A 56,460-nucleotide genomic window follows, 5' to 3' on the forward strand; every position below is an offset into this window, starting at 1 on the left:
GCGTTGACTTTTGGCACGCTGTTGAGTTCTCAAGGAACGGTCGCTTCCTTTGTACTCACCCTCTCGGGCTTTCCTCCGGGCTTCCCTTCGGTGTTTCCAACCTTACCAGATCCGTTTCCCGTTCCGTTTCCGGTCGGAATTCATTTCCAGTGGCCGTTGGAGGGCCTTTGCCTTTCGGCTTTTCCGACTTTATCAGAAGTTCCTGACCGGTCTGACCGGCCACTCATTTCTGAGTACATCGGGGGTGGCTTCTCTGTTCGGAGAGACTCTCCGTTGTGAAGCAGATCGATTCTAACGATCGGCCCTGAACTTGTCCAGTTCTAGGCAACTGTTTGAATCTACCTCCCCACCCAACCCGTGTCAACAGGTTTTCCGGGGCGAGGAGGACACTAGCAGCTCACAGGAGCTCTCCGCACATCAGGCGGCCGTGGGCAGGGACGCGCTGCGCTCGGTCTCCCCGAGGTCCCCCGTCTCGCCCGCCCGGGCGGCGCGCCCACCGAGGACGAAGACGTAGGCCAGGAACGCCAGCTCAGCCACGATTCCGATGCCTATGCGAGCCCACGTCGGCAGGCCGGAGGGGGTGACGAACCCTTCGATGGCGCCGGAGACGAACAGGACCAGTGCCAGGCCGATCGCCATGCCCACGGCCGCACGGCCCTCCTCCGCCAGAGCCGTACGGCGGCTGCGCGGGCCCGGGTCTATGAGGGTCCAGCCGAGACGCAGTCCGGTACCCGCGGCGACGAAGACCGCGGTGAGTTCGAGCAGCCCGTGCGGGAGGACCAGGCCCAGGAAGGTGTCGAGGCGGCCGACGGAGGACATCAGGCCGAACCCGACGGCCAGGTTGAGCATGTTCTCCAGCAGGATCCAGAGGACCGGCAGGCCGAGGAAGACGCCGAGGACCAGGCACATCGCGGCGGCCTGCGCGTTGTTCGTCCACACCTGGGCCGCGAAGGAGGCCGCGGGATGGCTGGAGTAGTAGGTCTCGTACTCGCCGCCGGGGCGGGTCAGCTCGCGGAGCTGACCGGGAGCGGCGATGGTCGACTGCACGTCCGGGTGGGTGCCGATCCACCAGCCCAGCAGGATCGCGACGGCCGTGGATATGAGCGCGGTGGGCACCCACCAGCGGCGGGAGCGGTAGACGGCCGCCGGGAAGCCCCGTCCCAGGAAGCGGGTGACGTCGCGCCAGGAGGCTCGGCGGGTTCCCGCGACGGCGCTGCGCGCACGCGCCACGAGTTGGCTGAGCCGTCCGGTGAGCTGGGGATCGGGCGCGCTGGACTGGATGAGGGACAGGTGCGTGGCGGTGCGCTGGTAGAGGGAGACGAGTTCGTCGGCCTCCGCGCCGTCGAGACGCCGCTGACGGCGCAGGAGGGCGTCCAGGCGGTCCCATTCGGCTCGGTGTGCGGAGACGAAGACATCGAGGTCCATCGGGTCTGCCTGCTCCTCGGCTGGTCGTCGACTGCCTGGCGTAGCTGTCGGCTTGTCGTACTGCGGCGCGATGAGGGCTCAGCTTGGCAGACTTGCGCTGTACAGGGCAGACCAGGGGAAGGCGGCGGGCGTGAGTGAGCTGGTGACGGGCGAGGCGGTGGCGCTCGAACTGCGTCCCGCGAGGCTGCCCAGCAGGGCGCTGGCGGTGCTGCTCGACCTGGTCGTGGTCATGGCGGTGTACATCGGGGCGATGACGGGACTGGTCGCGGCCACGGCCTCGCTGGACGAGGCCGCGACGACCGCGCTGTCGATCGCGGCCTTCCTGTTGCTGCTGGTGGGGGCGCCGATCGCGGTGGAGACGCTGAGTCACGGGCGTTCGCTCGGGAAGCTGGCGTGCGGGCTGCGGGTCGTACGCGATGACGGCGGGCCGATCCGGTTCCGGCACGCGCTGGTGCGTGGCGCTCTCGGTGTGGTGGAGATCCTGATGACGTTCGGGGTCGTCGCCTGTATCGCCTCGCTGGTGTCGGCGCGCGGTCGGCGGCTCGGGGACGTCTTCGCCGGGACCCTGGTCGTACGGGAGCGGGTGCCCGTCGGGCAGACCCGCTTCGTTCCGCCGCCTCCGCCCTGGCTGGCGGGACGTTTCGCCGAGCTGGACCTGTCGGCCGTACCGGACGGGCTGTGGCTCGCCGTCCGGCAGTACCTGACGCGGATGCAGCAGCTGGATCCGCAGGTCTCCTGGGCGATGGCCGGGCAGCTCGCGGCCGATCTGGCGAACCGGACGGGTACTCCGGCGCCGCAGGACGTGCCGCCGGCCGCCTTTCTCGCGGCGGTGGTGCAGGAACGCCAAGCCCGCGAGGCCCGGCGGGCCTTCGCCGGCCAAGGCGCCACGATGCCCGGCGCGCCCGTCGGATACGGCGCGCCCGTCGGATACGGCCCCGCACAGCCCGGTGCCGGTGCCGGTTACGTCCCTCCGGCGCCTTGGGTCCCCGCGCCCCCCGCGCCGTATCAGGCCGGGCAGGCCGGGTCGGCGGCTCCGGCTCCGGCTCCTGCCCAGCCGGGAGACCAGGCCCGGGCCTCCGCGGCCTCTGCGTCCGTGGCCCCTCCCGCCCCGGCGGCCGAGCGGCCGTCCACCGGCTTCGTGCCGCCGGCCTAGACACAGCCGGGCCGCTCGCTCGCTCCCGCTCAGTCGGCGAAGGCGGACGGGGGTGACTGCAGGTCCTCCAGTTCGATGCCGGGGGCGGCCAGGACCACGTCGCCGGCGAGGTGCACGGCGTGCCGCTCGCCGGTGTCCAGGGCTGTGACCTGGTATTCGTCCACGGTCAGCGGGCCGTTGTCAGTGGCGTGTGCTTCTCTTCTCACCAAGACCCAGGACTGGTCCACGGTGCGTGGGGCGAGCACCGGGTCCGTGAAGGCCACGAGGCGTACGCGGGTCGCGGCGGCGGAGGGGGTGAGGCGCAGCAGGCGGGCGGTGGCGACCAGGAACGCGGGGGACGTGCCGGTGAAGGCGTGGGCGCGCACATTGCCTTCGGTGGCATGAGTGCCGGTGGGGTCCGTGCGGACCCAGGTGACGCCGTCGAGGGCGGCGCCGCGCACCTGCCAGCTCCCGGCGTGGAGTTCGAGGCGGATGGGACGGCCGAGGTCGTCGAGGGCGAGATCGACCGAACCGCTGTGGTCGCCGGAGGGGGTGGTCACCTGGGAGACGTAACGCCAGCCGGAGGGGCCGGGGGCGCACTGGAAGTGTTCTTCGCCGAGGGGGGTGTGATCGTGCGGATCGTGGAGCGAATAGCGGCCGCGGGGCATGGGGGTCCTGGGTCTTGACGGGCTGAGGCCCGGCTGAGGCTGCGGTGGTTCGCCAAAGGGGCAGGCCCCCGGCACGGGGGTGCGGGGGCCTGCCTCGGTGAGCTTCAGCGGTGGTGTCTCAGTAGCGGTAGTGGTCCGACTTGTACGGACCCTCGACCTTCACACCGATGTACGCGGCCTGCTCGGGGCGCAGCGTCGTGAGCTTCACGCCGAGCGCGTCGAGGTGCAGGCGGGCGACCTTCTCGTCGAGGTGCTTGGGCAGCGTGTAGACGCCCACCGGGTACTCGTCGGGCTTGGTGAACAGCTCGATCTGGGCCAGCGTCTGGTCCGCGAAGGAGTTGGACATCACGAACGAGGGGTGACCGGTGGCGTTGCCCAGGTTCAGCAGACGGCCCTCGGAGAGAACGATGATCACCTTGCCGTCGGGGAAGGTCCAGGTGTGGACCTGCGGCTTGACCTCGTCCTTGACGATGCCGGGGATCTTGGCGAGGCCGGCCATGTCGATCTCGTTGTCGAAGTGACCGATGTTGCCGACGATGGCCTGGTGCTTCATCTTGGCCATGTCCGAGGCCATGATGATGTCCTTGTTGCCGGTCGTGGTGATGAAGATGTCGGCCTTGTCGATGACCTCGTCGAGGGTCGTGACCTGGTAGCCGTCCATCGCGGCCTGGAGGGCGCAGATCGGGTCGATCTCGGTGATGATCACGCGGGCGCCCTGGCCGCGCAGGGACTCCGCGCAGCCCTTGCCCACGTCGCCGTAACCGCAGACGACCGCGGTCTTGCCGCCGATCAGGACGTCGGTGGCGCGGTTGATGCCGTCGATCAGGGAGTGGCGGCAGCCGTACTTGTTGTCGAACTTCGACTTGGTGACGGCGTCGTTGACGTTGATCGCCGGGAACAGGAGCTGGCCGTCGCGCTGCATCTCGTACAGGCGGTGGACGCCGGTGGTGGTCTCCTCGGTCACGCCGCGGATCTCGGAGGCCAGCTGGGTCCACTTCTGCGAGCCGTCCGTGATGGTGCGGTGCAGGAGTTCCAGGATGACGCGGTGCTCGTCGGACTCGGCGGTGTCGACGGACGGGACCTTGCCGTCCTTCTCGTACTCGACGCCCTTGTGGACGAGGAGGGTGGCGTCACCGCCGTCGTCGAGGATCATGTTGGGGCCGCCGGTGGGGCTGTCCGGCCAGGTCAGCGCCTGCTCGGTGCACCACCAGTACTCCTCCAGGGTCTCGCCCTTCCAGGCGAAGACGGGGACGCCCTGCGGGTTGTCGGGCGTGCCGTTCGGACCGACGGCGATGGCGGCGGCCGCGTGGTCCTGGGTGGAGAAGATGTTGCAGGACGCCCAGCGGACCTGCGCGCCCAGGGCGACGAGGGTCTCGATGAGGACGGCGGTCTGCACGGTCATGTGCAGGGAGCCGGTGACGCGGGCGCCGGCCAGCGGCTGGGCGTCGGCGTACTCCTTGCGGATCGACATCAGGCCGGGCATCTCGTGCTCGGCGAGGGTGATCTCCTTGCGGCCGAAGTCGGCCAGGGAGAGGTCGGCGACCTTGAAGTCCTGTCGGTTGTCGACAGTCGTCATGCGAGCTGCTCCTCGGGGTTGGGACGAGGGTGGATACGGCTGGTCTGCGCGGCGGCGGACACAGGGGTGCCCGAAGGAGGACACAGGCATGCCCGCGTACGCGCAGCGCAGTCCGTCGGAGGCCCTCTCTCCCTCGGCCGGCCCGCGTGCGGACCGCCCGACCGCCATCAGCAGCGACGTCTGGCTCCGTCCCAAGCTACACCGGTGCGGCGGGCCGCCCCCAGTCCAGCCCGAACAGTTCACGCCGTTCCGGGGGCGGGAGCGGGGCCGGGGTGGGGGACGAGGGCGGGGGAGAAAGGCCGGGGACGGGGCGGCTCAGTGCCCGGCCGGGTGGGGGTTGGGGCCGCCGGGGGTGGCTTCCGGGTCGGGTCCCTTGGCGGCTTCGGCCTCGCTGTAGATGTCGGGTTCCAGGTAGATCACGCGGGCGATGGGCACCGCCGCGCGGATGCGGGACTCGGCGGCGTCGATGGCGGTCGCGACCTCGGTGGCCGTGTCGTCGTGCTGAACGGCGATCTTGGCGGCGACGAGGAGTTCCTCGGGGCCGAGGTGGAGCGTGCGCATGTGGATGATGCCGGTGACGGTGTCGCCGTCGACGATCGCGGCCTCGATCTTCTTGACCTCGTCGATGCCGGCGGCCTCGCCGAGCAGGAGGGACTTGGTCTCGGCGGCCAGGACGAGGGCGATCATGACGAGCAGGACACCGATGCAGACGGTGCCGACGCCGTCCCAGACGCCGTCGCCGGTGAGCAGGGCGAGGCCGACGCCGCCGAGGGCGAGGACCAGGCCGATGAGGGCACCGAAGTCCTCCAGGAGGACGACGGGCAGCTCGGGGGCCTTGGCACGGCGGATGAACTGCGACCAGGACAGCTTGCCGCGCAGTTCGTTGGACTCCTTGATGGCCGTCTTGAAGGAGAAGCCCTCGGCGATTATCGCGAAGACGAGGACGCCGACCGGCCAGTACCAGTGCTCCACCTGGTGCGGGTGGCTGATCTTCTCGTAGCCCTCGTAGATGGCGAACATGCCGCCGACGGAGAAGAGGACGATCGAGACCAGGAAGGCGTAGATGTAGCGCTCGCGGCCGTAGCCGAAGGGGTGTTGCGGGGTCGCCTCGCGCTGGGCCCTCTTGCCGCCGATGAGCAGCAGGAACTGGTTGCCGGAGTCGGCGAGCGAGTGGACGCCCTCGGCGAGCATCGACGAGGAGCCGCTGAAGGCGAACGCCACGAACTTCGATGCCGCGATCGCGAGGTTGGCGCCGAGTGCCGCCACGATCGCCTTGCTGCCGCCTGACGCGCTCATGTGTCCGCGTGGTCCCTTCGGTGCTCGTCTTTGCCCGTGCTTTGCCGGTGGGTCATTCTTGCAGCCCTGCCCGGAGGTGACTCGTCAGGTGTCCACACCCCCGGTAGGACAGTCCGACCGGCCGTGCGGGGCGGCTCAGACGATCACCGTGGCGCGGAACACCGTGCCCGGGCCGGACACTTCGGCCTTCTCGGCCGCCGGCACGAACACCGACTGCCCCGGAGCGAGGTCGTACTCACCCGCGCGGACCGTACCGGCCGTGCAGAGCAGGATCTGCGGGGTCGGCAGGGTCAGGTCGTGGGCGGCGGCGCCCTCAGGCAGGACGTAGCGGGAGAGCCGGAACTCGTCGATCGGGGTCTCGTAGACCTCCTCGCCGTCCGGGGCGGCCTCGGGGCGCAGCACGCCCGGGTCGCTCGCCTCGAAGCGGACGACGCGCAGCAGTTCGGGGACGTCGACGTGCTTGGGGGTCAGGCCGCAGCGCAGGACGTTGTCCGAGTTGGCCATGATCTCGACGCCGAGGCCGTCGAGGTAGGCGTGCGGGATGCCGGCGCCGAGGAAGAGCGCCTCGCCGGGCTGGAGGCGGACGTGGTTGAGGAGCATCGCGGCGATCACACCGGGGTCGCCCGGGTAGTGGTGGGCGATGGCCGCGTAGGGGGCGTGGTCGCCGCCGAGGCGGGTGCAGGCGGCGGTGGCCTCGGCGACCGTGTGGGCCATCTCCTCGGGGTCCGCGGTGAGGATCGCGGTGAGGACCTCGCGCAGCGCCCCCTCCTCGGGGTGGGCGCGCAGCGCGTCGGCGTACGGCTTGAGGGAGTCGACGCCGAGGGCTTCGAGGAGCCCCGCGGCCTGCTCCGGGGCGCGGAAGCCGCACAGGCCGTCGAACTCGGTGAGCGCGCAGATCAGTTCGGGCTTGTGGTTGGCGTCCTTGTAGTTGCGGTGCGGGGCGTCGACGGGGATGCCGCGCCGCTCCTCGTCCTCGTAGCCCTCCCTGGCCTGTTCCAGGTCGGGGTGCACCTGGAGGGAGAGCGGGGCGCCGGCGGCGAGGATCTTGAGCAGGAAGGGCAGTCGCGGGCCGAACTTCGCCACGGCCGCCTCGCCCAGTTCGGCCTTGGGGTCCGCGTCGATGACCTCGACGAGGGTGCCGCGCGCGGTGCGCGAGGGCGCGCCGGGGTGTGCGCCCATCCACATCTCCGCCTGCGGCTCGCCGCTCGGCTCGACCCCGAGCAGCTTCGGGATGGCGGTCGGGGAGCCCCACGCGTAGGGGCGGACGGTGTTGTCGAGGCGGTCCATGGCTTCTCTCTGCCGGTTCTCTGTGCGTACTGCGGTGAGCGCGGGCAACGGCGTGGCGGGACTTACGTGTTCACCGTGCGTTCCGCCACCCGTCCGCCTCCGGTACGACGTTCACGTCGCCCTTCCCGCGGCGGGCCCGGTGCCGGTGTCCACCTCAGGCCCCCGAAGCGAGCGCGAGGTAAACGGCGGCGAAATCCGTGACGGCGATCAGTTCCGCCAGGGTCTCCAGCTCCTCACCCGCCTCGGGTTCCAGTTCGCTGATCGGGGTGTCGTGGCTCAGCGCGAGGTCGCGGGCGGCGGGAGCGGCGGTGAGGCCGCCGAGGGGGCGGTCCCGGAGCAGCACCACGCGCGCGTGCAGCGCGGGCGGCTCGTCCACGCGGTCGCGGAAGAAGTCGTCGGGGTCGGCGCTGGCGGCGAGCGGTCCGGCGAGCAGGGCGTGGTGCGCGGCCAGGGCCTCGGGGAGTTCGGCGACCAGGGCGGGACGGCCGGCCAGTTCGGCGAGGGCGGCGACGAAGCGGCGGCCCGCGGGGCCGGCCGAGTCGCCCTCGGTCCAGATCACCGGGAGCGCGTCGGCGAGTTCCGCGGCGAGGGTCTTGGCGGGGTTGCTGTAGGTCACGATGGCCGGTCCGCAGCGTTCGGCGACGTGGTCGAGGCGGTCGGCGACCTTGTCCAGGGCTTCCGGCGGTGCGTTGACCAGGCCGATGCGGTCGAGGAGCGCGAGCAGCGGGGTGAGCAGCGCCCACAGGACGCCCGGGGAGGAGCCGGCCAGCGGCTCACCGTGGTCGTAGGGGGCGGTCGCCATCGGCAGGAACATGCCGTGGGCGCCGGCCACGGCCTCCGCGAGGGGGGTGCCGGCGGGGGCCACGGCGGCTACCGAGCAGCCACGGCGGTAGGCCTGGTCGGCGAGGAGGGAGAGGCTGGGTTCGGCGCCGTCCGGGGTGGCGATCAGCAGCAGGTCGACGGAGCCGGCCCAGCCGGGGAGTTCCCAGCGCAGGGCGCCCGCCGCCGGGGCGACACCGGTGGCGGCGAGGCGGATGACGGGGCTGCCGGGTCCGGCCAGGCTGCCGAGGAGGTCGGCGGCGTGGGTGGCGGCGACGCCGGGGCCCGCGATCAGGACGGCACGGGGACGGCCGTCCGGCTTGAGCCCCTGGACGCCGGCCTCGGTGGCGTGCCGGGCCGCGGTACGGACGCGGGCGCCCGCCTCGGCCGCGCCGCGCAGCAGACCTCGGCGGTCGGCCTCGGCGAGGCCCTCCGGGGTGTCGAGCAGCGATTCGTCGAGCATGGGAGCGGCCTCCGGTCCCGGGGTCCTGGTCCTTGGTCCTGTGTGGTTGTGGGGTGCTTGCCTACGCCGGGCGGCGGGCCTCGTCGACGAGGAGGACGGGGATCCCGTCGCGGACCGGGTACGCCAGGCCGCAGTCCTGGCCGGTGCAGATCAGCTCGGCGTCCTGCTCCTTGAGGGGGGCGTGGCAGGCCGGGCAGGCGAGGATCTCCAGGAGGCCGGCTTCGAGCGGCATGGGGTTTCCCTTCGGGGGCGTTTCTGACGGGGCTGGACGTCAGCGGATGTGCCTGGTCAGCGTACCGCCGGTGACAGTGCGGTGTCGGAGTTGGCGGGGAGCCGCCGGCGGCGTCTCCGGCATGGGGCCTTTGCCCGGCCGTCCTGATCGCTGAGGCAGCGCGCCGCTTTCCGGCTCCGGTGCCCACGGGGCGCGAGCGGTGACCAACCACGCCGGACGGGAGGGGAATTACCCGGACGTCAGTTGTCCGGCGAACGCAGTACCCGCAGATGGCCGCGTCGTGCGACCTCCCGGGGGTCCGCGCCGCGGCCGCCGCCCGCCTCCGCCGCCCGCTCCTGGGGGCGGGCCGCCTCGCGCACCGCGTTGGCGAGCGCTTCCAGGTCGTCACCGCTCGGCCGGGCGGGGGCGGAGCCGTCGAGGAGCCGGACGACCTCCCAGCCGCGCGGGGCGGTGAGGCGCTCGGAGTGCTCGGCGCACAGGTCGTAGCAGTGGGGTTCGGCGTAGGTGGCGAGCGGGCCGAGGACCGCGGTCGAGTCGGCGTAGACGTACGTCAGCGTCGCGACGGCGGGTCGGCCGCAGGCGGTTCGCGAACAGCGACGTACAGGGCTCACGACGTTGGACGGTACCGCACTCTTGAGCGGGCCGCGACGACTCTCCCCCAGGTCACTCCCCCGTGTCGTAGTGTGAAACGCCCCACACGCCCCTTCTGGCATACCTTGCTGACCTGCGTGGACGGGGCCGTCCGACATACCGGACAGCACCGCACTCGGTCATGATCCGGTACAAACACCGTCAATTGCCTTGAGCTCGCCGGACTTGTAGAGATACGGAAACGAGCCCGACCTTGGCCGGATCGGTCACCCTGTGAGATGCCGCCGGGCGGCGCCGGAGTGCTGTCGGTGCGGGGAACGGCGCGGGCGGCGCCCGCGAGGACTACGCTTCTGCAGTGATGGACAACCGTGTACCGCCCCGTGCCGCCGGCCCCGGGCCTCGTCGACGCGATCGCCACGGTCGGGGGATGCGCGGGCCGATCGCCCCGCCTCAGGTGCCGCTGGCCGCGAGCCGCGCCGACGCGTTCGCGGATCTGGTGCAGGACTCCGTGGAGCGCCTGGAGCGGCGCTGGCCGCAACTGGCCGAGATCGACTTCCTGGTGCTGGAGGTGCCCCGGCTCCAGGACCGGCACGGTGACACCTGGAGCGACGAGGCGGTGCCGCTGGGTGGTGTCATACCCGCGCGTGAGGGACGCCGGGCGCGCGTGGTGATCTACCGGAGGCCGGTCGAGATCCGCACCAAGGGGCGTGACGAGCGGGCCGCGCTGGTGCACGAGGTCGTCGTCGAGCAGGTCGCCGAGCTGCTCGGGCTCACCCCGGAGACGGTGGATCCCCGGTACGGCGAGGACTGAGCATTCCGACTCCACGCTGTCCGTCGACATCGCCGACGCGGGTCACAGCAGACCGAGCGCGTCCAGGCCCAGGTACGCCAGGTCGACGTCGGTGACGTCGCCGGCCCGCAGCAGCTCACGCAGCTGCTGCGGGCGGACACTCAGCACCTCGATGAACTCCGTGCCCTCCGGGTCCGGACGACTCCGCGGGGCGCAGGCCCGGCCGATCGCACAGAACTTCATGGCCGAACTGTACGAGTCGGCGAAACAGTGCCCCACCACCTCAAGGTCGCCGCCGTACCCGGTCTCCTCCAGCAGTTCGCGCTCCGCGGCGTCCAGTGGTGTCTCACCCGCGTCCACATAGCCGCCGGGCAATTCGAACAGGAATCGCCCGGGGCCGGGCCGGAACTGCCTGGTGACGAGGACCTCGTCCGTCGTGGTGAGGGCGAGAACCGCGACGCTCGGCCGGTCCTCACGAAGACTGAACGTGGCCTGCTCACCGGACGGCAGGCGATACCTCGCTTCCACCACGGATCGGCCGTGCGCCTCGTACACCGTGGTCCGGGAGAGCTGTTCCCAGCCCTCCGGCTCACCGGACGGGCGCCGGACCGGCCAGGGTTCGGTCACCTCAGGTCCAGCGGCGCCAGGAGCGGGAGGACAGGGCGGTCGACGTCCGCCGCGAGGAGCGTGTCGATGTAGTCGGCCGTCTGCTCCCAGCCGGTGACGGCGACACACGGCACGCCCATCTCCCTGACGGGGTAGTCGTTCCCGCCCTCGTCGAGCCGGTCCCCGATGAAGAGGACCTCTTCCACCCGCAGGTCCAGGTGCTCCAGGAGCCGCTGCATGCCGTAGGCCTTGTCGATGCCCTTCTTGGTCACGTCGATGGAGGTGGAGCCACCGCTACGGACCTCCAGGTCGGGCAGGCGCTTGGCGGCGTACTCCCGCAGCGCCCTGCGCCGCGACCCGTCGGGGTCCCAGGCGGCCTTCGCCTGGTGGGGGGCCTGCTGCCCCAGCGCCGAGAAGGTGACCTGGCTGCCCCGGTCCTCGATCACCTCGCCCCAGGTGTCCTCCGCCCAGAGCCCGAGTGCCTTCGCCCCTTCGGTGAGCACGCCGACGATGAGGGACTTCTCCTCCTCGGTGAGGTTCTCGCAGTAGATGTCCTGCCAGCCGTCCGACTCCCATCGGAGGTAGCGCGTACCGCACGTCGGCATCAGGTGGAGTCGCTTCGCGAGGTCGGCCGTGAGCGGCAACTCCTCCAGCACCTGGGTCTGGAACTGTTCGTACCGGCCGCCCGAGATGATGCAGACGTGCCGCTGGGACAGGAGACGCATCAAGCAGTCGGCCATCCTGGGAGTGATCTTCGCCTTGGAGAGGGCGAGGGTGTCGTCCAGGTCGAACACCACGATGCGAGTCGACGGTTCCAATGCGCAATCCTTCTCTTCGTGCTCGTCGCCGGCCCGGAACTCATCGCCGGTAGCCGAGCTTGATTCTGCCGACCCTTGCGCCCGGCTTTACCAGGAACCCCTCCACATGGACCACGCCCTCCTCGTCGGACCGTGGCCCGCTGACCCCGAGAGCGGGATTGTCCGTGACGGCGAACAGCGCGGACGCCCGGCTGCTTCCCGGTCGCACCAGATCTTTGCTCGTGTAGGGGCGGTCCTTGTCCCAGCCGGCCGCCCGGAGGGCAATCTCCTCATCTTCGGAAAAGTTGAACAAAGCGTCAAGATTCGTCAGGTCCGGCTCTGCCCGTGGTCCCGCGATCGAGGCGAGACAGAAGGTGAAGCCGTGATCAGGCGCGATCAGATCGATCAGGCCGGCGGCGAAGACCAGTTCCGACAGACCGATGGCACCGATCATGGTGTCGATCCGGGGCCGGCTCAGCCCGATGAGTGACAGGAGGTACGGCGGTTCGACGGTGACGCGCTCGGGGACGAGCACCTCGCTCCCCTGTCCTCGCATGAGTTCGATCAGAGTGCTGTGCATCGGTTTGGAGGCGACGGAATGAGTGGACACCGTCAGCGAGTCCGGAGTCTTCCCGACGGCCTTCGCGATGCGGTCCAGCACCGGGATGACGGAGGCTTCGGGGCTGGGCCCGAGGTCGAGGTCCTCCAGCAGATCGACTGGGGCGAGGACGGCATACGCCTGAAGGTCCGGAACCGCCCGGACGTCGCCGCCGAAGCCGCCCAGGGTCAACGCCCCCGGAAGGTTCTCCGCGACCAGCTCGGTGCCGTCCACATAGTCGAAGACCGCGTCGACCTTGGGCGACGTCTCGTTCTGGATACCCAGCCACTGACCACTGTGCGCACCCGGGCTGTCGTCGCGTTCGCCTTCACCCGCCGCGACACGGATACGGAAGGGGGCCCGACGCAGGATCTTCTCCGCTGCCTCGGTGGCCGCCCCGTCCACAGCGACTTTCCGGTCGTTCAACGGCATGCCGTGGGCGAAGCCGCGTCGGGCCTGAGCAGCCCCCAGGGCGGCCGAGGCCATCGCGGCGACGAGGTAGGCGTCCTCCTGCTCCTCCGCCGTGTCGTGCCTGCCGCCTTGCTCCGACCAGTGGACCGCGACGTCGACCACGCGATCGTCACACGCCCGGACAGCTCTGCTGAGAACCTCGTTCATATTCCCTCTCCGGTAGCCCCTGGCGCCGGCGGACCGGGCACCAGGGCGACGGCGGCGGATGCCGATGCTCATCGTGACCTGCGTCGTCGCTCCCTGAGGAGTACGGCGAGCACGGCGAGCGGCACGGTGATCAGGGCCGCCGACGTTCCCAACAGTCCCCACCGCCGGGTGTCCAGCCAGTCGGCCACCTGGTTGACGAAGTCAGGGATCTGTACGACGGCGAGCACGATCCCCATGACAGCGATCAAGGAGTCGCGCCGGTTCTTCTCTTGTTCCTCGCGCACCCGCAGAAGGCTCAGCGAGACCGTTTCGCACTTCTCCATGTCCCGGTAGAGCCCGGCCAGCACCTGGCCGGAGGGCCGTTCCTGTACCGCCCATTCGTCCAGACTGCGGTTCCGGCCCTCGATCAGCTTCTCCCGGAAACCGGTGCACCGGTCGACGAGCGCGGCGTGCTGGACTCTGCGGCGGGTCAGCAGCGACTGCTCGGCGGGGCCTATGGCGCTCCGCATCGCGAGATCCCCGAGGATCGACCGGTAGCGGGCGCTGAGATCATCACAAATGACCCTGCGCAGAATGCCCACCGTCCACACGAAGATGGACGAGGAGTCGTACCCGTACCGGGACAAGCGGAACTGCGACCTCCCGCGGAGCCACGCCGGCAGGTGCGCCATCTCCAGGCAGCAGTCGGCGTTGACGAACACCATGTGGTCGTCGAAGAAGGCCATGCCCGTTCGGACGTGGCCGAACACGCTTTGCGGACTGCGGCGCAGCCACAAGCCGTCCTCCAGCAGATGGTCGGTCGCGTAGGAGAGCAGCGCGGATATCTCCCAGGCGTAGTCGGCGGATTCCTCCACACCCCTGTACAGGTTCCCAGTGGCCCGGTTCTGGGTGCCGTCGAGATTCCACACCTGGACAGCGATGGAGCCCTCCACGAGCCACGTCCTGTCGATGTCGTCGCGTGCCAGTCCGGCGGCTCGCGCCAGTTCCTCGGCGGACTGCTCGGCGAGGATCCGGGCGATCTCCGGGTCGCCGAGCACGGAGACGAAACGGAGGAGCGTGTCGATCGTCAGAGGGGAGGACAGTTCGATCACAGCCGCTTCCTGCGTGATCGGTCCGGGAACGGAAAGGAGCAGGGGAAGGGCCGTCACCACGTACTCGCCGCCCAGCGTCACCGCGGCCTGCCGCAGTCCGGCGGAGTGACCGCTGCCCACGATCCTCGCGAGTGCCGCCGGCAGGGTCCCGGCGTCGAAGAGGGCGGAGTACATCAGCCCGGAACCAGGCCTCACCTTGCTCTGGTAGGAGCGGTCGTCCTCGATTTCGCGCAGGCTTCCGCGCGTGAAGGCCTCCGGGAAGTCCGAACCCTCGGCCATCCGATGCGCGAAATGGACGACGACCGAGCAACCGCTGATGCGAAGTCGGTCGGCGGCGGGCGGCTCGGGCACATCGCCGATGTCGGTGAGCACTGCCAACTGATGGTCCACTGCAGACTCCTCCGGCAGCCACGGCGGTGAGCGACGATCTGTTTCGAAGGTATCGGCTCGGCAGGCGGATCGGCTGCCTTGACGACTGCTCAACCCCGTTTCGTCAATGTCCTGTTGACCAGGCGCGGTAGCGGCCCTCTATGATTCCAGCCCACTCGACGAGCAGTGTCTGGAGATACATGATCTTGCCGAGTACCTTGCGATGAGGGTTGTCGTCACCGGGGCCTCGGGCTTCATCGGCTCTCAGTTGTGCGTTCTCCTGCGTTCCATGAACGAGGAGGTGACAGAGATCGACCTGCCGCACTGTGACATCAACGACACCGCACGACTGACGCGGGTACTGCAGGAGGTCAGGCCGGCTCGCGTCTACCACTTGGCGGCCCAGGCCAGCGTCCGACGGTCGTGGGAAGACCCCGTACAGACATGGCTCACCAATGCCTGGGGCACCCTCTCGCTCCTCCGGGCCGTACGGTCCGCCTGTCCCGGCGCCAGAACCATCGTCATGAGCAGCGCAAGCGTGTTCGACGGGTCCCGCCTGGACGCACCGATCGACGAGGAGCGAGTGCCCGCCCCGGTCTCGCCGTACGGAGCGAGCAAACTCGCCGTCGAATCGATGGCACGCCACCACCTGACCAGGAACGGACTGGCGACGATCGTCGTACGGCCCTTCAACGTGATCGGGCCCGCGCAGGGAGCGGACTACCTGGTCCCCTCCCTGACCCGCCGCCTGGCGGCCGCCAAACGGTCCGGGGGGACCCGCATCGACGTGGGAAACCTGGACGCTCGACGGGACTACCTGGACGTCCGGGACGCGGTTCGCGGCCTGCGCGTGCTGATGGAACGCGGCAGCCCGGGCGAGGTCTACAACCTGTGCTCCGGGATCGGCGTCCCGGTCCGCACCGTCGTCGAGACGATGATCTCTCTCGTGGACCCTCGGTTGCGGTACCGGCAGGACCCCGGTCTGAACCGCGGCGCCGACGCGCCGAGCCTGATCGGTGACACCAGGAAGACCTGGTCACGGACAGGCTGGCAAGCCTCCACACCGCTCGCCGTGAGCCTCGCCGACATCCTCCGCGCCGCGGGCGTGCTCACCTCCGGCGAACGGGTGGTCACCGCTTCGATCGGGGGCGACACGACACCACGGTGATCATCGACGGGCGAGTGCGAGGTGGGCCGGCATGAGGTTCCCGTTGTCCCAGCCGACGCTGGGCGGCCAGGAGTCCGAGAACGTCGCGGAAGCGATGGCATCGGGGTGGATATCCGGCACAGGTCCCTACGTCGACGTCTTCGAGCGAGCGCTGGAACAACGCACCGGCAGACGGTCCGCGACGGCCCTCTCCAGCGGCACCACGGCCCTGGAGATACTCCTCGCCGCGCTCGGCGTCGGTCCCGGGGACGAGGTCGTCGTTCCCGCGCTCACCTTCGCGGCTCCCGCGGCCGCGGTGCTGAGCGTGGGAGCCACACCGGTTCTCTGTGACATCGCCCCGGAGAGCTGGACCATCGCCCCCGAAGCGGTTTGCGCCCTGCTGACGCCCCGGACCAAAGCCGTCATCGCCGTCGACCTCATGGGCCACCCGTGCGACTACAGACGCCTCGCCGAACTCGGTGTGCCGATCGTCGAAGACGCGGCCCAGGCCCACGGAGCACGCACCGCCGACGGGACCGCGGGCGCTTTCGGAACGGCGTCGGTCTTCAGCTTCCACGCGAACAAGGTCATCACCTCCGGCGAAGGCGGAGCCGTCCTCACCGACGACCCGGAACTTGCCGACCGGGTCCGCCTCATCGCGCATCACGGTATGAGGGCGGGGGACGGATACCGCCACGAAGTGGTCGGACGCAACGGCAGGATGACCAACCTGACCGCCGCCGTGGGTGCGGCTCAGGTGGCACGCTGGGACGAGCTGGTGGCCGGCCGGCTCGCGGTCGCCCGGCTCTACGACGCTCAGCTCACCGGCCACGGCTTCCTGCCGCGCCCGAAAGCGTCATGGGCGTCGCCGTCCTGCTGGCTGTACTGCGTCACCTCCGACGAGCGCGACGCCGCCGTGCACCGGGCCCGGCGCAACGGCGTCGACGCCCGGGCCGTCTGGCCGGCCCTGGCCGATCTGCCGCTGTACCGCCGGTACGCCCCACGGCCCTGCCCCGTCGCCTCAGCGGTCTCCAGCACCGCCATGTGGCTGCCGACCTGGTCACACATGACCCCCGATGAGGTGACGGAAGTGGCCGAGCTGGTGCTGTGATCCCCCCCTCCCGCGGCGGTCTACTTCTGCAACACCGCCACGTCCTGGTCCGCCACCGGTACGGCGACCGTGCCGCGGTCGTCCGGGAGGGTCTGGATCGTGAAGCCCGGGACGCCCTCCTCGGTGGCCGCGAGGGTGCGGGCGCCGTAGACCGGGCCGCCGGAGAGTGCCTCCACGGTCAGCGCGTAGGTGCCCTTCAGACCGGACGGGACGGGCGCGTCGACGTCCTGGGTGGTGCCCGACTTGATCGTGAACGTCTTGGACACGGCCGTGCCGCCCTCGCTGCCCGCCGACGCCGTGACCTTCACCTGCGCGGTGCCGGTGGGGGCGGTCAGGGAGAGCGTGGTGCCCTTGCCGCTGTTGTCGGCGGACGTCGCGCGCGTGCCGACCGGCGCGGTCGCCGGGATGTACGCGGTCTCCTGCTTGGCGCCCTTGCCGCGGGTGACCCGCAGCGCGGCCACCACCGGCACCGACTGGTCGGTGGGCGTGAGGACGATCGAGCCCGCCTCGCCGCGCGTGACGGGGCCCAGGTCGGTCGCGGTGGTGATGCCGGCCTTCACGTGCAGCGTCTCGTTGCCGGCCGGGGTGATCAGGCCGTCCGGGGAGGCCAGGCGCACCTTCAGGTCGGCGTCGGAGTCGCCGGGGGTGAAGGCGATCAGCCGGACGTCGGTGGCGTCCTTGGGAATGCCCGGCAGCACCAGGCTGCCCGCCGGGTCGGCGGAGGCGGCCAGCCAGTCGCCGCCGCTCTTGTCGTCCAGGGCCTGCACGCTCGCGCCGACCCGGCCGCTGCGCACGTTCACGTGCACGGTCAGGTCGGTCTCCCGCTCGTCGCTGAGGGTGGACAGCAGGACCGGCTCGCTGGCGTGCGGCTGGACCGTGATGCCCTCCCCCACCGTCGACTTGAGCTGGCCGTCCTTGCCGTACAGCTCGACGTCGACCACGGCGGCGCTGTCGTCGGGGTTGGTGAGGTGCACGTAGTCGGTGCGGCCGGTGGCGGTGCTGGCGCCGGGGAACCAGAAGTCGGTGTCGGCGCCGGTGCAGTTGACCCCCTGGAGGCCGCGTCCGGTGCCGGCGGCGACCTCGGTGGTCTCCTGGACCGTCCAGCCGGGCGCGTACCTGCCCTCGGCCGTACCGACGTAGGCGGGCCCGTCGGCGCCCGAGGTGTCCCCGGTGGCCGGCGTCCCGGGTGCCTTCGGCGTCAGGACCGGCTTGGCGGTCTTCTTCTTGCCGGCGCCGCTGCCCCCGCCGTTGCCCTTGCCGCCGGTGCCGTCCGCCGACTGCTCGGTGGCCACCTGGAGTTCGGCCTTGCCGTCGTTCGTGGTGCCCTTGGTGACGGGCGTGAACGACGTGTACGAGGTGTCGGCGATGTCGGACAGGCTCGGTGCCGGGCACAGCAGGCTGGTGCGCTCCACGGGCAGCTGGGCGGCCGCCTCGGCGGTGTGCGCGGAGGACGGGGCCGGCTGGTTGAGCACGGCGAACCCGGTGACCGCCGCGAGCGCGGTCGTCCCGGCGAACAGGGAGAGGGTGGTGCGGTTCACTGCTGGCTCCCGTCATGGTGCTCGCCGCCGGTGCCGTGGTGCTGCTGGGCGGCCGGGTCGTAGGCGGGGTCGTAGCCCTGCTGGTACGTCGGGTCGTACGTCCCTTGCCCCTGCTGCCCGCCGTAGCCGTACGGGTCGTACTGGCCGGTCTGGTACGGGTCGTAGGTCTGCTGGTCGTAGCCCTGCTGGTACTGGCCGGCGTTCTGGTACTGGTCGGCGTAGCCGGTGTGGTAGCCGTCGGCCTGGGGGTAGGAGGCGGGGTCCCACTCGTCGTACGACTGCTGCTGCGGGACCGCGGCCGGGGGCTGCTCCTCCGCCGCCTCCGGGACGGCGGCCGGGTGGCCGGTGTCCTCGTCCGGCGGGGCCGCCTCCTCCTCGGCCTCCGCCTGGGCGCGCAGACGGCGGGCGCGGCGGCCCTCGCCGTCGGTGGCCTGGGCGGGGATCGGCTCCTCCTCGGGGAGGTCGTCGTCGACGTCGCGGCGGCGGCCGGGCAGGGCGAGGACGGTCAGGACGACGGCGAGCGCGCCCTGTACCCACAGCCAGGCGGTGTGGGTGAACGGGGTGTCGTAGGTGACGTCCAGTCTGCCGCCGGCGGAGGGGAGGGCGAAGCCCTGGGCCCAGCCGTCGACGGTGGTGCGGGTGAGCGGCTTGCCGTCCAGGGTGGCCGTCCAGCCGGGCGCGGCCGTGTCGGCCAGGCGCAGGATCCGGCCGTCGGCGCCGCTCGGGATCGTGGTGTGGATGTCGACGGCTCCTGCGGGGACCGGGGCCGGGGTGCCGGAGCCGTTCGCGGAGACGATCATCGCGCGGGAGACCTGCTGGTCGATCCGCCACAGGGCGCTGCCGTCCTGCTGGCTGAGCCGGGTCAGGCCGGGCGTGGCGTCCAGCACGCGCGCGATGTCGCGCGGGGCGCCCCTGTGGACGAGGACGTAGCGCACCGCGAACCCGCCGAGCTGGTCGGCCTGGTCGGCGCCGGAGCCGGCGACCAGGTTGGCGACGACCTTGTCGAGCTTGGCGTTCTCGCCGTCGGCGGCGACCGCTTCGGCGTCTCCCATGCGGGCGCCGGAGCCTCGCACCAGCATGTAGTCCACGTGTGCGGTGCTGTCGCTGTCCAGGACGAGGGTGCGGACCTGGTCGCTGGTGGTGCTGTCCTCGGCGACGAACGCGGGAACCTGGGTCGGGTCGCGGCGCTCGACCGGGCCGTCGGCACCCGCGATCATCCAGCCGGCGGCGAGGAGCAGGGGGCCGGCGGCGGAGGCGAAGGCGATCAGGGCGGCGACCGGCTGGCGCCAGCCGAAGCTCTGCTCGGCGACCCGCGAGCGTGCGCCGTCGGCGCCGAGCGCGGCGGCGGACAGGATCGCGATGCCGTAGACGAGGGTGGCCGGGCCCGCCCAGGCGGAGCTGTTGGACAGGACCGCGAAGACCAGGCCGACCAGGGCGACCGCCCAGGCGGTGCGGATCGCGGTCTGGCGCTGGGAGCGCAGCAGGGCGGCCAGTGCGGCCAGGACGATGCCGATGAGCATCAGGCCGTCGAGGGTGCCGGGGCCGCCCGGGCTGGCGCCGAGCAGGTCGAGGGCGGAGGCCGCCGAGGCGCCGTACTCCAGTCCGGCTTCCTTGAAGAAGCCGGACGGCAGCAGGGTCAGCGACCAGGGGGCGAGGACCAGCAGCGGGGTGCCGAGCTGGGTCAGCAGCCGCAGTCCGGAGGCGACCAGGTCGGTGCGGCGGACGGCCAGTACGGCGACGCCGAGGACCAGGGCGATCGGCCAGACGATGGGGGTGAACGCGGTGGTGATGGTCAGCAGCAGCGCGTACGCCCAGGTGGCGCGCCAACTGCCGCGGGCTCCGGAGGAGTTCGCCAGGCCGCCGGCCGCGATGCCCGCGCGGGCGATGAGCGGCAGCAGGATGGCGAGGACGGCGGTGCCGATCCGGCCGCCGGCGAGGGCGCCGGTGGCGGCCGGCAGGAAGGCGTAGGCGACGGCCGCCCAGGCGCGCAGCAGCCGCGAGGTGACCAGCGGCCGGGAGGCGAAGTAGGCGGTGAACCCGGCCAGCGGCACGGAGGCGACCAGCAGGACGGTGACGGCGAGTCCGGTCGAGCCGAACAGCACGGTGGCCAGCGAGGCGACGATCGCGAGGTAGGGCGGCGCGGCGGGGGTGCCGCCGGCGCCGACCGCGTGCCAGGCGTCGAGGTAGCTCGACCACAGGGCGCCCGCACTGCCCGGTGCGGGCAGCAGGGCGCCGCCCGCGAGCGCGCCGCTGCCGAGCAGGGCCCGGCAGGCGGCCAGCGAGACCAGGAGCAGTGCCAGGAAGAGCACCGGGCCCGGTTTGCGGGCGATCCGCTTGAGGCGGGCGAACTGCTCGATCTCCAGGAAGTCGGCGTCGTCGCCGCCGGGTCCGGACTCGACGGCGCCGCCGTGCCGGCCGGCCGCGGAGATCTCGTCGTCGGCGCCGAAGAAGTTGCCCGCGACCTGTTCGACGGTGGCCCGGACGGTGGCGCCGGGCGGCGGGAACAGCGCGCGCAGCTCGCCCTTGTCGAGCCGGGAGGGGCCGCGCCGGCCCCGTCCCGCGATGATGCGCTCGGGCCGCAGCAGGGTGCCGAGCAGGCCGCGGATCTCGTCGACGGCCTGTCCGGGGACCTTGCCGACGAGGTAGGCGACCGTGCGCAGCAGGGTGCCGAGGAGCAGCCGAACCAGCAGCCAGGGCAGCGCGGCGGTACGGGCGTTGACGAGCAGGGTGTAGACCGCGCCGGCCTTGTCGACCTTGTGCGGGGAGGCGGTGGTACGGCCCGCGCAGTCGACGGCGCGGCGCTCGCGGGAGGCGGCCTCGGCGTGCCGTACGACGGCTTCGGGGGCGACCAGGACGCGGTGTCCCGCGTTGTGCGCGCGCCAGCACAGGTCGACGTCGTCCCGCATGAGGGGCAGCCGGCGGTCGAAGCCGCCGAGTTCCTCGAAGACGTCGCGGCGGATGAGCATGCCGGCGGTGGAGACGGACAGCACGGGCCGGACGTGGTCGTGCTGTCCCTGGTCCTGTTCGCGGCGGTCCAGGCCGGTCCAGCGGCGGCCGGAGTTGGCGATGGTGACGCCGACCTCCAGCAGCTGCCTGCGGTCGTACCAGCCGCGCAGCTTGGGGCCGACGACCGCGACGTCGTCGCGGCCCAGCTCCAGCTCGTTGTCGACGACCCGCAGCAGCTGGGCGAGGGCGTCGGGTTCGGGGGCGCAGTCGTCGTGGAGCAGCCACAGCCACTGGACCGGTTCGCCGTAGGGCAGTTCGGGCATGTCGTAGGCGTCGTCGCGCCACTGCCGGGTGACCGGGTCCCAGCCGCTGGGCCGCTTCAGGTACGGCAGCTCGTCCGGGGTGAGGACGGGCGCGGTGCGGGCCGCCTCCTCGACGGCCTGGCCGAAGCCGGTGCGCCGGGCGAGGTGCACGACGTTGGCGTCGCCGAGGGACTCGGTGAGCAGCTGGGCGGAGTCGTCCGCGCTGCCGGTGTCGGCCGCGACCGCGTACTGGACGGGGCGCTCCTGGCCGAGCAGCCCGGCGAGCGCGTCGGGGAGCCAGCGGGCACCGTCGTGGGAGACGAGGACCGCGGTCACCACGTGACGCGGGAACTCGGGCGGGCGGGTCGGGTCAAACCCCGCTGGGGCAGCCGCCGCTTGGGCTGCCGTGTGACTGTGCACGGACATCGAGGTACGGGCCCCGGTTCGATGGACTGCGGTGGACTCCTGCGCCCGCTGGTGGCGGCGAGGCGTCTCGGACGAGCGCCCACACTATCGGCTGGTCATGCCGACGGCCCGCCGCCTGTGGATAACCCACGGGTGACGGGCCGTTCGCGCAGCTCAGATGTGTACGTCCGGTGGGTGTCCGGTCAGACGGCGGCCTTCTTGAGGCGGCGGCGCTCCCGTTCGGACAGGCCGCCCCAGATGCCGAACCGCTCGTCGTTGGCGAGGGCGTACTCGAGGCATTCGGAGCGCACCTCGCAGGCGAGGCAGACCTTCTTGGCCTCTCTGGTGGAGCCGCCCTTCTCGGGGAAGAAGGACTCGGGGTCGGTCTGGGCGCACAGCGCGCGCTCCTGCCAGCCGAGTTCCTCGTCCGCGTCGTCGACCAGCAGTTGCTGCACCAGCTCGGTCATGTGCGCCCCTCGTCTGTCTTTCGCGTCCCCGTGCCTGGCCGTCACCGATGTCGGCTGAACGACACGAGTGAAATTACAAGTGTGCTGCTCCGGGCGAGTCAAGCCGAGATCTGCTATTGGGCCCGTTATTCACTCTGCGGAACCAAGGCCGTGCGGAAAGTGTTCAAATCGGCATAAACCTTGACACGCAGAAGGGGCCCGCCGCGGGCCTCCGACCCCATACAGAGGTTGTACGGAGAAGGACGCCCAGATGTTCGATCGCGTTCCGCAGTGGCTCGCGCGGCCGGTTGTGCGCCATGTGTCCCGGGTACCCACTGAGCAAACCTTTCGGCAGCGAGGTGAACCGGATGAGGTGAAACATGTCCCACATACCGGGCGTCGAGTTGACACGGGAGGTGTGAGCCGATGTCCTAGTGGGCATGCTCGCGAACTTGGCACTCACCTCGACCCGCACCGCCGGGTCCCACGGTGCTGCCCGCGCTCGCTGTAGCTGTTGCTGTTCCAGCTGTTGAGCCGTAGCCGGACCCCGGCCGCTCCAGCTGCAGAAACCGAGTCCCCAGGGCTCGGTTTTTCGCATCACGTTCCCCTCTGACCTCCTTCACTGAGGAACCACCGCATCCCATGAACAGCGACAACGACCTCCAGATCGCCGGCGACATCCTCGAGGTCCAGCACCTGCTGCAGCCCCCGCGCGAGCACCCGGCCACCGTGGCCGAGTTCGTCGGCCTGGCCCGGGCGATCGCCGCCGACCGCGCGCAGTGGGAGCACCTCGTCGAGTACGACGCGACCAGCCGCTGGTACCACCGGCTGCGCACCGGCCCCGGCTACGAGGTGTGGCTGCTGTCCTGGGTGCCCGGACAGGGCAGCGGGCTGCACGACCACGGCCGCTCCGCCGGCGTGCTGACCGTCCTGGAGGGCACCCTCACGGAACGCACGGAGCGCGGCACACGCGCGCTGTCCGCCGGCGCGCAACGGGTCTTCGCACCGGGGTACGCGCACGAGGTGCTGAACGGGGCGCTGGAGCCCGCGGTGAGCCTGCACATCTACTACCCGGGCCTGACCGAGATGCCGATGCACCCGAGTGCCGGAGCCGCCTGCGAGGCCCGTCCGGCGGCTGTGTGACGCGTTGTCGGCCCCGCCTGCAAGACTTGGCGCATGCGCATTGTGGTTCTGGCAGGCGGTATCGGCGGTGCCCGGTTCCTGCGCGGTCTCAAAAAGGCCGTGCCGGACGCCGAGGTGACCGTCATCGGCAATACCGGGGACGACATCCACCTCTTCGGGCTGAAGGTGTGCCCCGACCTCGACACGGTGATGTACACCCTCGGCGGCGGCATCAACGAGGAACAGGGCTGGGGGCGCGCCGACGAGACGTTCCACCTCAAGGAGGAGCTCGCCGCCTACGGGGTGGGGCCGGACTGGTTCGGGCTCGGTGACCGGGACTTCGCGACGCACGTCGTGCGCACCCAGATGCTGGGCGCCGGCTATCCGCTGAGCGCGGTGACCGAGGCGCTGTGCGACCGCTGGAAGCCGGGTGTGAAGCTGATCCCGATGACCGACGACCGGGTCGAGACGCATGTCGCCGTGGAGGTCGACGGCGAGCGCAAGGCGGTCCACTTCCAGGAGTACTGGGTACGGCTGCGGGCGTCGGTGCCCGCCCACGCGGTCGTCCCGGTCGGCGCCGAGCAGTCCAAGCCGGCGCCCGGCGTCCTGGAGGCCCTCGCCGCGGCCGACGTGATCCTCTTCCCGCCGTCCAACCCGGTGGTCTCCGTCGGCACCATCCTCGCCGTGCCGGGCGTCCGCGAGGCGATCGCGGACGCCGGGGTGCCGGTGGTGGGCCTCTCCCCCATCGTCGGGGACGCGCCGGTGCGCGGGATGGCCGACAAGGTGCTCGCGGCCGTGGGAGTGGAGTCGACGGCGGCGGCGGTCGCCGAGCACTACGGCTCGGGGCTGCTGGACGGCTGGCTCGTCGACACCGTGGACGCCGGCAGCGTCGGGCGGATCGAGGCGGCCGGCATCCGCTGCCGGGCCGTACCGCTGATGATGACCGACCTGGACGCGGCCGCCCAGATGGCGCGGGAAGCGCTGGCGCTGGCCGAGGAGGTGCGGGGGGCATGACCGACGCGGTGCCCGGATACCGGGTGTGGGCGCTGGCCGGGATCCCCGAGGTCCGGCCCGGCGACGACCTGGCCAAGCTGATCGCCGCGACCGGGCCGGAGCTGGCCGACGGGGACGTGGTGATCGTCACGTCCAAGATCGTGTCCAAGGCCGAGGGGCGGATCGTCGAGGCGGCCGACCGGGAGGCGGCGATCGACGCCGAGACCGTGCGGCTGGTGGCCCGGCGCGGGACCCTGCGGATCGTGGAGAACCGGCAGGGTCTGGTGATGGCGGCGGCCGGGGTGGACGCCTCCAACACCCCCTCCGGAACCGTGCTGTTGCTGCCCGAGGATCCCGACGCCTCGGCCCGTGCCGTCCGCGCGGGGCTGCGGGACGCGCTGGGCGTCAATGTCGGGGTGGTCGTCACGGACACCTCCGGGCGGCCCTGGCGCTCGGGGCTCACGGACGTCGCCATCGGCGCCGCCGGGGTGCGCGTGCTGGACGACCTGCGCGGGGGCGTGGACGCGTACGGCAACCCGCTGGTCGCCACCGTGGTCGCCACCGCCGACGAACTGGCCGCCGCAGGTGACCTGGTGAAGGGCAAGGCGACGGGGATGCCGGTCGCCGTGGTGCGCGGTCTCGCCCACGTCGTGACCGACGCCGACGCGGACGGGGACGGCGCGCGGGCGCTGGTGCGGAACGCGGCCAGTGACATGTTCCGGCTCGGCACCTCCGAGGCGGTCCGCGAAGCGGTCACGCTCCGGCGGACCGTGCGGGCGTTCACCGACGAGCCCGTCGACCCCGGTGCGGTACGACGGGCGGTCGCCGCGGCCGTGACCGCGCCGGCGCCGCACCACACGACGCCGTGGCGGTTCGTGCTCCTGGAGTCGGCCGGGGCCCGGACCCGGTTGCTGGACGCGATGCGGGACGCCTGGGTCGCCGACCTGCGCAGGGACGGCAAGTCGGAGGAGTCGATCGCGAAGCGGGTGCGGCGGGGGGACGTGCTCCGGAACGCGCCGTACCTCGTCGTGCCCTGTCTGGTGATGGACGGGTCCCACACGTACGGGGACCCGCGGCGGGACGCCGCCGAGCGGGAGATGTTCGTGGTCGCCGCCGGGGCGGGCGTGCAGAACCTCCTGGTCGCGCTGGCCGGGGAGCAGCTGGGGTCGGCGTGGGTGTCGTCGACGATGTTCTGCCGGGACGTGGTGCGGGAGGTGCTGGGGCTGCCGCAGGGGTGGGATCCGATGGGGGCGGTCGCGGTGGGCCGCGCCGCCGAGGAGCCGCGGCAGCGGGCGCCCCGGGAGGTGGGGGACTTCATCGAGGTGCGGTGAGATCACGCGGTTCCTCCCCCTAGGCTCGTAGTCACAGCAGGCGCCTCACACAACCGGGATCTTTCGTGGCTGGACGGTTCTCTCCGCGGCCCACTCGTACGACCGTGCGGGGCGGGCAGGTCGTCGTGCCCGCCGCGGGGGTGCCTCGGCAGGCCGTGGCACCCGGACGGGTCCGGGTGTGGAAGCCGGACGGGGCGCTCGATCTGGGGCTCGTGCTCGGGCCGTTGCGACGCGGGCCCGGGGATCCGACGTTCCGGGCCACGCCCGACGGGTCCGTCTGGCGGGCCAGTCGCACGCCTGCCGGGCCGGGGACGCTGCGGGTGCGGGCGTACGGCGGTGAGGTGCGCGGGGAGGCATGGGGGCCCGGCGCCGAGTGGCTGCTGGAGCAGCTGCCCGAGATGCTCGGCGCCGCCGACGACCCCTCCCTGTTCGTGCCCCGGCACCGGATCGTCGCCGCTGCCCGGCACCGGCGGCCGGGACTGCGGCTGACGCGGACCGGGCTGGTGCTGGAGTCGTTGATCCCGTCGGTCCTGGAGCAGAAGGTCACCGCCGACGAGGCGTACCGGGCCTGGCGGTTGCTGGTGCGCCGGTTCGGGGAGCGCGCGCCGGGGCCCGCGGGGGTGAGCGAGCGGCCGATGTGGGTGATGCCGGCGCCGCGGACCTGGGCGCTGATCCCGTCCTGGGAGTGGCACAAGGCCGGGGTCGACGACAAACGGGCCTCGACCATCCTGCGTGCGGTACGGGTCGCCGCGCGGCTGGAGCAGGCCATGGGGATGGCGGCGGAGGCCGCGCGGACGCGGCTGGAGGTGGTGCCGGGGATCGGGCCCTGGACGTCCGCGGAGACCGTGCAGCGCAGTCATGGGGCCGCGGACGCGGTGACGGTCGGGGACCTGCATCTGCCGGGGATCGTGGGGTGGGCGCTGGCCGGGGACCGGCACGCCGACGACGAGGTGATGCTGCGGCTGCTCGAACCGTACGCGGGTCAGCGGCACCGGGCGGCCCGGCTGATCCTGCTGAGCGGGAACACCCCGGCGCGGCGGGCGCCGAAGATGCCGCGGGGTGACATCAGCCGGTGGTGACGTGCGGGTAGGTGCCGGGGACGGGGGTTCGGCCACCGGCGCCGGCCGGGTACCTGTGAGCCCACCCACCCGCCGCCACCGGACCCCTACTGGTCCGAGGAGAACCGCACCGCCCCCGCCGGGATCGTCGCGTCGCACCACACCCTGGCGCCCTCGCGCAGCTCGTTGTCGGCGCCGATCACCGCGCCGTCGCCGATGACGGTGCCGGTGAGGACCGAGCGTTCGCCGACGCGCGCGTGGTTGCCGATCAGGGAGTCGGTGATGACCGCGCCGGGTTCGATGACGGCGCCCGGCAGGATCGTGGAGCCGAACACCCGCACGCCCTCCGCCACGGACGCGCCCTCGCCCACCACCGTGCCGCCCGCCAGCTTCGCGTCCGCCGCCACCCGGGCCGTGGGGAGGATCAGCCGGTCGCCGCAGCGGCCGGGGACCGCGGGGGACGGGGCGCGGCCGAGGACGAGGTCCGCGGAGCCCCGGACGAAGGCCGCCGGTGTGCCCAGGTCCAGCCAGTAGGTCGAGTCCACCATGCCCTGCAGGTGCGCGCCGGCCGCCAGCAGCTCCGGGAAGGTCTCCCGCTCCACGGAGACCGGGCGGCCCGCCGGGATCGTGTCGATGACGGAGCGGCGGAAGACGTAGGCCCCCGCGTTGATCTGGTCGGTGACGATCTCCTCCGGCGTCTGCGGCTTCTCCAGGAACGCCTGCACCCGGCCGGTCCCGTCGGTGGGGACCAGGCCGTAGGCGCGCGGATCCGTCACCTTCGTCAGGTGCAGGGAGACGTCCGCGCCGGTCGACTCGTGCGTGGCCACCAGGGCGCGGATGTCCAGGCCCGTGAGGATGTCGCCGTTGAAGACCAGGACCGGGTCGTCGGGGCCCGAGCGCAGCCGGGAGGCGACGTTGCGGATCGCGCCGCCGGTGCCGAGCGGTTCCTCCTCGGTGACGTACTCGATGTGCAGGCCGAGCGCCGTGCCGTCGCCGAAGTACGGTTCGAAGACCTCGGCGAGGTAGCTGGTCGCGAGGACGATGTGATCCACGCCCGCCGCTCTGGCTCTGGCCAGCTGGTGGGTCAGGAAGGGCACACCGGCCGCCGGGACCATCGGCTTCGGGGTGTGGACCGTGAGCGGGCGCAGCCGGGTGCCTTTGCCGCCGACCAGGAGGATCGCTTCTGTCACCTGTCGTCTCTGCTTCCTGCCGGGACCGGCCGGACTCGGTGTCGGCCGGCCAGTGTACGCAGCCCGCGCTCAGCGTCCCTGGAGGCGCGCGGAGCTGGTCCGGGCCGACCCGAGTCTGGCGTAGAGCTTGGCTCCCGGACAGTCGGTGGCATACCCGTCCCTATGACCCGAGATCACGTTCAGTCGTACGTTCTTCCCCTTTGGGTAGAGATTGCCACCCCCGGACCTCAGATATGTCTTGCCCTTCGGATTGGCCCCGTAGAGACCGAGCTTCCACGCGGTGAGCCGGGCGAGGGCGGTCACCGCGGCGGCGGGCGGCTGGTGCGAGCCGAACGTGCCGATCACGGCGATCCCCGTGCTGTTGCTGTTGAACCCCAGGGTGTGGGCGCCCTTGACGGCCTTCGCCACTCCTCCGGCGCGGCCCTCGTAGATGGTTCCGCACTTGTCGACGAGGAAGTTGTAGCCGATGTCCCGCCAGCCCATGCTCACCACGTGGTAGCGGTAGATACTGCGGATGACGGACGGGGCCTGGGAGCACGTGTAACCGTTGCCGGAGTCGGTGTGGTGGACGAAGGCCGCCTTGACCTTCCCCGTGTACACGAACCCCTTCTCGCGCAGCGACTCGTCGGCGCGCCAGCCCCGGCGGGTGACGATCCTAGGACGCGGTCCGATGTACGGCTTGCCGCGCGGGACGTCGACGCCGTCCAGCTCCAGCAGTTCGCGTTCGGTGTCCGCGCGGTCCAGTTCGGGGATCTCGGTGGCGCCGAAGGGGGCGAGGTCGGCGTTGGTGGCGGCCGTCGTGTCGTCCTCGGTGGGCAGGCCGTCGGCGGGTGCGCCCTGGGGCGGGGAGTCGGCGCCGGGGTCGACGAGTTCGAGGCGCAGCCCGGCGGGGAGCAGGTCGCGGCTGCCGTTGCCGAGCGGGCCGGGGCCCTCGTCGGCCTCGGCCCGCACGCGCAGGTCGACGCCGTCCGAGTCGCCGACCCACAGGGGTGCGGTGGCGCCGTGCACCCGGCGCGACTCGGCCTCCGCCGTGTCCGGGTCGGCACCGTGGTCGGCGTTGTGCGTGTCGACGTCCTGCCAGCCCGACCAGGTGCCGGTACCGGCGGACCGGGTGCGCACCTGGACCGTGCCGTGCAGTGGGGTTCCGGGGTTGTCCCAGATGACGCCGACGAGTGAGAAGTGCCGTACGTCCTGCCGGAACACGCCCTGCTCGGGGGCGCGGCCGAGGACGCGTTCGCGGGTGCGGGGGGCGAGGGGCAGCGACTGGGTGCTGCCTGCCGTGCCTGTCGACAGGCCCCGGACCGGCACCGCCGCGGGCGCCGCGGCCGCGGACGGCGTGTTCAGGACGGCCGGCGGAAGGGCGAGGGCCACCGCGCAGGTGATGCCGATCGAGGAAGTCAGGTATCCACGCATGCCCCTGATGTTGAACACAGTATGACAAATATGTCTATTGCGGATGTGACGGTCCGTCGGACCCGGTTGCGCCGAACCGGTGGCGTCGGCGGCCGGTGCGGGCGGCGCCCGCGGCGTACCCTTGCGCGGGTGAACGCCACCGATCGCACCCCTGCCGACCTGCTGCGTTCCGCGCTCGCCGCGGACCCCGGCCGCCCCCTGGTGACCTTCTACGACGACGCGACGGGCGAACGCGTCGAATTGTCCGTGGCCACCTTCGCCAATTGGGTGGCCAAGACGGCGAACCTGTTGCAGTCCGATCTCGCGGCGCAGCCCGGCGACCGGGTGGCGCTGCTGCTGCCCGCGCACTGGCAGACGGCCGTGTGGTTGCTGGCCTGTTCGTCGGTGGGGGTGATCGCCGACGTGGCCGGGGAGCCGGCGGCGGCCGACGTGGTGGTGAGCGGGCCGGACACGCTGGAGGCGGCCCGGGCCTGCCGGGGGGAGCGGGTCGCCCTCGCGCTGCGGCCGCTGGGCGGGCGGTTCCCGCGGACGCCGGAGGGCTTCGTCGACTACGCCGTCGAGGTGCCGAGTCAGGGGGACCGGTTCGTGCCGTTCTCGCCCGTCGACCCGGAGGAGCCCGCGCTGATCGTCGCCGGGGCGGAGATGAGCGGGGCCGAGGTGGTGGAGCGGGCGGTCGGGGACGCGCCGGGGCTCGATCTGACCGGGCCCGGGTCCCGGATGCTCTCGGGGCTGGGGTTCGACACGTGGGAGGGGCTGAGCGCGGGGCTGTACGCGCCGCTGGCCGTCGGGGGATCCGTGGTCCTGTGCCGGCACCTGGACCAGTTGGGCGAGGAAGGGGTCGCGAAGCGGATCGAGAGCGAGCGGGTCACGGCCTCCGCCCGCTGAGGCCGTCGTCCGGGAGCCGCCCCTGCAACAGGGCGGACCACTCGCCCAAGTGGCGTAGCCGCCACCGCCGTCGCCTCCCGCCCCGGGCACTGTGGAACCGTGACCGACGTCGTAGGGGCATCCGCCACCGGGTCCGGGCTCGCCCGGCGACGGCGCCGGCGCCTGCTCCGGGGTACGGCGCTCGCCATGGGGGTGCTCACCCTCGGTGCCGTCGGCGGGGGCTGGGCGCTCTACGCCGGACTCAGTGACAACATCACCGCCGACGAGGCGGCCGCCGCCGAGCTCGCCCGGTACGAGCGGGAGCGGCCCACCGCGCTGGTGCGGGGCGCGCAGAACATCCTGGTGATCGGGTCGGACACGCGCACGGGCGACGGCAACCGCCGCTACGGCAGGGACTCGGGCACCGAGCGGTCCGACACCACGATCCTGCTCCATCTGGCCGCCGGCCGGCGCACCGCCACCGCCGTGTCGCTGCCCCGGGACCTCATGGTGCACGTGCCCGGGTGCCTGCGGCGCGACGGACGGCGCAGCGAGCCCTCGTTCACGTTGCTCAACTCGGCCTTCGCGGTGGGAGGTTCGGCCTGCACCGTGCGTACCGTCGAGAAGCTGACGGACATCCGGATCGACCACTACGCGGTCGTCGACTTCAGCGGGTTCAAGGACGTGGTCCACGCCGTCGGCGGGGTGCAGGTGTGCCTGCCGCAGCCGATCCACGACAAGGCGGCGAAACTGCGGCTGCCCGCCGGGCGGGTCACGCTCGACGGGGAGCAGGCGCTGGGGTACGTACGCGCGCGCAAGTCGCTGGGGGACGGCAGCGACACCGACCGGATGGGCCGTCAGCAGCGTTTCCTCGGGGCGCTCGTCGACAGGGTGCAGAGCGGCGGCGTACTGCTGAACCCGGCGAAGCTCTACCCCCTGCTGGTCGCGGCGACCTCCGCGCTCACCACCGACCCCGAACTGGCCAGTCTGCGCGGCCTCTACCAGCTCGTGCGGGGCCTGCGGGCCATCCCCGCCGAGCACATGCAGTTCCTCACCGTGCCGCGGGAGCCGTACGTGTACGACTCCGATCGCGACCAGCTCGTGGCGGGCCGGGCGGACGCGCTGTTCGCGCTGCTGCGGGCCGACCGGCCCGTGCGGGTCGGCGAGCAGGGCGGGAGTTCGGGCGGGAAGCCCGGTGGCTCTCCGGCGCCCGCGTTCCGCGGGAACACCGCCGCCGAGGACAGGTGCGAGTAAAGCACTCGCCAAGGCGGCGAACTTCCGTGCTGTTCGATGTCAGTTAAATGGGAGGGATTGCCCGCTTGTAGGGAGGAGGAATTTGTCACTGGCGTCACTCGTCGCCGAACCGGGCGGATAGTGTGAGCGTTCCGGTGCACCCGGCCACGAGGTCCGTCCTGGGGTCGTGCACTGCAAAACGTGACCGAGCGCCTTGGTGGGGGGAAGGCGCCGCGTGGCCCCGACGGAGGATTCGGACAACCGTGGACGCGCAAGGCCGTGGGCGGGCGGACAACATCGATCCCGCAGACCAGTGGGTGCTCAATCCGGACACCGGTGAATACGAACTGCGACTGACGCCTTCCGCACCGCAGTCGGCGGCGCCGCAGGCGGCGGTACCGGGCCCGCGCAGGCCGTCGGCCCCGACCCGCACCGCCCCGAGCGGCACACCCGAGGTGCCCGGACAGCGCCGACGGCGCGGCGAGCCCGAGCCGCCGCCCGGCCGCCGCTCCCGCCGGCAGCCGGTGCAGAAGAAGTCGAAGGCCAAGAAGGCACTGCTGTGGACCGGCGGGTCGATGGCCTTCGTGCTGGTCGCCGTCTCGGCCGCCGGCTACCTGTACATCAAGCACCTCAACGACAACATCACGTCCGTCTCCGACGACGGCGCGAGCACCGGTGGCTTCAGCAAGGACAAGGCGATCAACCTGCTGATCATCGGGACCGACAAGCGCACCGGCAAGGGCAACGAGGGCTACGGCGACACGGGCAGCGTCGGGCACGCCGACACCAACATCCTGCTGCACATCTCCAAGGACCGCTCGAACGCCACCGCGCTGAGCATCCCGCGCGACCTGATCGTGGACGTCCCGGACTGCCCGACCGAGCAGTCCGACGGCACCACGAAGGTCATCGCGGGCACCCAGAACGTCCGGTTCAACACCAGCCTCGGCCAGGACGGCCGTACGCCCAGCTGCACCGTGCGCACGGTGACGGAGCTGACCGGGATCCAGCCGGACAACTTCATGGTGGCCGACTTCAACGCGGTCAAGACGCTGACCGACGCGGTCGGCGGGGTCGAGGTGTGCCTCGGCAAGAACATCGACGACAAGCAGTCGCACCTGAAGCTGTCCAAGGGGACGCACACGATCTCCGGCGAGACCGCGCTGGCCTTCGTGCGCACCCGGCACTCGGTCGGCTTCGGCGGCGACCTGAGCCGGATCCAGCTCCAGCAGCAGTTCCTGAGCGCGCTGATGCGCAAGCTCAGCTCCGACTCGACGCTCACCAGCCCGACGAAGCTGCTGAAGCTGGCCGAGGTCGGCACCAAGGCGCTCACCGTCGACTCCCAGCTGGACAGCATCGGCAAGCTGAAGGACCTGGGTCTGGAACTCGGCAAGCTGAACCCGAAGAACCTGACCTTCACCACCATCCCGGTGCTGGACAACCCGGCGGAGAAGGTGAAGGCGACCGTCGTGCTCAACGAGTCGAAGGCGCCCGCGGTCTTCCAGGCCATCAAGGACGACGTCTCCTTCACCAAGGTCAAGAAGAAGCAGACGCAGGCCGGCAAGGACGCGGCGGCCGCCCGGCTGGAGGGGAGCAGGTCCGCGGCCTCCGCGGTGCGGGTGCGGATCCTCAACGGCGGGGCCCCGCCCGGCAGCGCCCAGGAGACCCTCAGCTGGCTGCAGAACGACGAGGGCGTCCTCAAGTCGGAGAACGCCGGCAACGCGCCCGCCGAACTCGCCAGGACGACCCTGGAGTACGCCCCCGACCAGGCCGACCAGGCCCGTGAACTGGCCAGCCTCATGGGCCTGTCCGGCTCGGCGATGAAGCCGGGCAAGAGCGTGGTCAACTCCCAGGGGCTGCCCGCGATCACGCTCACCCTGGGCAAGGACTTCCAGGGGGCGGGGGTCTCCCTCACCACTCCGACGAAGGCGCCGGACGTGGACAGCAAGACCACCGCGGACAAGGTGACCTGCGCCAAGTAGCGAGCGGCTTCGGGCGTCCGTAAGCGCGAAGTTGTCCGCAAATGGCGCCTGGTTGCTCGCAGTTGCCCTCGGGTGACACGAAGTCACACCAAATAAGTAGGTAACCCTATGGGTCCGTCACGCGTCTAACCGGGCGCGGGGCGGACCCGTGCGGTCCGTGGGACGTCCGACGGGGGGCGTGGCGGCGGGCCTGTGCGCGCAGGGCGCAGGGTGGGGAGGGCAGGGAGTTGACGCAGAGCGATGTGCGGGGGGAGGTGCCTGCGGTCGAGGACACGATGTCCCTCGCACCGAAGGCTCCTGCCACGCCGGGACGCGACAGACGGCGCACGAGCGGCTCGCCGGCCCGGGACGGCTCGCGCGGCGGCCGGCGGGTGCTGCGCTGGTCGGCGACCGCGCTGTCGGTGGTGATCCTCGGCACGGCCGGTGCCGGCTACCTCTACTACCAGCACCTGAACGGCAACATCCAGAAGGGTCGGCGCGACATCGGTGACGCGAAGGCGCAGAAGAGCGCGGCCAACGCGGCCGGACAGACCCCGCTGAACATCCTGCTGATCGGCTCCGACAGCCGTAACTCCGACGAGAACGTGAAGCTCGGCGGCGCCAAGTACGACCGGGGCAGCCCGCCGCTCGGCGACGTGCAGATGCTGATCCACCTGTCGGCGGACCGCAAGAGCGCGGCGATGGTGAGCATCCCCCGGGACACCCGGGTCGACATACCCAAGTGCACGGACCCCAAGACCGGCAAGGTGTACCCGGCGACCAACACCATCATCAACGAGTCGCTGGCCCGCGGCGGCGCCGGCTGCACGCTGGCCACCTGGGAGAACCTCACCGGCGTCTACATCGACCACTGGATCACGATCGACTTCTCGGGCGTGGTGAACATGGCGGACGCCATCGGCGGCGTCGACGTCTGTGTGAAGCAGAACGTGTGGGACCGGCCGACGGCCGCGGTGCCCGGCGGCTCCGGGCTGAAGATGACGGCCGGCACGCACAAGGTGAAGGGTGAGGAGGCCCTGCAGTGGCTGCGCACCCGGCACGCCTGGGGCAGCGACCCGCTGCGGGCCAAGGCCCAGCACATGTACCTCAACTCGATGATCCGCACGCTGAAGGGGCAGAACGTCTTCACCGACACCGGCAGGCTGATGGACCTGGCCGAGGCGGCCACCAAGTCACTGACGGTCTCCGAGGAGATCGGCACCCCGAAGAAGCTCTACGACCTGGGCATGCAGCTCAAGTCGGTGCCCACGGACCGCATCACCTCCCTGACGATGCCGAACGTCCAGGACCCGCAGAACAAGGACCATCTCCTGCCGGACGGCGCCAACGCCGACACGTTGTGGCGGATGCTGCGCGACGACGTGCCGTTCGACAAGAACGGCAAGGCCTCGGGCACCTCCGGCGCGAAGAAGACCCAGGTGAGCGCCCAGCCGGCCAAGGAGCCGTCCGTCTCCCCCGCGAGCCTCGGCGTGCTGGTGCGCAACGCCACCCGGACCGCGGCCGAGGCGCCGGTCCCCGGCCGGGCCCGCGCCCTCGCCCAGGAACTGGCGGCCAAGGGCTACACCGGCGCGGCGGCGGACTCCGCCACGGCCGCGGAGTCGGTGGAGAAGACCGTCGTGCAGTACCCGAGCGCCGACCTCCAGGGCGATGCCCAGGCGGTCGCCAAGGCGCTGGGGATCCCGGCGGCCCAGGTCAAGCAGACCACCGAGGTGTCCGGCGTCACGCTCGTCGTCGGCTCCGACTGGCGGGACGGGACGGCGTACCCGAAGCAGTCGGCGCCCAAGGCCGGTGACCTGCCCGAGAACGCCGACGCCATCAACGGCTCCGACACCAAGCAGTGCATGGACGTGTACGGCCCCTACCGCTGGTGAGTCCCGGTCGTACGACCGTGGGTGCTCAGTCGGCCGCGGGGCTGAGCACCGCCGGGCGGCGGGAGGCGATGACCCGCTTCGCCAGCGACTTCGGGCTGGTCAGGAAGCCGTACCCCCACGACATGTGCATGGTGGCGAGGGCCAGCGGGATCTGCAGCCGCGCCTTGAGCGGCAGCCCCCTGCCGGCCGGGACGGACCCGGCGACGATCGCCGCGAGATAGGCGCCGGGCACCACGAAACCGAACGGGGTCACCAGGGCACCGACCACGATCCCGGCCGCCATCGCGCACACCGCGGTCGGCGGGGCGAGGTAGCGCAGGTTGATGGAGCCCTCGTGGTAGCGGGCGACGACGTGCCGCCAGCGGCCGTAGTCCTTGTACTGCTTGGCCAGCGCCCGCACGCTCGGCCGCGGGCGGTACGACACCCTCAGCTCCGGGGAGAACCAGATCAGCCCGCCGGACTCGCGGATGCGGAAGTTCAGCTCCCAGTCCTGGGCGCGGATGAACTCCTCGTTGTAGCCGCCCAGCCGCTCCAGCGCCTCGCGGCGGAAGACACCCAGGTAGACGGTCTCGGCGGGCGCCGCCTCGCCACCCGTGTGGAAGGCCGCGTTGCCGACGCCGATCTTCGAGGTCATGGCCGCCGCGACCGCCTGCTCCCAGGCGTTCTCGCCCTCGGCGTGCATGATGCCGCCGACGTTCTGCGCGCCGGTCTCCTCCAGGAGCCGTACGGCGGTGGTGATGTAGTTCGGCGAGAGCATGCCGTGGCCGTCGACGCGGACCACGATCGGGTGCCGGGAGGCCTTGATCGCGGCGTTCAGCGCGGCCGGGGTGCGCCCGGTCGGGTTCGGGACGGTGTGCACGCGCGCGTCTTCCGCCACGAGTCGGGCCGCTATCTCGTCCGTGCGGTCCGTGGACGGACCGAGGGCGATGACGACCTCCAGCTCGCCGGCGTACTCCTGCGCGAGGATCGCTTGGACGGCCCCGCGCAGGTGCCGCTCCTCGTTGAGGACGGGCATGATCACAGAAACTGCGGGGTGCCGCACGTCGGGCTTGGCGTTCATAGGGGGCTCACGTTACCGCGAACGGGGGACAGCGGTGCGCGCCGCCGGGGCCACAACGCGGGCTGAAGGTCGTATCGGCCTACCGTGCTCATGGATCCCACGTACGGCCTCGTCCGGAGGTGTCCCTTGTCCGCCAGCCCGCCCCGGTCCCCCGCCCGGCCCGCCCGGCCGCAGCGCCGACCACAGCCCACCCGTCAGGCCCCGCGGCCGCCGGTACGACCCACCAGGCCCCGGCGGCCGCGCTGGGCCATGCGGGCCGTGACCACACTCTCCGTGGTGGTGCTGGCGTCGGCCGGGATCGGGCACTCGGTGATGGCCAGCCTGGACGCGGACATCGCGCGCGTCGACCCCTTCAAGGACATGAAGAACCGGCCGCGCGCGGGTCACGGCATGAACGTCCTGCTGGTCGGCACCGACGGCCGCGACAAGATCACCGAGCGGGAGCGGCGGAAGTACCGCCTCGGCGGGGCGCCCTGCCACTGCACCGACACGATCATGATCGTGCACATCTCGGCGGACCGGGAGCGGGCCACCGTGGTCAGCCTGCCCCGCGACTCGTACGCCGAGGCCCCCGCGCACGTCGACGAGACGACCGGGCAGCAGCACGCCGCCCACCCGATCAAGCTCAACGCGGCCTACGCGGAGGGCGGCCCGCAGCTGACCGTCCGCACCGTCGAGAACATGACCCATCTGAAGATCGACCACTATCTGGAGGTCGACTTCATCACCTTCATGCGGACCGTCGACGTGCTCGGCGGGGTCCGGGTCTGCACGGCCCAGCCGCTGAAGGACTCGTACACCGGACTCGACCTCTCCCCCGGCAGCCACCTCCTCAACGGCGGCCAGGCCCTGCAGTACGTCCGCTCCCGGCACGTCGACGGGGCGAGCGACCTGGGGCGGATGAAGCGGCAGCAGCGGTTCCTGGCCTCGCTGATCGAACGGGCGGCGTCGTCCGGGGTGCTGCTCAACCCGATCAGGTTCCGGGACGTGACCCGGGCGGTGCTCGGGTCGGTCCGGGCGGACACGGGCTTCGGCACGGACGAACTGCTGGACCTCGGGCGGGCGATGCGGAACTTCTCGCCTTCCTCGTCCGAGTTCACGACCGTCCCCATCGGACAGCTGGCCTATCCGGTGAAGGGCATCGGTTCGACCCTGAAGTGGGACCAGGCCAGGTCCGACCAGCTGTTCCAGGCCCTGCGCGACGACCGGCAGCTGACCGCGCCGGCGGCGCCGAAGCGGCAGGTGGGGCCCGCACCGGTGGGCGTGGAGGTGGCACCGGAGCGGATCCGGGTGCAGGTGGAGAACGGCACCGGGACGGCCGGGCTGGCCCGGCGGATGGACGCGGCGCTGGCCGGCACGGGGTTCGCGACGACCCGGCAGCCGGTGACGGCGGCGCGGCACGACGTGAAGCGGACGGTGATCTCGTTCGACCCGCGCTGGGACCGCTCGGCGCGGTCGCTGGCGGCCGCGCTGCCGGGGAGCGAGCTGCGGGCCGTGCCCGGGCTGGGGCAGACGATGCGGGTGACGGCCGGGGCGGACTTCAAGGGGGCGGTGCGCAAGGTGCGCTTCGACGACCCGGCGCCGCAGGGGGCGGCGTCCGTGATGCGGGGGGACGAGTCGGTGTGCTGAGCGCGGGCCGTCGTTCGGCTGCCGGTGAGTGGGGGTGGCTCGCGCCGCTCCCCGCGCCCCCGAGGGGCGCGGGTGCCGACGCCCCTGTCCTGTTTCAGGCCCCGCTCAGTCCGCGTAGCCCTCGGCCACCCTGCGTTCGCGCAGCTCCCTGATCTCCCGGCGCCTCGCGAGGCGGTGCGTCCGCCTGATCTGCGCCTCCTGGTAGCGGCGCCGGTCCTTGTCCGTCTCCGGTATCACCGGCGGCACCCGGCGCGGCTTGCCGTCGGCGTCCACCGCCGCGAAGACCAGGTACGCGGAGCCGACCTGGGTGGCGGGCGCCGACTCGTTCCAGCGCTCGGCGAGGACCCGTACGCCCACCTCCATGGAGGTCCGGCCGGTCCAGTTGACCTGCGCCTTGACGTGGACCAGGTCACCGACGCGGACCGGCTCCAGGAACGCCATCTCGTCCATGGACGCGGTGACGGCGGGACCGCCCGAGTGGCGGCCGGCGACCGCGCCCGCCGCGTCGTCGACGAGCTTCATGATCACACCGCCGTGCACCGTGCCCAGCAGGTTGGTGTCGTTGTGGGTCATGATGTGGCTCAGGGTGGTCCGGGAAGCGGAGGTCGGCTTGCCGGGGATGTCGGGATCCGCCTCGGGGGCCTGGTCTGTCATGGCCCCCACCTTATGCGAACGGACAATCACGGAATTTGTGTCGGCTTGGCAACAGGGATGACCTGATTTCCCGACGACTCTTGTAAGAGGTACAGGCGCTGCCTGCACACTGGGGCCCATGAACGAATGGCCCGAGGGATGGTCGAACGACAGCCGCGGAAACCGGTACGGCCGCGGCAGCGCCGGCGCGCAGCCTGAGGGCGCCCGCGTGATGCGCCAGGTACGGCGCCAGGAGCCGTCGGCACCGCCGTACGGCAGCCCGCAGCAGGGCGGCGGTTACGGCGGGGTCCCGCAGCAGCCGTCGTACGGCGGCGACGGGTACGCCGACGGCGGCGGGTACGACAGCTACGACAGCGGCTACAACACCGGCCAGGTCTACGGCGGCGGCCCCGGGGGCGGGGGACCCGGCGGCCTGCGCGAGCGGGGGCCGCGGCCGGCTCCGAACTGGCGCAAGCGGATCAAGTGGACGGCGATCACGGTCGCCGGTGTGCTGATCGTCACGTCGGTCGCGACCTACTTCTGGGCCGACTCCAAGCTGCACCGGGACGTCGACCTGTCGAAGGTGATCGACCGTCCCGCGACGGGCAAGGGCACCAACTACCTGATCGTCGGTTCCGACAGCCGCGCGGGCATGTCGGACGCGGAGAAGAAGAAGCTGCACACGGGGTCGGCCGAGGGCTCGCGCACGGACTCGATGATGATCCTGCACGTCGGGGACAACGGCGACACGCTGATCTCCCTCCCCCGCGACTCGAACGTCACGATCCCGACGTTCCGCGGGTCCGAGTCCGGCAAGCTCAAGGGTCCGCTCGGCACGAACAAGCTGAACGCGGCCTACGCGTACGACGGCCCGACCCTGCTCGTGCGCACGGTCGAGTACAACACCGGGTTGCACATCGACCACTACGTGGAGATCGGCTTCGCCGGCTTCGCGAACATCGTGGACGCGGTCGGCGGGGTCACCATCGACATCGACAAGGGCTTCAAGGACAAGTACTCGGGCGCTGACTTCAAGGCGGGCAAGCAGACCCTGAACGGCGAGGAGGCCCTCGCCTTCGTCCGGACCCGGCACGCCTTCGCCGCGTCCGACCTGCAGCGCACCAAGAACCAGCAGAAGTTCCTGGCGGCCCTGGCGCACGAGGTGGCCACCCCCTCGACGGTCCTCAACCCGTTCAAGCTCTACCCCACCCTCGGTGCGGGCCTCGACTCCCTGACCGTCGACAAGGACATGAGCCTGTGGGACCTGGCGTCGATGTTCTTCGCGATGAAGGACGTCAACGGCGGCAACGGCGTCTCCATGAACATGCCGATCTCGGGTTCCACGGGCGGCAACCTCGTCTGGGACAAGGCGAAGGTGCAGACCCTGGTGACCGAGCTGAAGAACGACCAGAAGGTCACGGTCTCCGGCAACTAGGCGACGCCGGCAGAGCTTCCCCGAGAGGGGCACCCCGCTCGGGGTGCCCCTCTCACTCTGGTTCAGGCGGACGTCACATCGCCACGCCGGACATCGAGCGGCACATCTCGGCGCAGTTGCGGCACATCTCCGCACAGCGCTTCAGCTGCGGGTCGTCCGGCATCGACATACACGCCTCGGCGCACATGTCGCAGGCCTTGGCGCACATCGCGCACATCTCGGCCGACAGGGGCGAGCGCCGCATCATCATGTCGGCGCACATGCGGGTCATCTCGGAGCAGTCCATCAGCGCGCGCATGATGCGCATGTGGGCCTGGCCGCCCTCCATGGACATGCAGGAGCTCAGGGTCTCCTCGCACATCGTGTGCATCGCCATGCACATGTTGACGCACTCCTGCATCTGCTTGCTCATGGCCTTCATGGGGGTCTGGGTCATGGCTCCTCCAAAGAGGGGAGAGGGGTCCGGGGCGGTCCCCGTGTGGTTCCCGTCCTAAGCCCGACCGATCGGTAGTGCCATTCAGCCGTGGCATTGGGGAGCGGCGAGGGCCCCGTGCCCACGTACGACGACAGCCCCCGGCGTCGTGCCGGGGGCCGAGAAAGCCGAGGGTGTCCCGCCGGAGCTTCGGAACGCTCCTGACCTGCAAGACCCTGCTAGGGGAGGTTCCTTGCCATGACGATGCGCTGGACCTGGTTCGTGCCTTCGTAGATCTGGGTGATCTTCGCGTCGCGCATCATGCGCTCCACCGGGTAGTCGCGGGTGTAGCCGTAGCCGCCGAGGAGTTGGACGGCGTCCGTGGTGACCTCCATGGCGACGTCCGAGGCGAAGCACTTGGCCGCCGCGCCCTGGAAGGTGAGGTCGGCGTCGCCGCGCTCGGAGGCGGCCGCGGCCTGGTAGGTGAGGGCGCGGGCGGCGGCGATCTTCATGGCCATGTCGGCGAGCATGAACTGGATGCCCTGGAAGTCGCCGATCGGCTTGCCGAACTGCTTGCGCTCCTGGACGTAGCCCTTGGCGTAGTCGAGGGCGCCCTGGGCGACGCCGAGCGCCTGGGCGGCGATGGTGATCCGGGTGTGGTCCAGGGTCTTCATCGCGGTGGCGAAACCGGTGCCCTCCGCGCCGATCATGCGGTCGGCGGGGATGCGGACGTTGTCGAAGTAGACCTCGCGGGTCGGCGACCCCTTGATGCCGAGCTTCTTCTCCGGCGCGCCGAAGGAGACGCCCTCGTCGGACTTCTCGACGACGAAGGCGGAGATCCCCTTGGTGCGCTTGGTCGGGTCGGTGACCGCCATGACCGTGTAGTACTCGGAGACGCCCGCGTTGGTGATCCAGCGCTTCACGCCGTTGAGGACGTAGTGGTCGCCGTCGCGGACCGCCTTCGTCTTCATGCCGCCCGCGTCGGAGCCCGCGTCCGGCTCGGAGAGGCAGTACGAGAACATCGCGTCGCCCTTGGCGAGCGGGGTGAGGTACTTCTTCTTCAGGTCCTCGCCGCCGGACAGGATCACCGGGAGCGAGCCCAGCTTGTTCACGGCGGGGATCAGGGACGAGGAGACGCAGGCGCGGGCCACCTCCTCGATCACGATGACGGTGGCGAGCGCGTCCGCGCCGGAGCCGCCGTACTCCTCGGGCACGTGCACCGCGTGCAGGTCGTTGGCGACCAGCGCGTCCAGCGCCTCCTGCGGGAAGCGGGCCTCCTCGTCCACCGCGGCCGCGTACGGGGCGATCTTCGCCTCGACCAGCGCACGGACGACGTCGCGGAGCATGTCGTGCTCCTCGGACGGGCGGTACAGGTCGAAGTCAGCCGATCCGGCCAAGGTCTCTCACTCCAGACGCAGTGGTGCTGACGCTAATTACTGTTAAGTAACTCAAAGTTTAGAACGTCGCCCACGCAGAGGTGACGTGAGCTTGGTGACAGCGGGAAAGTTGCCCGGAACACGGCCCGGTTATGCTCGGGCCGCAGCCCGCACCCACGTCCCCGAGCTGGAGCATCAATGAGCCTCAAGATCACCGTGATCGGCACCGGCTATCTCGGCGCCACCCATGCCGCGGCCATGGCCGAGCTGGGCTTCGAGGTGCTCGGACTGGACGTCGTACCCGAGAAGATCGCGATGCTGGAGCGCGGCGAGACCCCGATGTACGAACCGGGGCTCGACGAGTTGCTGCGCCGGCACGTGGCCGGGTTCGAGGGCTCCACCGGGCGGCTGCGCTTCACCACCGACTGGGCCGAGGTCGGCGCCTTCGGCGACGTCCACTTCGTCTGCGTGAACACTCCGCAGAAGCACGGCGAGTACGCGTGCGACATGTCGTACGTCGACTCCGCGATCGCCTCGCTCGCCCCGCACCTCACCGGGCCCGCGCTGGTCGTCGGCAAGTCGACGGTGCCCGTCGGCTCGGCGGACCGGCTCGCCGCCTACCTCGCCGAGAACGCGCCCGCCGGCGCCGATGCCGAGCTGGCCTGGAACCCGGAGTTCCTGCGTGAGGGCTTCGCCGTGCAGGACACCCTGCACCCGGACCGGGTCGTGGTGGGGGTGCGCAGCGAGCGCGCCGAGAAGCTGCTGCGCGAGGTGTACGCGACGCCGGTGGGCGAGGGCACGCCGTTCGTGGTGACGGACTTCCCGACCGCCGAGCTGGTCAAGACCTCGGCGAACTCCTTCCTCGCCACGAAGATCTCCTTCATCAACGCGATGGCGGAGGTCTGTGAGGCCGGCGGCGGTGACGTGGTGAAGCTGGCGGAGGCGATCGGGTACGACGACCGGATCGGCAAGAAGTTCCTGCGGGCCGGGATCGGGTTCGGCGGCGGGTGCCTGCCGAAGGACATCCGCGCCTTCATGGCGCGGGCCGGTGAGCTCGGCGCCGACCAGGCGCTGACCTTCCTGCGCGAGATCGACTCCATCAACATGCGGCGCCGCGGGCAGATGGTCGAGATGGCCCGGGAGGCGCTGGGCGGCGGGTCGTTCCTCGGGAAGCGGGTCGCGGTGCTCGGCGCGGCGTTCAAACCGGACTCGGACGACGTACGGGACTCGCCGGCGCTGAACGTGGCGGGGCAGATCCACCTGCAGGGCGGGCAGGTGACGGTGTACGACCCGAAGGGGATGGACAACGCGCGGAAGCTGTTCCCGACGCTGGGCTACGCGGAGTCCGCGCTGGAGGCCGTGCGGGGGGCGCACGTCGTGCTGCACCTGACCGAGTGGCGGGAGTTCCGGGAGCTGGATCCGGCGGTGCTGGGCGAGGTGGCCGCGGCGAAGGTGATCCTGGACGGGCGGAACGCGCTGGAGCCGGAGGTCTGGCGGCGGGCCGGGTGGACGTACCGCGCCATGGGACGGCCCACGGCGTAGTACCGCGGGTGCGGATCCGCGCCCCGGACGGGGCGCTCCGGCACGAGGTCCGCACGGCGGACGACACCGGTTCGGCCGAGGCTCAGTCGGCCGAACCGGTGTCTTGTTGCATTCTGCACCACGGGGCACGGGTGTGAGCGGTGAACCGGCTGTGCGTTACCGGTCCTTGGCCCGGTAACGGCGCATCTTCGCGCGCGACCCGCACACCTGCATGGAGCACCAGCGGCCGCGTCCGGCCGGGCTGCGGTCGTAGTACGCCCAGTGGCAGGTGTCGTCCTCGCACGCCTTGAGCCGGGCCCAGGTGCCCTCGACCAGGGCGTTGGCGACCGCCGCGGCCACGCGGGAGACCAGGGGGGCGGAGTCGGCGGGGGCGAGGGTCGCCGAGCCGTCCGCGGGGTCCACGGCGACGTGGAGGGGGGCGGTGGCCAGCAGGTCGCCCAGCGGGGTGACCTCGCGGTGCGGCGGATGGCCGGCGTGGGCGAGGAGCGTGGCGCGCAGGGACTCGCGCAGGGTGCGGGCGGCCGCGAGCCCGGCCTCCGTGATGCCGAGGGCCGCCCTGCCGTCCGGCGTGTCCAGGGTGTCGGCGCCGGACTCCAGGTCCAGGGTGTTCACCAGGGCCTCCACCAGGGCCAGGCCGCCCGGCGCCGGCGATCTTCCACTCATCCCCGCGCGTCACCTCCGCAATCTCCTTGCGACGTTACCTCCGCTGCGGGAGCATGCGGTAACCGTTACTGGTTACCCGCCACTACAGGTAACTCGGACCCAAGGAGGAAGTCATGGCTCTCGCCAAGCTCGGTGTCGTCGTCCTGGACTGTCCCGATCCCGCCGCGCTCGCCGGTTTCTACGCCGGGGTGCTGGGCGGAAGCGCGGAGGGAGAGGGCGACTGGGTGGACCTGAACGTGCCCGGCGGGCAGGCGCTGGCGTTCCAGAAGGCGCCCGGTTTCGTGCCGCCGAAGTGGCCCGCGCCCGACGACTCGCAGCAGTTCCACCTGGACCTGGTGGTGCCGGACCTGGACGCGGCCGAGCAGGGGGTGCTGGAGCTGGGCGCGAAGCCGCTGGACGCGACGGACCGGACCCGCAGTTTCCGGGTGTACGCCGACCCGGCGGGGCACCCGTTCTGCCTCTGCGCCTCCTGAGAGCGCCCGCGCGGAGACCTGTCGAGAGACCTGTCGAGAGAGGGAGATCCATGGCGTCCATCGCCCGACTGCGCAACGTAGTGATCGACTGTCCCGACCCGCTGGCCCTGGCCGAGTTCTACGCGGCCGTGGCCGGCGGCCCCCCGGCGGCGGAGGCGGCCGACTGGGTGGTGCTGAAGCTGCCGGACGGGCCGCGGCTGTGCTTCCAGCGGGCCGAGGAGTACACCCCGCCGCAGTGGCCGCGCGCCGACCGCGACTCCCAGCAGTTCCACCTCGACTTCGACGCGGGGCCGACGTGGGAGGACGTCGACGCGGCCGAGAAGAAGGTGCTGGCGCTCGGGGCCCGGCTGCTGAGGCGGGAGGACGACCCCGACGCCGAGGACTTCCGGGTGTACACCGACCCGGCCGGGCACCCGTTCTGCCTCTGCCGCATCGACTGACCCGGTACGAGAAGGACGCATGGCCGGGCCCGGCGGGTCACTCCTCGGCGTCGGCCGGGCGGGGCTGGTTCGGGTCCCGGCGGCGTTGCGACGCGCGGGCTGTGAAGTCGGCGCTGCGCAGGGCCCGCTGGACGTTCCCCCAGGTCAGCAGGGCCAGTTCGGGCTCGGACCAGCCGCGTCGGAGCAGTTCGGCGATCAGCCGGGGATAGCAGGAGGCGTCGGCGAGGTCGCGGGGGTGGGCGGCGCCCGAGTCGTAGGTGCCGGACAGGGCGACGCACTCGGGGCCGGCCACCACCCGGACGTGGTCGAGGTGGTCGGCGACGTCCGGGACCGTCGGCCCGGTCTGCTCGGCGGTCAGCGGCACCATGCACACCCCCTTGTGCTCCCCCAGCCGCGCGAGCAGGCCGTCGGAGAGGTTGGCGGGGTGCGGGCGTACCGCCGCGGCCGCGGAGCGGGTGCACAGGACCGGTGTCTTGGAGAGGGCGAGCACCCGGGCGAGGGCGGCCTCCGGGGCACCGGACAGGTCGGCGAGCACCCCGAGCCGGTTCATCTCCCGCACCACCTCCTCGCCGAACCGGGTCAGGCCCTCCTCGGCCGCCCAGGCGGCGCCCGCGAGGGAGAGCACGCGCAGGCCGAGGGAGTGCAGGACCCGCAGGATGCCGAGGGAGTCGTCGACGGCGGCGGCGGAGGCCGGGCCGAGCACCACGGCGACCCGGCCGCAGTGCCGGGCGTCGATGATCTGCCCGGCGGTGCGCACCATCCGCAGGCCCTCCGGATGCGCCTCGACGACCCGGCGGGCCAGGTCCAGCTGCTCCAGCGTGGCGCCCACGGCCCGCTCGTCCGGCGCCACCTGCAACGACCAGAACAGGGCGCCGACGTGCCCTTCGCGCAGCCGGGGCACGTCCGTGTCCACGGCGGCCTCGCCCAGCTCCAGGTCGTACCAGGGCAGCGGTTCCAGCGCCCGCGGCAGCCCGCTGTAGCCGTCCGCGACCGGGTGCTCGGCCAGCAGGGCGTGCGCCCGTCCCAGGAGTTCGCGGTCGGTCTCCGCCGGGAACGGGTCGTCCGGGAGCCAGTCGCCCTGACCGACCTCGGTCGCGGCGGGGACGTCGTTCTGGAGGTCGGCCATGGGGGCTCCGTACGTCGTCGTGGGCTACGTCGTGAAGGGGCTGTAGTCCACCGTCGCACGCCCGGCCGGGAGGGTTCCTGGTGGACGGGGCGTTCGGGGGTATCGCCGCCGCGGCGCCCGTACGGGGGCGGGCGGGGCCGCGGCCGCGCCGTCCCCGCCGGTGCGTGAGCCGCCGCGAGGCGGGCCGGGTGTCAGCCGTCCAGGGACTCGATCGTGGCGTGGGAGGGGCCGCGGGTCGCCTGGAGGTCGCGGGCCACGTCCTCCGCCGCGCCGAGCACGCGGACCGCGTTCTGCCAGGTCAGCTTGGCCAGGTCGGACGTGGACCAGCCGCGGTCGAGGAGTTCGGCGAGGAGGTTGGGGTAGCCGGAGACGTCGTTCAGACCGTCGGGGGTGAAGGCCGTGCCGTCGTAGTCGCCGCCGATGCCGAGGTGGTCGATGCCGGCGACCTCGCGCATGTGGTCGAGGTGGTCGGCGACCGTCGCGGTGGTCGCGACCGGGCGGGGGTTGCTCTCCTCGAAGGCGCGGTGGACCTTCATCGCCTCCTCGGTGGTGTTGAGGTGGTGGAGGCCGTGGGCGCGCATGTTGTCGTCGGCCGCCGCCGTCCAGTCGACCGCCGCCTGGAGCACGAACTTCGGCACGAACGTCACCATCGCCATGCCGCCGTTGGCGGGCAGGCGTTCGAGGACGTCGTCCGGGATGTTGCGGGGATGGTCGCAGACGGCCCGGGCGGAGGAGTGGGAGAAGATCACCGGGGCGGCGGTCGTGTCCAGGGCCGCGCGCATGGTCGTGGCCGCGACGTGGGAGAGGTCCACCAGCATGCCCAGGCGGTTCATCTCCCGGACCACCTCGCGGCCGAAGGCGGACAGGCCGCCGACGTTCGGCTCGTCGGTCGCCGAGTCCGCCCAGTCGTTGTTGTCGTTGTGGGTGAGCGTCATGTAGCGCACGCCCAGCTCGTACAGACCGCGCAGGGTGCCCAGCGAGTTGTCGATCGAGTGGCCGCCCTCCGCGCCCATCAGGGACGCGATACGGCCTTCCGCGCGCGCCGCCTCCATGTCCGCGGCGGTCAGCGCGGCCCGCAGGTCGGCCGGGTACCGGGCGATCAGCTGCCGTACGCAGTCGATCTGTTCGAGGGTCGCCGGGACCGCGCCCGGCAGGTCCGAGCGGACGTACACCGACCAGTACTGCGCGCCGACCCCGCCCTCGCGCAGGCGCGGGATGTCGGTGTGCAGGTGGGCGTTCTGGTGGGTGGCGATGTCGCGGGCGTCGAGGTCGTAGCGGACCTGCTCGCGCAGTGCGTACGGCAGGTCGTTGTGGCCGTCGACGACCGGGAACTCGCGCAGCAGGGACCGGGCTTCGTCGAGAGAGGTCATTGCGTATTGCTTCCCGGAGTCCTACTTGCCGAAGCCGAAGCCGGTCGGGCCCTCGACCTTGGACCGCAGGCGCTTGCCCTTCTCCGTCGCCTGGTCGTTGAGGTCCTGCTGGAACTCGCGCATCCGGTGCAGGAGGTCCTCGTCGTGCGCGGCGAGGATGCGGGCGGCCAGCAGACCGGCGTTGCGGGCGCCGGCGACGGAGACGGTGGCGACCGGGACGCCCGCCGGCATCTGCACGATGGAGAGCAGGGAGTCCATGCCGTCGAGGTACTTCAGCGGGACCGGCACGCCGATGACCGGGAGGGGCGTGACCGAGGCGAGCATGCCCGGGAGGTGGGCCGCTCCCCCGGCGCCCGCGATGATCACCTTCAGCCCGCGGTCGGCGGCCTGCTCGCCGTAGGTGATCATCTCGCGCGGCATGCGGTGCGCGGAGACGACATCGACCTCGTACTCGATCTCGAACTCGTCCAGGGCCTTGGCGGCGGCCTCCATGACGGGCCAGTCGGAGTCCGAACCCATCACGATGCCAACAACGGGGCTCATCTAAATCTCCTTGCGTACCCGCTCGGCCTCGGGCCGAGGGGTGTGTATAGGCGCCTCGCTCGCAAGCGGGAGCGGTTCATCCGGATCCGCACGACAGGATTCCCCGAGTGCCAGACATGCTTACATCAAAGGAGCTAACGCGTGAAACGTGGGTCGGCTGCGTGCGCAAGGTCTTCAACATGGCGCTCGCTGCACGGTCCCGGGCGTGGACGCTGGAGCACCGCCGGGTTTCCTACGTGGAAACGTCGGCGATGCTCACGGAGTGGAAGAGGACCGAAGAGCTGGCCTTTCTGGCACAGGTCTCTTCCGTTCCGCTGCAGCAGTGTCTGCGTCATCTGCAGACCGCCTACACGGCCTTTTTCGACAAGCGGGCTCGACACCCTCGTTTCAAGTCGAAGAAGAGGTCGAAGGACTCTGCCGAGTACACACGCTCCGCGTTCCGCTTCCACAACGGTGAGCTCACGCTGGCCAAGATGCGTGATCCGCTGGCCGTCGTGTGGTCGCGGCCCCTTCCGGAGGGCGCCGAACCGTCCACGGTCACGGTGTCCCGGGACAGGGCAGGCCGTTGGTTCGTTGCCCTGCTCATGGAAAGCACGGTCAGCCCCGGGCCCGTCACGGACGCAGCGGTGGGACTCGACGCGGGTCTCACGAGCCTGCTCACCCTGTCCACCGGCGAGAAGATCACCAACCCGAAGTTCGAGCGAAAGGATCGAAGCCGCCTCGCCAAGACACAGCGGGAACTTTCTCGCAAGGTCCAGGGCTCCAGGAACCGACACAAGGCGCGCGTCAAAGTGGCACGTGTCCACGCACGCATCAGCGACCGGCGTCGAGATTTCCTCCACAAGCTGACCACTCGACTCGTTCGTGAGAACCAAACGATCGTGATCGAGGACCTGACCGTCCGCAGCCTGCTGGGCAACCGCACTCTCGCACGTGCGATTTCCGATGCCTCGTGGACAGAGCTGCGATCCCTGTTGGAGTACAAATGCGCCTGGTACGGGCGCGAGCTGATCACGATCGACCGCTTCTTCCCGTCGAGCAGGACCTGCTCCACGTGCGGCCTGATCCACGATGAGCTGCCCCTGGGCGTCCGGCGATGGACGTGTGCGGGCTGCGGCGCCCAGCACGATCGGGACCACAACGCCGCGAAGACGATTTTGGCCGCCGGGCTGGCGGTGTCGGCCTGTGGAGCCGGTGTAAGACCCCAACGGAGTGCCTCCGGGCGGGCGGTCGGCGATGAAGCAGGAAGCGTCGTGGTGCGAACCACGGCAGGCCCCTCCCGAAGCGGAGGGGCCGAGGTCAATCGGTGATCGTGCCTCTCAGGTAGCCGGCTGCGTGACGTGCGCGGTCGAGTACGTCGTCCAGGTCGTCGCCGTAGGTGTTGACGTGGCCGACCTTGCGGCCGGGCTTCACGTCCTTGCCGTACATGTGGATCTTCAGTTTGGGGTCGCGGGCCATGCAGTGCAGGTACGCGGAGTACATGTCGGGGTAGTCGCCGCCCAGGACGTTGACCATGACGGTCCACTTCGCGCGCGGACGCGGGTCGCCCAGGGGCAGGTCCAGGACCGCGCGGACGTGGTTGGCGAACTGGGAGGTGATCGCGCCGTCCTGGGTCCAGTGCCCGGAGTTGTGGGGGCGCATCGCCAGTTCGTTGACGAGGATGCGGCCGTCGCGGGTCTGGAACAGCTCCACGGCCAGGTGTCCGACGACGCCGAGCTCCTTGGCGATGGTCAGGGCCATCTCCTCGGCCCGCAGCGCGAGGTCCTCGTCCAGGTCGGGGGCGGGGGCGATCACCGTGTCGCAGACGCCGTTCACCTGCTGGGACTCGACCACCGGGTAGGCGACGGCCTGGCCGTGCGGGGAGCGTACGACGTTGGCGGCGAGCTCGCGGACGTAGTCGACCTTCTCCTCGGCGAGGACCGGCACACCGGCCCGGAACGGGTCGGCGGCCTCCTCGGCCGTCTCCACGACCCACACGCCCTTGCCGTCGTAGCCGCCGCGGACCGTCTTGAGGACGACGGGGAAGCCGTCGCCCTCGGCCGCGAACCGGACCACGTCCTCCTGGTCGGCCACGATCCGGTGCCGCGGGCACGGGATGCCGATCGCGTCGAGCTTCGCCCGCATCACGCCCTTGTCCTGGGCGTGCACCAGCGCGTCGGGGCCGGGGCGCACGGGGATGCCGTCCGCCTCCAGGGCCCGCAGGTGCTCGGTGGGGACGTGCTCGTGATCGAAGGTGATCACGTCGCAGCCGCGCGCGAACTCGCGCAGCGTGTCCAGGTCGCGGTAGTCGCCGACGACGACATCGCTCACCACCTGGGCCGCCGAGTCCTGAGGGGTGTCACTGAGGAGCTTGAACCTGATGCCCAGCGGGATGCCCGCCTCGTGCGTCATACGCGCGAGCTGCCCCCCGCCGACCATGCCTACTACCGGGAACGTCACACCCTCAGGGTATCGGCCGCTCCGGGGTGGCCGGATCGCACGCCCCCGACCGGCGCTCTTACCCGCCGCTTCGCCGCCTCTTGCCCCGGTTTTCCGGTCTTCTTCCCAAGCCGTTCCCCAGCTGTGTCGCCATCCACAGGCACGGGACACCCGGGGTCGTTAGCATGGCTGGGTCGCCAACACCTACGGACGGGAGCCCGCACAACCATGGAACGTGGTTCCTCGGGGCTGCAACGGCTCGTACGAGAGGTCGCCAAGTTCGGCGCCGTCGGCGGGGCCGGAATTCTCGTCAATCTCGGCGTCTTCAACCTGGTCCGGCACGTCACCGAGCTGCCGGTGGTGCGCGCGAGTGTCATAGCCACCGTCGTCGCCATCGTCTTCAACTACCTGGGCTTCCGCTACTGGACGTACCGGGACCGTGACAAGGGCGGCCGCACCCGGGAACTCACCCTGTTCCTGCTGTTCAGCGCGGTCGGCCTGGTGATCGAGAACGGTGTGCTGTACCTGGCGACCTACGGGTTCGGCTGGGACAGCCCGCTGCAGAGCAACGTCTTCAAGTTCGTCGGCATCGGCGTGGCGACGTTGTTCCGCTTCTGGTCGTACCGCAGCTGGGTCTTCAAGACGCTGCCGGCCCGTGACACGGTCGCGGACGCGGAGGCCATCCTGGAGCAGGCCGCCGACTCACGGAACCCCGGGCAACGGGTCCGCTAGCGGACCGTCGGGAGGCCGTCGTCGGGTTTGTGCTGGGGCGGCGTTCGGGAGAGGAACAGGCCGAACACCGGGGGCTGGGCCTGGAGCAGTTCGAGGCGGCCGCCGTCCGCCTCCGCGAGGTCCCGGGCGACGGCCAGCCCGATCCCGGTGGAGTTGCGGCCACTGATGGTCCGCTCGAAGATCCGGTTGCCGAGGTCGGCGGGGACCCCGGCGCCCTCGTCGGTCACCTCGACCACGGCCTGGTTGCCGGTGACCCGGGTGCGCAGCGCGACCGTGCCGCCGCCGTGCATCAGCGAGTTCTCGATGAGCGCGGCCAGTACCTGCGCCACCGCACCCGGCGTCCCCACGGCCCGCAGATGCCGTTTGCCCGAGCTGACGATCGCCCGGCCCACCCCGCGGTAGGCGGGCCGCCACTCGGCGAGCTGCTGCTGGATGACCTCGTCCAGGTCGAAGGAGACGGCGGAGCCGGTGCGCGGGTCGCGGGAGTTCGTCAGCAGCCGCTCGACGACGTCCGTGAGCCGCTCGACCTGTGTGAGCGCCACGTTCGCCTCCTCCTTCACGATGTCCGGGTCATCCGTGAGGGTGATCTCCTCAAGGCGCATGGACAGCGCGGTGAGCGGGGTGCGCAGCTGGTGGGAGGCGTCGGCGGCGAGCCGCCGCTCGGCGGTGAGCATCCGCCCGATCCGCTCGGCGGAGGAGTCCAGGACGTCGGCGACCCGGTCCAGCTCGGGAACGCCGTACCGCTTGTGGCGGGGCCGCGGGTCGCCGGAGCCCAGCCGCTCCGCGGTCTCCGCGAGGTCGGTGAGCGGGGAGGCGAGCCGGTTGGCCTGCCGGATGGCCAGCAGCACGGCGGCGATCACGGCGAGCAGCGCGACCGCCGCGATGATCAGCAGCGTACGGCCGACCTCCCGGGTCACCGTGGAGCGCGGCTCCTGGACGGTGACCGTCTCCCCCTCCTCACCGTCGGCGGTGAAGTGGATGACGTCGCCCTCGGGCTTCGTGCCGAGCTCGATCACCGGCTTCCCCGGGATCCGGATGACGGCGTACTGCTCCTTGGAGACCTGGCTGCGCAGTATCTCGGCGGTCACGTCCTCGTCCCCGAGGATCCGGCTGTCCACGATGCTGGCGAGCCGCAGCGCCTCGGAGTCGACGCGCTCCTGGGCGCTGTTGCTGATGGTCCGCGACTCGACGATCACGAGAGAGACGCCGAACACGGCGATGACGACGAGTACGACGGCGAGGGTGGACTGGATCAGACGACGACGCACGGCACTCTCCGGGAGACGACCACATCAGCACCCCGGGAGGGGGCGCGCGGCGTGACCGACCTAGCTCTTCTCGAAACGGAACCCGACGCCCCGCACGGTGGCGATGTACCGCGGGTTCGCCGCGTCGTCGCCGAGCTTCTTGCGCAGCCACGAGATGTGCATGTCGAGCGTCTTGGTGGACGACCACCACGTCGTGTCCCAGACCTCGCGCATCAGCTGGTCCCTGGTCACCACCCGGCCGGCGTCCCGCACCAGCACCCGCAGCAGGTCGAACTCCTTGGCGGTGAGCTGGAGTTCCTCGTCCCCCATCCAGGCCCGGTGCGACTCCACGTCGATGCGCACACCGTGCGTGGCCGGCGGCTGCGCGGGCTCCGTGGCGCCCCTGCGCAGCAGCGCCCGCACCCGGGCGAGCAGTTCGGCGAGCCGGAACGGCTTGGTGACGTAGTCGTCGGCGCCCGCGTCGAGACCGACGACGGTGTCCACCTCGTCGGCCCGTGCGGTCAGGATGAGGATCGGCACGGCGTGGCCCTCGGCCCGCAGCCGGCGCGCGACCTCCAGGCCGTCCATGCCGGGCAGCCCGAGGTCCAGGACGACCAGATCGATGCCGCCCTGCATTCCGGCGTCGAGCGCGGTCGGTCCGTCCTCGCGCACCTCGACCTCGTAACCTTCCCGGCGTAGGGCGCGGGCCAGCGGCTCCGAGATGGACGCGTCGTCCTCGGCGAGCAGTACACGGGTCATGAGCTGATGGTAGACCGCTCACGCGCTGTAAAGGAGTGTGATCGGCACCCGGGATTCTTACCTTGGGGCACAGTGGTACGAACCTGTGGGTGAAGGGTGCGATCGTAGAAGGGACCTTCGAAACCCGTCCTGAGGTTCCCCCGACACCTGTGATCCGTGTCTCAAGTCCTTCCATATCCGGCAGTGTCCTGACGTAGAGTGAAGTGAACGCCTGTAGTACACCGGGGACCTTCGGCGGGCATCTCGTCGCTGAAGGTCTCTTTTGTGTGCGGGCCGGTTCGATCCGGCCCCGAAAGGTAATGACCTCTGGCCGGGCTCCGGACGCGACACAGCGTCACGGGGCGTGGATCCCGGTGGTCGCCGTCCGCCGCCCCGCGACCCGGGACGGGCTCCCCCTGGGCGTGGGGTGGACGGTCCGACCCGCCGGTGCCGGCCGCTCCCCCCACGGGCGCGCAAAGCCCCGCCGCGCGCTCCGACCAGCAAGGAACGACCATGGCGTCCAGCCTGACGAAGGACTCGGTCCGACCGGGCACCCCCGGTTCCGAGAAGACCTTCTTCGGCCACCCCCGCGGACTGGCCACTCTCTTCATGACCGAGATGTGGGAGCGATTCTCCTACTACGGCATGAAGGCCCTGCTCCCGCTGTACCTGGTCGCTCCCGGCGGCCTGCACATGAGCGCGGCCACGGCGACGGCGATCTACTCGGTGTACCTGTCGCTCGTGTACCTGCTCGCCCTGCCGGGCGGCTGGTTCGCCGACCGTGTCCTCGGCCCCCGCAAGACGGTCGCCGTCGCGGGTACGGTCATCATGCTCGGCCACCTGACGCTGGCGCTGCCCAGCGCCGGGACGTTCTTCGCGGGCCTCGGCCTGGTCGCGATCGGTTCCGGTCTGCTGAAGGCCAACATCTCCACGATGGTCGGCCACCTGTACGACGGCCCGGACGACCCGCGCCGTGACGGTGGCTTCACGCTCTTCTACATCGGCATCAACCTGGGCGCGTTCGCCGCGCCGCTGGTCATCGGCACCGTCGGCGAGAGCTACAACTGGCACCTCGGCTTCGCGCTGGCCGCGGTCGGCATGGCGCTCGGCCTCGCCCAGTTCCTGCTGGGCACCCGCCACCTGAGCTCGCGTTCGGACATCGTCCCGACGCCGCTGTCCGCCGCGGAGAAGAAGGCGACGCTGACGAAGGCCGGCCTCTGGGCCGCCGTCGCCGCGGTCTTCTACCTGGTCGTGGGTGTCTCCGGCGTCTACACGCTGAACTGGCTGCTGGTCCCGATCACGATCGCCGGTCTGCTGATCCCGGTGTTCGTCATCGCCCGCATCAAGCGGGACAAGGACCTGGACCGCGCCGAGCAGTCCAAGATGAGCGCGTACATCTGGTTCTTCGTGGCCGCCGCGGTCTTCTGGATGATCTACGACCAGGGTGGCTCGACCGTCTCCCTGTTCGCCGACGCCTCCGCGAAGAACACGATCTTCGGCTGGAACTTCCCGGTCTCCTGGTACCAGTCCGTCAACCCGGTCATGATCATGGCGTTCGCGCCGGTGTTCGCCTGGGCGTGGCTGGCGCTGGCCCGCCGCGGCAAGGAGCCGAGCACGGCCGTGAAGTTCGCCGGTGGTCTGGTGCTGATCGGTGCGTCGTTCTTCCTGTTCCTCGCGCCGCTGTCGATCGCCGACGGTGGTCACAAGGCCGCGGCGATGTGGCTGGTGGGGATCTACTTCGTGCAGACCGTGGGTGAGCTGATGCTGTCCCCGGTGGGCCTGTCCGTGACGACGAAGATGGCTCCGGCGAAGTACGCGTCCCAGATGATGGGTGTGTGGTTCCTCGCGGTGACCGCGGGTGACGCGACGACCGGGTTGCTGTCGATCGCCGGGGTCGACCTGAACAAGACGGGGATCGTGGCGCTCCAGGCGGTGCTGGCGGTGCTGGCCGGTGTGGCCGTGTGGATGTACCGCAAGAAGGTGCGCGAGCTGATGGGCGACGTGCACTGATCGTCTTGTGACGGAGGGCCACCGGGATGCTGGATCCCGGTGGCCCTCTCACGTTTTCGGCTAACGGTTGGTGGGGGCTGAGCGCGCGGTTCCCCGCGTCCCTGCGTTTCTCATCGCGTCCTTCGTCCTGGCATGAAGGTGAACACCGCGCCGCCCAGCAGGATCGCCGTGCCCGCCACCAGGCCCAGGGCCTTCAGCGCGCCGTGGCTGCTGTCGCCGGTCTCCGCGAGGCCGCCGCTGCTCGATGACGATGAGCCGCCTGAGGTCGACGTGCCGCCCGACGCCCCGCTCGCCTGCTGCGTCGTGTCCAGGGTCAGCGAGACCTCCGTCTTCGTCGGCGTGCACGTCGTGGTCGTGCCGAGGGCCTGGACCGTCAGGACGCCCGGCGACAGCGTCGACGTACCGCTCGCGCCCGGCTTGTACGTGCCCGTCAGGTCCGGGATCTCGATGGGGGCGCCGGCCTTGATCGCGGCGGAGTTGGTGGGGCCCTCCACGTGGACCGTGCCCTTGTCGGCGCCGCCGAGGACCACCTCCATCGACGGCTTCACCGAGTCCGCCGGGATGTCCACCGGGCTGTCCATCACCGACTTCTTGAACTGCACGGTGAGGGCGAACCCGCCGCCGTCCTTCTTGGCGTTGATCTGCACCGGCGAGGTCGCGCTCTTGTCGCCGATGGGCGTCTTGCAGGCGTAGGGGATGTCGACCTCCTTGCCCGTGAAGTCGGTCTGGCCGCTGCCCGTGCCGTCGGAGGCGGACGCCGACGCCGACGCGGAGTCGGAGGGGCTCGCGGGGCCGGAGGGTGACGTGGAGGGGGAGGCGGAGGCGGACGTGGTGTCCGTCGGGCTCGCCGAGCCGGTCGAACCGGATCCGGTCACCTCGATCGTCGCCGCCTTCGGGACCGACCCGGAAGGGGTGCACACGGTGTTCGTGCCGAACGCGTTGACCGTGTACGCGTCCGGGGTGAGCGTCACCTCGCCGGGGGACGTCAGTTTCAGCGTGCCCGTCATGTCGGACAGCACCATGTCGCCGCCCTTGGGGATCGCCGGGTTCTTCCGCGGTCCCTGCATCGCGACGTCGGCGCTCTGGGCGCCGGCCGCCTTGAGGGTGCCGGACGGCTGGACCGTGTCGGCGGGCAGGTCGATGATGTCCGGGTTCTTGGACGCGGCCTGCACGAACTTCCAGGTGACGTCGACCGTGTCGCCGACCTTGGCGGTGGCGGGCGCGGTGATCTCGACCTTCGTGGTCCCGTCGACCGGGTCGGCGACCCCGGCGGGCGGAACGCAGTGCGTCGCGTACGACACCT

At 71.2% G+C, this 56,460-nt stretch carries 50 protein-coding genes (1 of these 50 only partly in view); 21 read left to right on the forward strand and 29 right to left on the reverse strand.

What is annotated here, in order from left to right:
* On the forward strand, window positions 1-279 hold a 279-nt coding region (locus tag AB0G52_RS36025), incomplete at its 5' end, for a hypothetical protein (RefSeq protein ID WP_361342653.1).
* Window positions 280-417: 138 nt separating this feature from the next.
* Here the strand turns inward: AB0G52_RS36025 and AB0G52_RS36030 are convergent.
* Window positions 418-1,425, reverse strand: coding sequence for a stage II sporulation protein M (locus AB0G52_RS36030; protein WP_361342656.1), 1,008 nt, complete (start codon window positions 1,423-1,425; stop codon window positions 418-420).
* A gap of 130 nt (window positions 1,426-1,555) precedes the next feature.
* Between AB0G52_RS36030 and AB0G52_RS36035 the strand changes: the two genes are divergently transcribed.
* Window positions 1,556-2,578 (forward strand): RDD family protein, encoded by a 1,023-nt coding sequence (locus AB0G52_RS36035; protein WP_361342659.1) that lies wholly within the window; start codon window positions 1,556-1,558, stop codon window positions 2,576-2,578.
* Between the two features lie 29 nt (window positions 2,579-2,607).
* Here the strand turns inward: AB0G52_RS36035 and AB0G52_RS36040 are convergent, their stop codons facing one another.
* The 7 genes from AB0G52_RS36040 to AB0G52_RS36070 all read right to left on the reverse strand — a co-directional run bounded on the left by AB0G52_RS36040 (window position 2,608) and on the right by AB0G52_RS36070 (window position 9,611).
* The gene (locus AB0G52_RS36040) at window positions 2,608-3,225 is read right to left on the reverse strand and encodes a hypothetical protein (RefSeq protein ID WP_361342662.1); all 618 of its coding nucleotides are present in this window, start codon (window positions 3,223-3,225) and stop codon (window positions 2,608-2,610) included.
* A 118-nt stretch (window positions 3,226-3,343) separates the two neighbouring features.
* Window positions 3,344-4,801: an adenosylhomocysteinase gene (gene ahcY / locus AB0G52_RS36045; protein WP_132893929.1), complete on the reverse strand. Its 1,458-nt coding sequence runs from the start codon at window positions 4,799-4,801 to the stop codon at window positions 3,344-3,346.
* A 315-nt stretch (window positions 4,802-5,116) separates the two neighbouring features.
* Window positions 5,117-6,097, reverse strand: a complete 981-nt coding sequence (locus AB0G52_RS36050; RefSeq protein ID WP_132893927.1) for a cation diffusion facilitator family transporter — start codon at window positions 6,095-6,097, stop codon at window positions 5,117-5,119.
* 135 nt (window positions 6,098-6,232) lie between these two features.
* Entirely contained in the window at window positions 6,233-7,384 is a 1,152-nt protein-coding gene (gene manA, locus AB0G52_RS36055; protein WP_361342665.1) for a mannose-6-phosphate isomerase, class I, read from the reverse strand.
* 154 nt (window positions 7,385-7,538) lie between these two features.
* Entirely contained in the window at window positions 7,539-8,666 is a 1,128-nt protein-coding gene (locus AB0G52_RS36060; RefSeq protein WP_361342668.1) for an SIS domain-containing protein, read from the reverse strand.
* A gap of 61 nt (window positions 8,667-8,727) precedes the next feature.
* On the reverse strand, window positions 8,728-8,898 hold the full coding sequence (locus tag AB0G52_RS36065; protein ID WP_020940431.1) for a Trm112 family protein: 171 nt from the start codon (window positions 8,896-8,898) through the stop codon (window positions 8,728-8,730).
* A gap of 239 nt (window positions 8,899-9,137) precedes the next feature.
* Entirely contained in the window at window positions 9,138-9,611 is a 474-nt protein-coding gene (locus tag AB0G52_RS36070) for a DUF3499 domain-containing protein (protein WP_165939554.1), read from the reverse strand.
* Between the two features lie 236 nt (window positions 9,612-9,847).
* On the opposite strand from AB0G52_RS36070, the gene AB0G52_RS36075 reads away from it, so the two are divergent.
* On the forward strand, window positions 9,848-10,300 hold the full coding sequence (locus AB0G52_RS36075) for a metallopeptidase family protein (protein ID WP_361342776.1): 453 nt from the start codon (window positions 9,848-9,850) through the stop codon (window positions 10,298-10,300).
* A gap of 42 nt (window positions 10,301-10,342) precedes the next feature.
* Here AB0G52_RS36075 and AB0G52_RS36080 read toward each other — a convergent pair whose 3' ends face one another.
* The 4 genes from AB0G52_RS36080 to AB0G52_RS36095 form a co-directional block, all read right to left on the reverse strand.
* Entirely contained in the window at window positions 10,343-10,906 is a 564-nt protein-coding gene (locus AB0G52_RS36080; protein WP_361342673.1) for an NUDIX hydrolase, read from the reverse strand.
* Window positions 10,903-11,703 carry an HAD-IIB family hydrolase gene (locus tag AB0G52_RS36085; RefSeq protein WP_361342676.1) on the reverse strand — a complete coding sequence of 267 codons (801 nt, stop codon included), beginning with the start codon at window positions 11,701-11,703 and terminating at the stop codon, window positions 10,903-10,905. Before AB0G52_RS36085 ends, AB0G52_RS36080 begins: the two co-directional genes overlap by 4 nt.
* A gap of 40 nt (window positions 11,704-11,743) precedes the next feature.
* Entirely contained in the window at window positions 11,744-12,898 is a 1,155-nt protein-coding gene (locus AB0G52_RS36090) for a fructose-bisphosphatase class II (protein WP_361342679.1), read from the reverse strand.
* Window positions 12,899-12,966: 68 nt separating this feature from the next.
* Window positions 12,967-14,379 (reverse strand): hypothetical protein, encoded by a 1,413-nt coding sequence (locus AB0G52_RS36095; RefSeq protein WP_361342681.1) that lies wholly within the window; start codon window positions 14,377-14,379, stop codon window positions 12,967-12,969.
* A gap of 202 nt (window positions 14,380-14,581) precedes the next feature.
* Between AB0G52_RS36095 and AB0G52_RS36100 the strand changes: the two genes are divergently transcribed.
* Window positions 14,582-15,526 carry a GDP-mannose 4,6-dehydratase gene (locus AB0G52_RS36100; RefSeq protein ID WP_361342684.1) on the forward strand — a complete coding sequence of 315 codons (945 nt, stop codon included), beginning with the start codon at window positions 14,582-14,584 and terminating at the stop codon, window positions 15,524-15,526.
* Between the two features lie 31 nt (window positions 15,527-15,557).
* Window positions 15,558-16,616 (forward strand): DegT/DnrJ/EryC1/StrS family aminotransferase, encoded by a 1,059-nt coding sequence (locus AB0G52_RS36105; protein ID WP_361342687.1) that lies wholly within the window; start codon window positions 15,558-15,560, stop codon window positions 16,614-16,616.
* Window positions 16,617-16,636: 20 nt separating this feature from the next.
* Here the strand turns inward: AB0G52_RS36105 and AB0G52_RS36110 are convergent, their stop codons facing one another.
* The 3 genes from AB0G52_RS36110 to AB0G52_RS36120 all read right to left on the reverse strand — a co-directional run bounded on the left by AB0G52_RS36110 (window position 16,637) and on the right by AB0G52_RS36120 (window position 22,274).
* Window positions 16,637-18,154, reverse strand: a complete 1,518-nt coding sequence (locus tag AB0G52_RS36110) for a DUF5719 family protein (RefSeq protein WP_361342690.1) — start codon at window positions 18,152-18,154, stop codon at window positions 16,637-16,639.
* Window positions 18,151-21,741 carry a glycosyltransferase gene (locus AB0G52_RS36115; protein ID WP_361342693.1) on the reverse strand — a complete coding sequence of 1,197 codons (3,591 nt, stop codon included), beginning with the start codon at window positions 21,739-21,741 and terminating at the stop codon, window positions 18,151-18,153. Before AB0G52_RS36115 ends, AB0G52_RS36110 begins: the two co-directional genes overlap by 4 nt.
* A gap of 269 nt (window positions 21,742-22,010) precedes the next feature.
* Window positions 22,011-22,274 carry a WhiB family transcriptional regulator gene (locus AB0G52_RS36120; protein WP_003975777.1) on the reverse strand — a complete coding sequence of 88 codons (264 nt, stop codon included), beginning with the start codon at window positions 22,272-22,274 and terminating at the stop codon, window positions 22,011-22,013.
* A 621-nt stretch (window positions 22,275-22,895) separates the two neighbouring features.
* Between AB0G52_RS36120 and AB0G52_RS36125 the strand changes: the two genes are divergently transcribed.
* The 4 genes from AB0G52_RS36125 (at window position 22,896) to AB0G52_RS36140 (ending at window position 26,778) form a co-directional block, all read left to right on the forward strand.
* A complete protein-coding gene (locus tag AB0G52_RS36125) occupies window positions 22,896-23,396 on the forward strand; it encodes a cysteine dioxygenase family protein (protein ID WP_360561794.1) in 501 nt (166 codons plus the stop codon).
* Between the two features lie 33 nt (window positions 23,397-23,429).
* Window positions 23,430-24,389, forward strand: a complete 960-nt coding sequence (gene cofD, locus AB0G52_RS36130; protein WP_132893910.1) for a 2-phospho-L-lactate transferase — start codon at window positions 23,430-23,432, stop codon at window positions 24,387-24,389.
* Window positions 24,386-25,699 (forward strand): coenzyme F420-0:L-glutamate ligase, encoded by a 1,314-nt coding sequence (locus AB0G52_RS36135; protein ID WP_361342698.1) that lies wholly within the window; start codon window positions 24,386-24,388, stop codon window positions 25,697-25,699. The genes cofD and AB0G52_RS36135 overlap by 4 nt, the downstream gene beginning before the upstream one ends.
* Window positions 25,700-25,764: 65 nt before the next feature.
* Window positions 25,765-26,778: a DNA-3-methyladenine glycosylase 2 family protein gene (locus AB0G52_RS36140; protein WP_361342701.1), complete on the forward strand. Its 1,014-nt coding sequence runs from the start codon at window positions 25,765-25,767 to the stop codon at window positions 26,776-26,778.
* 86 nt (window positions 26,779-26,864) lie between these two features.
* Here the strand turns inward: AB0G52_RS36140 and AB0G52_RS36145 are convergent, their stop codons facing one another.
* Together AB0G52_RS36145 and AB0G52_RS36150 are read right to left on the reverse strand one after the other, a co-directional pair.
* Window positions 26,865-27,947, reverse strand: coding sequence for an NDP-sugar synthase (locus tag AB0G52_RS36145; protein WP_132893904.1), 1,083 nt, complete (start codon window positions 27,945-27,947; stop codon window positions 26,865-26,867).
* 69 nt (window positions 27,948-28,016) lie between these two features.
* A complete protein-coding gene (locus tag AB0G52_RS36150) occupies window positions 28,017-29,360 on the reverse strand; it encodes an N-acetylmuramoyl-L-alanine amidase (RefSeq protein ID WP_361342704.1) in 1,344 nt (447 codons plus the stop codon).
* Between the two features lie 129 nt (window positions 29,361-29,489).
* Between AB0G52_RS36150 and AB0G52_RS36155 the strand changes: the two genes are divergently transcribed.
* The 4 genes from AB0G52_RS36155 (at window position 29,490) to AB0G52_RS36170 (ending at window position 35,310) form a co-directional block, all read left to right on the forward strand.
* Complete coding sequence (locus tag AB0G52_RS36155; RefSeq protein WP_132893900.1) at window positions 29,490-30,245, forward strand: TIGR03089 family protein; 756 nt, start codon at window positions 29,490-29,492, stop codon at window positions 30,243-30,245.
* 99 nt (window positions 30,246-30,344) lie between these two features.
* The gene (locus AB0G52_RS36160) at window positions 30,345-31,478 is read left to right on the forward strand and encodes an LCP family protein (RefSeq protein WP_361342707.1); all 1,134 of its coding nucleotides are present in this window, start codon (window positions 30,345-30,347) and stop codon (window positions 31,476-31,478) included.
* A gap of 242 nt (window positions 31,479-31,720) precedes the next feature.
* Window positions 31,721-33,439: an LCP family protein gene (locus AB0G52_RS36165; protein ID WP_132893899.1), complete on the forward strand. Its 1,719-nt coding sequence runs from the start codon at window positions 31,721-31,723 to the stop codon at window positions 33,437-33,439.
* Window positions 33,440-33,666: 227 nt separating this feature from the next.
* On the forward strand, window positions 33,667-35,310 hold the full coding sequence (locus tag AB0G52_RS36170; protein WP_361342711.1) for an LCP family protein: 1,644 nt from the start codon (window positions 33,667-33,669) through the stop codon (window positions 35,308-35,310).
* Between the two features lie 25 nt (window positions 35,311-35,335).
* Here the strand turns inward: AB0G52_RS36170 and AB0G52_RS36175 are convergent, their stop codons facing one another.
* Window positions 35,336-36,370, reverse strand: coding sequence for a glycosyltransferase family 2 protein (locus AB0G52_RS36175; protein ID WP_132893897.1), 1,035 nt, complete (start codon window positions 36,368-36,370; stop codon window positions 35,336-35,338).
* A gap of 249 nt (window positions 36,371-36,619) precedes the next feature.
* Between AB0G52_RS36175 and AB0G52_RS36180 the strand changes: the two genes are divergently transcribed.
* On the forward strand, window positions 36,620-37,999 hold the full coding sequence (locus AB0G52_RS36180) for an LCP family protein (RefSeq protein ID WP_361342715.1): 1,380 nt from the start codon (window positions 36,620-36,622) through the stop codon (window positions 37,997-37,999).
* A 105-nt stretch (window positions 38,000-38,104) separates the two neighbouring features.
* On the opposite strand, the gene AB0G52_RS36185 is transcribed toward AB0G52_RS36180, so the two are convergent.
* Window positions 38,105-38,653 carry an acyl-CoA thioesterase gene (locus AB0G52_RS36185; protein WP_165939552.1) on the reverse strand — a complete coding sequence of 183 codons (549 nt, stop codon included), beginning with the start codon at window positions 38,651-38,653 and terminating at the stop codon, window positions 38,105-38,107.
* Window positions 38,654-38,771: 118 nt separating this feature from the next.
* Here AB0G52_RS36185 and AB0G52_RS36190 point away from each other — a divergent pair, with 118 nt between their 5' ends.
* Window positions 38,772-40,067: an LCP family protein gene (locus AB0G52_RS36190; protein WP_361342718.1), complete on the forward strand. Its 1,296-nt coding sequence runs from the start codon at window positions 38,772-38,774 to the stop codon at window positions 40,065-40,067.
* A gap of 73 nt (window positions 40,068-40,140) precedes the next feature.
* On the opposite strand, the gene AB0G52_RS36195 is transcribed toward AB0G52_RS36190, so the two are convergent.
* Complete coding sequence (locus AB0G52_RS36195; RefSeq protein WP_132893891.1) at window positions 40,141-40,503, reverse strand: four-helix bundle copper-binding protein; 363 nt, start codon at window positions 40,501-40,503, stop codon at window positions 40,141-40,143.
* Between the two features lie 215 nt (window positions 40,504-40,718).
* Window positions 40,719-41,876, reverse strand: coding sequence for an acyl-CoA dehydrogenase (locus tag AB0G52_RS36200; protein ID WP_132893889.1), 1,158 nt, complete (start codon window positions 41,874-41,876; stop codon window positions 40,719-40,721).
* Between the two features lie 177 nt (window positions 41,877-42,053).
* Between AB0G52_RS36200 and AB0G52_RS36205 the strand changes: the two genes are divergently transcribed.
* Window positions 42,054-43,397 (forward strand): UDP-glucose/GDP-mannose dehydrogenase family protein, encoded by a 1,344-nt coding sequence (locus AB0G52_RS36205; RefSeq protein ID WP_132893887.1) that lies wholly within the window; start codon window positions 42,054-42,056, stop codon window positions 43,395-43,397.
* A 156-nt stretch (window positions 43,398-43,553) separates the two neighbouring features.
* On the opposite strand, the gene AB0G52_RS36210 is transcribed toward AB0G52_RS36205, so the two are convergent.
* Window positions 43,554-44,060 (reverse strand): CGNR zinc finger domain-containing protein, encoded by a 507-nt coding sequence (locus AB0G52_RS36210; RefSeq protein WP_361342723.1) that lies wholly within the window; start codon window positions 44,058-44,060, stop codon window positions 43,554-43,556.
* Window positions 44,061-44,173: 113 nt separating this feature from the next.
* Here AB0G52_RS36210 and AB0G52_RS36215 point away from each other — a divergent pair, with 113 nt between their 5' ends.
* Both AB0G52_RS36215 and AB0G52_RS36220 read left to right on the forward strand, forming a co-directional pair.
* Window positions 44,174-44,533, forward strand: coding sequence for a VOC family protein (locus AB0G52_RS36215; RefSeq protein ID WP_361342726.1), 360 nt, complete (start codon window positions 44,174-44,176; stop codon window positions 44,531-44,533).
* Between the two features lie 50 nt (window positions 44,534-44,583).
* Window positions 44,584-44,973 (forward strand): VOC family protein, encoded by a 390-nt coding sequence (locus AB0G52_RS36220; protein WP_361342729.1) that lies wholly within the window; start codon window positions 44,584-44,586, stop codon window positions 44,971-44,973.
* 37 nt (window positions 44,974-45,010) lie between these two features.
* On the opposite strand, the gene AB0G52_RS36225 is transcribed toward AB0G52_RS36220, so the two are convergent.
* The 3 genes from AB0G52_RS36225 to purE form a co-directional block, all read right to left on the reverse strand.
* The gene (locus tag AB0G52_RS36225; protein ID WP_361342731.1) at window positions 45,011-46,099 is read right to left on the reverse strand and encodes a dipeptidase; all 1,089 of its coding nucleotides are present in this window, start codon (window positions 46,097-46,099) and stop codon (window positions 45,011-45,013) included.
* A 191-nt stretch (window positions 46,100-46,290) separates the two neighbouring features.
* Complete coding sequence (locus tag AB0G52_RS36230; RefSeq protein ID WP_361342733.1) at window positions 46,291-47,469, reverse strand: dipeptidase; 1,179 nt, start codon at window positions 47,467-47,469, stop codon at window positions 46,291-46,293.
* 21 nt (window positions 47,470-47,490) lie between these two features.
* Window positions 47,491-48,012 (reverse strand): 5-(carboxyamino)imidazole ribonucleotide mutase, encoded by a 522-nt coding sequence (gene purE / locus AB0G52_RS36235; protein ID WP_207921916.1) that lies wholly within the window; start codon window positions 48,010-48,012, stop codon window positions 47,491-47,493.
* A 116-nt stretch (window positions 48,013-48,128) separates the two neighbouring features.
* Here purE and AB0G52_RS36240 point away from each other — a divergent pair, with 116 nt between their 5' ends.
* Window positions 48,129-49,322 carry an RNA-guided endonuclease TnpB family protein gene (locus AB0G52_RS36240; RefSeq protein WP_361342779.1) on the forward strand — a complete coding sequence of 398 codons (1,194 nt, stop codon included), beginning with the start codon at window positions 48,129-48,131 and terminating at the stop codon, window positions 49,320-49,322.
* On the opposite strand, the gene AB0G52_RS36245 is transcribed toward AB0G52_RS36240, so the two are convergent.
* On the reverse strand, window positions 49,312-50,451 hold the full coding sequence (locus tag AB0G52_RS36245) for a 5-(carboxyamino)imidazole ribonucleotide synthase (RefSeq protein ID WP_361342738.1): 1,140 nt from the start codon (window positions 50,449-50,451) through the stop codon (window positions 49,312-49,314). The genes AB0G52_RS36240 and AB0G52_RS36245 overlap by 11 nt on opposite strands.
* A 207-nt stretch (window positions 50,452-50,658) precedes the next feature.
* Here AB0G52_RS36245 and AB0G52_RS36250 point away from each other — a divergent pair, with 207 nt between their 5' ends.
* A complete protein-coding gene (locus AB0G52_RS36250) occupies window positions 50,659-51,162 on the forward strand; it encodes a GtrA family protein (protein ID WP_132893876.1) in 504 nt (167 codons plus the stop codon).
* Here AB0G52_RS36250 and AB0G52_RS36255 read toward each other — a convergent pair.
* A complete protein-coding gene (locus AB0G52_RS36255) occupies window positions 51,159-52,430 on the reverse strand; it encodes an ATP-binding protein (RefSeq protein ID WP_132893874.1) in 1,272 nt (423 codons plus the stop codon). The two genes, AB0G52_RS36250 and AB0G52_RS36255, sit on opposite strands and share 4 nt — an antisense overlap.
* A gap of 60 nt (window positions 52,431-52,490) precedes the next feature.
* The gene (locus AB0G52_RS36260; RefSeq protein WP_132893872.1) at window positions 52,491-53,168 is read right to left on the reverse strand and encodes a response regulator transcription factor; all 678 of its coding nucleotides are present in this window, start codon (window positions 53,166-53,168) and stop codon (window positions 52,491-52,493) included.
* A 492-nt stretch (window positions 53,169-53,660) separates the two neighbouring features.
* Here AB0G52_RS36260 and AB0G52_RS36265 point away from each other — a divergent pair, with 492 nt between their 5' ends.
* Window positions 53,661-55,157: an oligopeptide:H+ symporter gene (locus tag AB0G52_RS36265; protein WP_132893870.1), complete on the forward strand. Its 1,497-nt coding sequence runs from the start codon at window positions 53,661-53,663 to the stop codon at window positions 55,155-55,157.
* A 110-nt stretch (window positions 55,158-55,267) separates the two neighbouring features.
* Here the strand turns inward: AB0G52_RS36265 and AB0G52_RS36270 are convergent, their stop codons facing one another.
* A protein-coding gene (locus tag AB0G52_RS36270) for a hypothetical protein (protein WP_132893868.1) crosses the window boundary here: on the reverse strand, window positions 55,268-56,460 show its 3' portion. Its footprint extends 109 nt past the window's final position; 1,193 of the gene's 1,302 nt are visible here — the last part of the coding sequence; its start codon lies beyond the right edge, outside the window; the stop codon is at window positions 55,268-55,270.

It is taken from the genome of Streptomyces sp. NPDC021562, from assembly GCF_040640875.1.
In the GTDB taxonomy this organism is placed as follows: domain Bacteria; phylum Actinomycetota; class Actinomycetes; order Streptomycetales; family Streptomycetaceae; genus Streptomyces.

Excerpts from the sequence above, each read along its gene's own strand:
- AB0G52_RS36120 (WP_003975777.1), bottom strand. The coding sequence starts at position 22,274 with ATGACCGAGCTGGTGCAGCAACTGCTGGTCGACGACGCGGACGAGGAA.
- AB0G52_RS36060 (WP_361342668.1), bottom strand. The coding sequence starts at position 8,666 with ATGCTCGACGAATCGCTGCTCGACACCCCGGAGGGCCTCGCCGAGGCC.
- AB0G52_RS36240 (WP_361342779.1), top strand. The coding sequence starts at position 48,129 with ATGCTTACATCAAAGGAGCTAACGCGTGAAACGTGGGTCGGCTGCGTG.
- AB0G52_RS36265 (WP_132893870.1), top strand. The coding sequence starts at position 53,661 with ATGGCGTCCAGCCTGACGAAGGACTCGGTCCGACCGGGCACCCCCGGT.
- ahcY (WP_132893929.1), bottom strand. The coding sequence starts at position 4,801 with ATGACGACTGTCGACAACCGACAGGACTTCAAGGTCGCCGACCTCTCC.
- AB0G52_RS36070 (WP_165939554.1), bottom strand. The coding sequence starts at position 9,611 with ATGCCAGAAGGGGCGTGTGGGGCGTTTCACACTACGACACGGGGGAGT.
- AB0G52_RS36185 (WP_165939552.1), bottom strand. The coding sequence starts at position 38,653 with ATGACAGACCAGGCCCCCGAGGCGGATCCCGACATCCCCGGCAAGCCG.
- AB0G52_RS36075 (WP_361342776.1), top strand. The coding sequence starts at position 9,848 with ATGGACAACCGTGTACCGCCCCGTGCCGCCGGCCCCGGGCCTCGTCGA.
- AB0G52_RS36225 (WP_361342731.1), bottom strand. The coding sequence starts at position 46,099 with ATGGCCGACCTCCAGAACGACGTCCCCGCCGCGACCGAGGTCGGTCAG.
- AB0G52_RS36220 (WP_361342729.1), top strand. The coding sequence starts at position 44,584 with ATGGCGTCCATCGCCCGACTGCGCAACGTAGTGATCGACTGTCCCGAC.
- AB0G52_RS36195 (WP_132893891.1), bottom strand. The coding sequence starts at position 40,503 with ATGACCCAGACCCCCATGAAGGCCATGAGCAAGCAGATGCAGGAGTGC.
- AB0G52_RS36030 (WP_361342656.1), bottom strand. The coding sequence starts at position 1,425 with ATGGACCTCGATGTCTTCGTCTCCGCACACCGAGCCGAATGGGACCGC.
- AB0G52_RS36065 (WP_020940431.1), bottom strand. The coding sequence starts at position 8,898 with ATGCCGCTCGAAGCCGGCCTCCTGGAGATCCTCGCCTGCCCGGCCTGC.
- AB0G52_RS36125 (WP_360561794.1), top strand. The coding sequence starts at position 22,896 with ATGAACAGCGACAACGACCTCCAGATCGCCGGCGACATCCTCGAGGTC.
- AB0G52_RS36250 (WP_132893876.1), top strand. The coding sequence starts at position 50,659 with ATGGAACGTGGTTCCTCGGGGCTGCAACGGCTCGTACGAGAGGTCGCC.
- AB0G52_RS36180 (WP_361342715.1), top strand. The coding sequence starts at position 36,620 with ATGCGGGCCGTGACCACACTCTCCGTGGTGGTGCTGGCGTCGGCCGGG.
- AB0G52_RS36210 (WP_361342723.1), bottom strand. The coding sequence starts at position 44,060 with ATGAGTGGAAGATCGCCGGCGCCGGGCGGCCTGGCCCTGGTGGAGGCC.
- AB0G52_RS36260 (WP_132893872.1), bottom strand. The coding sequence starts at position 53,168 with ATGACCCGTGTACTGCTCGCCGAGGACGACGCGTCCATCTCGGAGCCG.
- manA (WP_361342665.1), bottom strand. The coding sequence starts at position 7,384 with ATGGACCGCCTCGACAACACCGTCCGCCCCTACGCGTGGGGCTCCCCG.
- AB0G52_RS36105 (WP_361342687.1), top strand. The coding sequence starts at position 15,558 with ATGAGGTTCCCGTTGTCCCAGCCGACGCTGGGCGGCCAGGAGTCCGAG.
- AB0G52_RS36230 (WP_361342733.1), bottom strand. The coding sequence starts at position 47,469 with ATGACCTCTCTCGACGAAGCCCGGTCCCTGCTGCGCGAGTTCCCGGTC.
- purE (WP_207921916.1), bottom strand. The coding sequence starts at position 48,012 with ATGAGCCCCGTTGTTGGCATCGTGATGGGTTCGGACTCCGACTGGCCC.
- AB0G52_RS36100 (WP_361342684.1), top strand. The coding sequence starts at position 14,582 with ATGAGGGTTGTCGTCACCGGGGCCTCGGGCTTCATCGGCTCTCAGTTG.
- AB0G52_RS36175 (WP_132893897.1), bottom strand. The coding sequence starts at position 36,370 with ATGAACGCCAAGCCCGACGTGCGGCACCCCGCAGTTTCTGTGATCATG.
- AB0G52_RS36190 (WP_361342718.1), top strand. The coding sequence starts at position 38,772 with ATGAACGAATGGCCCGAGGGATGGTCGAACGACAGCCGCGGAAACCGG.
- AB0G52_RS36090 (WP_361342679.1), bottom strand. The coding sequence starts at position 12,898 with ATGAACGAGGTTCTCAGCAGAGCTGTCCGGGCGTGTGACGATCGCGTG.
- AB0G52_RS36215 (WP_361342726.1), top strand. The coding sequence starts at position 44,174 with ATGGCTCTCGCCAAGCTCGGTGTCGTCGTCCTGGACTGTCCCGATCCC.
- cofD (WP_132893910.1), top strand. The coding sequence starts at position 23,430 with ATGCGCATTGTGGTTCTGGCAGGCGGTATCGGCGGTGCCCGGTTCCTG.
- AB0G52_RS36205 (WP_132893887.1), top strand. The coding sequence starts at position 42,054 with ATGAGCCTCAAGATCACCGTGATCGGCACCGGCTATCTCGGCGCCACC.
- AB0G52_RS36040 (WP_361342662.1), bottom strand. The coding sequence starts at position 3,225 with ATGCCCCGCGGCCGCTATTCGCTCCACGATCCGCACGATCACACCCCC.
- AB0G52_RS36135 (WP_361342698.1), top strand. The coding sequence starts at position 24,386 with ATGACCGACGCGGTGCCCGGATACCGGGTGTGGGCGCTGGCCGGGATC.
- AB0G52_RS36150 (WP_361342704.1), bottom strand. The coding sequence starts at position 29,360 with ATGCGTGGATACCTGACTTCCTCGATCGGCATCACCTGCGCGGTGGCC.
- AB0G52_RS36050 (WP_132893927.1), bottom strand. The coding sequence starts at position 6,097 with ATGAGCGCGTCAGGCGGCAGCAAGGCGATCGTGGCGGCACTCGGCGCC.